Annotated in this window: 49 protein-coding genes (2 of these 49 cut by a window edge); 23 read left to right on the forward strand and 26 right to left on the reverse strand. The window is 60.9% G+C overall.

From position 1 onward, the window contains the following. The 7 genes from ACE3NW_RS03865 to ACE3NW_RS03895 all read left to right on the forward strand — a co-directional run. Positions 1-37: the end of a DVU_1557 family redox protein gene (locus tag ACE3NW_RS03865; protein ID WP_374280559.1), read on the forward strand. Its footprint begins 179 nt before the window's first position; the window shows 37 of its 216 coding nt (coding positions 180-216); the start codon falls outside the window, past its left edge; it ends in the stop codon at positions 35-37. Beyond that, positions 34-759: a DVU_1556 family methyltransferase gene (gene trsM / locus ACE3NW_RS03870; protein WP_374280561.1), complete on the forward strand. Its 726-nt coding sequence runs from the start codon at positions 34-36 to the stop codon at positions 757-759. The genes ACE3NW_RS03865 and trsM overlap by 4 nt, the downstream gene beginning before the upstream one ends. After that, positions 756-1,220 (forward strand): DVU_1555 family C-GCAxxG-C-C protein, encoded by a 465-nt coding sequence (locus ACE3NW_RS03875; RefSeq protein WP_374280563.1) that lies wholly within the window; start codon positions 756-758, stop codon positions 1,218-1,220. The genes trsM and ACE3NW_RS03875 overlap by 4 nt, the downstream gene beginning before the upstream one ends. Then, the gene (locus ACE3NW_RS03880) at positions 1,217-2,710 is read left to right on the forward strand and encodes a radical SAM protein (protein WP_374280565.1); all 1,494 of its coding nucleotides are present in this window, start codon (positions 1,217-1,219) and stop codon (positions 2,708-2,710) included. Before ACE3NW_RS03875 ends, ACE3NW_RS03880 begins: the two co-directional genes overlap by 4 nt. Next, positions 2,707-3,798 carry a DVU_1553 family AMP-dependent CoA ligase gene (locus ACE3NW_RS03885; protein ID WP_374280567.1) on the forward strand — a complete coding sequence of 364 codons (1,092 nt, stop codon included), beginning with the start codon at positions 2,707-2,709 and terminating at the stop codon, positions 3,796-3,798. The genes ACE3NW_RS03880 and ACE3NW_RS03885 overlap by 4 nt, the downstream gene beginning before the upstream one ends. A gap of 89 nt (positions 3,799-3,887) precedes the next feature. Next, on the forward strand, positions 3,888-5,120 hold the full coding sequence (locus tag ACE3NW_RS03890; protein WP_374280569.1) for a DVU_1551 family NTP transferase: 1,233 nt from the start codon (positions 3,888-3,890) through the stop codon (positions 5,118-5,120). After that, positions 5,117-5,716: a histidine phosphatase family protein gene (locus ACE3NW_RS03895; RefSeq protein WP_374280571.1), complete on the forward strand. Its 600-nt coding sequence runs from the start codon at positions 5,117-5,119 to the stop codon at positions 5,714-5,716. Before ACE3NW_RS03890 ends, ACE3NW_RS03895 begins: the two co-directional genes overlap by 4 nt. 34 nt (positions 5,717-5,750) lie before the next feature. On the opposite strand, the gene ACE3NW_RS03900 is transcribed toward ACE3NW_RS03895, so the two are convergent. From ACE3NW_RS03900 to guaB, 10 genes are all read right to left on the reverse strand, one after another. Continuing rightward, positions 5,751-6,290: a hypothetical protein gene (locus ACE3NW_RS03900; RefSeq protein WP_374280573.1), complete on the reverse strand. Its 540-nt coding sequence runs from the start codon at positions 6,288-6,290 to the stop codon at positions 5,751-5,753. Positions 6,291-6,322: 32 nt separating this feature from the next. Further along, positions 6,323-6,661 carry an SMR family transporter gene (locus ACE3NW_RS03905; protein WP_374280576.1) on the reverse strand — a complete coding sequence of 113 codons (339 nt, stop codon included), beginning with the start codon at positions 6,659-6,661 and terminating at the stop codon, positions 6,323-6,325. Further along, entirely contained in the window at positions 6,648-7,082 is a 435-nt protein-coding gene (locus ACE3NW_RS03910; RefSeq protein ID WP_374280578.1) for an SMR family transporter, read from the reverse strand. The genes ACE3NW_RS03905 and ACE3NW_RS03910 overlap by 14 nt, the downstream gene beginning before the upstream one ends. Positions 7,083-7,384: 302 nt before the next feature. Then, on the reverse strand, positions 7,385-8,116 hold the full coding sequence (gene hisA / locus ACE3NW_RS03915; RefSeq protein WP_374280580.1) for a 1-(5-phosphoribosyl)-5-[(5-phosphoribosylamino)methylideneamino]imidazole-4-carboxamide isomerase: 732 nt from the start codon (positions 8,114-8,116) through the stop codon (positions 7,385-7,387). Continuing rightward, positions 8,113-8,772 (reverse strand): hypothetical protein, encoded by a 660-nt coding sequence (locus ACE3NW_RS03920; RefSeq protein ID WP_374280582.1) that lies wholly within the window; start codon positions 8,770-8,772, stop codon positions 8,113-8,115. Before ACE3NW_RS03920 ends, hisA begins: the two co-directional genes overlap by 4 nt. Then, positions 8,772-9,371 (reverse strand): imidazoleglycerol-phosphate dehydratase, encoded by a 600-nt coding sequence (locus ACE3NW_RS03925; RefSeq protein WP_374280584.1) that lies wholly within the window; start codon positions 9,369-9,371, stop codon positions 8,772-8,774. Before ACE3NW_RS03925 ends, ACE3NW_RS03920 begins: the two co-directional genes overlap by 1 nt. Continuing rightward, the gene (tatC, locus tag ACE3NW_RS03930) at positions 9,368-10,606 is read right to left on the reverse strand and encodes a twin-arginine translocase subunit TatC (protein ID WP_374280586.1); all 1,239 of its coding nucleotides are present in this window, start codon (positions 10,604-10,606) and stop codon (positions 9,368-9,370) included. Before tatC ends, ACE3NW_RS03925 begins: the two co-directional genes overlap by 4 nt. After that, positions 10,603-11,283 (reverse strand): Sec-independent protein translocase protein TatB, encoded by a 681-nt coding sequence (gene tatB, locus ACE3NW_RS03935; protein ID WP_374280588.1) that lies wholly within the window; start codon positions 11,281-11,283, stop codon positions 10,603-10,605. The genes tatC and tatB overlap by 4 nt, the downstream gene beginning before the upstream one ends. A gap of 9 nt (positions 11,284-11,292) precedes the next feature. Next, positions 11,293-12,828 (reverse strand): glutamine-hydrolyzing GMP synthase, encoded by a 1,536-nt coding sequence (gene guaA, locus ACE3NW_RS03940; protein WP_374280590.1) that lies wholly within the window; start codon positions 12,826-12,828, stop codon positions 11,293-11,295. Between the two features lie 284 nt (positions 12,829-13,112). Next, positions 13,113-14,570 (reverse strand): IMP dehydrogenase, encoded by a 1,458-nt coding sequence (guaB, locus tag ACE3NW_RS03945; RefSeq protein ID WP_374280592.1) that lies wholly within the window; start codon positions 14,568-14,570, stop codon positions 13,113-13,115. 570 nt (positions 14,571-15,140) lie between these two features. On the opposite strand from guaB, the gene ffh reads away from it, so the two are divergent. From ffh to mutM, 5 genes are all read left to right on the forward strand, one after another. After that, the gene (ffh, locus tag ACE3NW_RS03950; RefSeq protein ID WP_374280595.1) at positions 15,141-16,685 is read left to right on the forward strand and encodes a signal recognition particle protein; all 1,545 of its coding nucleotides are present in this window, start codon (positions 15,141-15,143) and stop codon (positions 16,683-16,685) included. 124 nt (positions 16,686-16,809) lie between these two features. Beyond that, a complete protein-coding gene (rpsP, locus tag ACE3NW_RS03955; RefSeq protein WP_374280597.1) occupies positions 16,810-17,049 on the forward strand; it encodes a 30S ribosomal protein S16 in 240 nt (79 codons plus the stop codon). A 215-nt stretch (positions 17,050-17,264) separates the two neighbouring features. Continuing rightward, on the forward strand, positions 17,265-17,495 hold the full coding sequence (locus tag ACE3NW_RS03960) for a KH domain-containing protein (RefSeq protein WP_374280599.1): 231 nt from the start codon (positions 17,265-17,267) through the stop codon (positions 17,493-17,495). Between the two features lie 128 nt (positions 17,496-17,623). After that, the gene (rimM, locus tag ACE3NW_RS03965; protein WP_374280601.1) at positions 17,624-18,154 is read left to right on the forward strand and encodes a ribosome maturation factor RimM; all 531 of its coding nucleotides are present in this window, start codon (positions 17,624-17,626) and stop codon (positions 18,152-18,154) included. Positions 18,155-18,362: 208 nt separating this feature from the next. Then, entirely contained in the window at positions 18,363-19,223 is an 861-nt protein-coding gene (gene mutM / locus ACE3NW_RS03970; protein WP_374280603.1) for a bifunctional DNA-formamidopyrimidine glycosylase/DNA-(apurinic or apyrimidinic site) lyase, read from the forward strand. A gap of 121 nt (positions 19,224-19,344) precedes the next feature. Here mutM and pbpC read toward each other — a convergent pair whose 3' ends face one another. From pbpC to ACE3NW_RS03995, 5 genes are all read right to left on the reverse strand, one after another. After that, on the reverse strand, positions 19,345-21,732 hold the full coding sequence (gene pbpC, locus ACE3NW_RS03975; protein ID WP_374280605.1) for a penicillin-binding protein 1C: 2,388 nt from the start codon (positions 21,730-21,732) through the stop codon (positions 19,345-19,347). Then, complete coding sequence (locus tag ACE3NW_RS03980) at positions 21,716-27,466, reverse strand: alpha-2-macroglobulin (RefSeq protein WP_374280607.1); 5,751 nt, start codon at positions 27,464-27,466, stop codon at positions 21,716-21,718. The genes pbpC and ACE3NW_RS03980 overlap by 17 nt, the downstream gene beginning before the upstream one ends. 275 nt (positions 27,467-27,741) lie before the next feature. After that, positions 27,742-28,662 (reverse strand): hypothetical protein, encoded by a 921-nt coding sequence (locus ACE3NW_RS03985; protein WP_374280609.1) that lies wholly within the window; start codon positions 28,660-28,662, stop codon positions 27,742-27,744. 150 nt (positions 28,663-28,812) lie between these two features. After that, on the reverse strand, positions 28,813-31,029 hold the full coding sequence (gene ppk1 / locus ACE3NW_RS03990) for a polyphosphate kinase 1 (protein ID WP_374280611.1): 2,217 nt from the start codon (positions 31,027-31,029) through the stop codon (positions 28,813-28,815). A gap of 203 nt (positions 31,030-31,232) precedes the next feature. Further along, positions 31,233-33,323: a methyl-accepting chemotaxis protein gene (locus tag ACE3NW_RS03995; RefSeq protein ID WP_374280613.1), complete on the reverse strand. Its 2,091-nt coding sequence runs from the start codon at positions 33,321-33,323 to the stop codon at positions 31,233-31,235. 315 nt (positions 33,324-33,638) lie between these two features. Between ACE3NW_RS03995 and ACE3NW_RS04000 the strand changes: the two genes are divergently transcribed. The 4 genes from ACE3NW_RS04000 to ACE3NW_RS04015 all read left to right on the forward strand — a co-directional run bounded on the left by ACE3NW_RS04000 (position 33,639) and on the right by ACE3NW_RS04015 (position 37,587). Further along, positions 33,639-34,904, forward strand: a complete 1,266-nt coding sequence (locus ACE3NW_RS04000) for an Nramp family divalent metal transporter (protein WP_374280615.1) — start codon at positions 33,639-33,641, stop codon at positions 34,902-34,904. A gap of 184 nt (positions 34,905-35,088) precedes the next feature. Then, the gene (locus tag ACE3NW_RS04005; protein WP_374280617.1) at positions 35,089-36,105 is read left to right on the forward strand and encodes an ABC transporter substrate-binding protein; all 1,017 of its coding nucleotides are present in this window, start codon (positions 35,089-35,091) and stop codon (positions 36,103-36,105) included. After that, positions 36,093-36,806 (forward strand): GTP-binding protein, encoded by a 714-nt coding sequence (locus ACE3NW_RS04010; protein ID WP_374280620.1) that lies wholly within the window; start codon positions 36,093-36,095, stop codon positions 36,804-36,806. The genes ACE3NW_RS04005 and ACE3NW_RS04010 overlap by 13 nt, the downstream gene beginning before the upstream one ends. Beyond that, positions 36,784-37,587 (forward strand): ATP-binding cassette domain-containing protein, encoded by an 804-nt coding sequence (locus tag ACE3NW_RS04015; RefSeq protein ID WP_374280622.1) that lies wholly within the window; start codon positions 36,784-36,786, stop codon positions 37,585-37,587. The genes ACE3NW_RS04010 and ACE3NW_RS04015 overlap by 23 nt, the downstream gene beginning before the upstream one ends. 88 nt (positions 37,588-37,675) lie before the next feature. Here the strand turns inward: ACE3NW_RS04015 and ACE3NW_RS04020 are convergent, their stop codons facing one another. The 11 genes from ACE3NW_RS04020 to nadC form a co-directional block, all read right to left on the reverse strand. Next, entirely contained in the window at positions 37,676-37,867 is a 192-nt protein-coding gene (locus tag ACE3NW_RS04020; protein ID WP_374280625.1) for a hypothetical protein, read from the reverse strand. 82 nt (positions 37,868-37,949) lie between these two features. Continuing rightward, positions 37,950-38,954, reverse strand: coding sequence for a hydrogenase expression/formation protein HypE (gene hypE, locus ACE3NW_RS04025; protein ID WP_374280627.1), 1,005 nt, complete (start codon positions 38,952-38,954; stop codon positions 37,950-37,952). Continuing rightward, positions 38,954-40,045, reverse strand: coding sequence for a hydrogenase formation protein HypD (gene hypD, locus ACE3NW_RS04030; protein WP_374280629.1), 1,092 nt, complete (start codon positions 40,043-40,045; stop codon positions 38,954-38,956). The genes hypE and hypD overlap by 1 nt, the downstream gene beginning before the upstream one ends. A 231-nt stretch (positions 40,046-40,276) precedes the next feature. Beyond that, positions 40,277-41,332, reverse strand: coding sequence for an N-acetyl-gamma-glutamyl-phosphate reductase (gene argC, locus ACE3NW_RS04035; RefSeq protein WP_374280631.1), 1,056 nt, complete (start codon positions 41,330-41,332; stop codon positions 40,277-40,279). 64 nt (positions 41,333-41,396) lie between these two features. Continuing rightward, entirely contained in the window at positions 41,397-41,711 is a 315-nt protein-coding gene (locus ACE3NW_RS04040; protein ID WP_374280633.1) for a DUF1844 domain-containing protein, read from the reverse strand. 117 nt (positions 41,712-41,828) lie between these two features. After that, positions 41,829-43,013, reverse strand: a complete 1,185-nt coding sequence (locus ACE3NW_RS04045) for an alanine--glyoxylate aminotransferase family protein (protein ID WP_374280635.1) — start codon at positions 43,011-43,013, stop codon at positions 41,829-41,831. A gap of 15 nt (positions 43,014-43,028) precedes the next feature. Next, on the reverse strand, positions 43,029-44,210 hold the full coding sequence (locus ACE3NW_RS04050; RefSeq protein WP_374280637.1) for a class I SAM-dependent rRNA methyltransferase: 1,182 nt from the start codon (positions 44,208-44,210) through the stop codon (positions 43,029-43,031). 3 nt (positions 44,211-44,213) lie between these two features. Next, a complete protein-coding gene (locus ACE3NW_RS04055) occupies positions 44,214-45,764 on the reverse strand; it encodes a hypothetical protein (protein WP_374280639.1) in 1,551 nt (516 codons plus the stop codon). A gap of 226 nt (positions 45,765-45,990) precedes the next feature. Beyond that, positions 45,991-47,589 (reverse strand): L-aspartate oxidase, encoded by a 1,599-nt coding sequence (gene nadB, locus ACE3NW_RS04060; RefSeq protein ID WP_374280641.1) that lies wholly within the window; start codon positions 47,587-47,589, stop codon positions 45,991-45,993. A 10-nt stretch (positions 47,590-47,599) separates the two neighbouring features. Continuing rightward, a complete protein-coding gene (nadA, locus tag ACE3NW_RS04065; protein WP_374280643.1) occupies positions 47,600-48,646 on the reverse strand; it encodes a quinolinate synthase NadA in 1,047 nt (348 codons plus the stop codon). Between the two features lie 154 nt (positions 48,647-48,800). Then, positions 48,801-49,673, reverse strand: coding sequence for a carboxylating nicotinate-nucleotide diphosphorylase (gene nadC, locus ACE3NW_RS04070; RefSeq protein WP_374280645.1), 873 nt, complete (start codon positions 49,671-49,673; stop codon positions 48,801-48,803). 438 nt (positions 49,674-50,111) lie between these two features. Between nadC and mgtE the strand changes: the two genes are divergently transcribed. The 7 genes from mgtE to ACE3NW_RS04105 all read left to right on the forward strand — a co-directional run. Continuing rightward, on the forward strand, positions 50,112-51,560 hold the full coding sequence (mgtE, locus tag ACE3NW_RS04075) for a magnesium transporter (protein ID WP_374280647.1): 1,449 nt from the start codon (positions 50,112-50,114) through the stop codon (positions 51,558-51,560). Positions 51,561-51,661: 101 nt separating this feature from the next. After that, positions 51,662-52,348 carry a response regulator gene (locus ACE3NW_RS04080; RefSeq protein WP_374280649.1) on the forward strand — a complete coding sequence of 229 codons (687 nt, stop codon included), beginning with the start codon at positions 51,662-51,664 and terminating at the stop codon, positions 52,346-52,348. A 1,315-nt stretch (positions 52,349-53,663) separates the two neighbouring features. Further along, positions 53,664-54,788, forward strand: a complete 1,125-nt coding sequence (locus ACE3NW_RS04085) for a sulfite exporter TauE/SafE family protein (RefSeq protein ID WP_374280651.1) — start codon at positions 53,664-53,666, stop codon at positions 54,786-54,788. 37 nt (positions 54,789-54,825) lie between these two features. Continuing rightward, positions 54,826-55,254, forward strand: a complete 429-nt coding sequence (locus tag ACE3NW_RS04090) for a DUF1634 domain-containing protein (RefSeq protein WP_374280653.1) — start codon at positions 54,826-54,828, stop codon at positions 55,252-55,254. Positions 55,255-55,344: 90 nt separating this feature from the next. Beyond that, positions 55,345-57,105 carry an ATP-binding protein gene (locus ACE3NW_RS04095; protein WP_374280655.1) on the forward strand — a complete coding sequence of 587 codons (1,761 nt, stop codon included), beginning with the start codon at positions 55,345-55,347 and terminating at the stop codon, positions 57,103-57,105. Between the two features lies 1 nt (position 57,106). Then, entirely contained in the window at positions 57,107-57,505 is a 399-nt protein-coding gene (locus ACE3NW_RS04100; RefSeq protein ID WP_374280657.1) for a response regulator, read from the forward strand. After that, positions 57,498-57,671 carry the beginning of a sensor histidine kinase gene (locus ACE3NW_RS04105; protein ID WP_374280659.1) on the forward strand. It continues 492 nt past the right edge of the window, so the window shows 174 of its 666 coding nt (coding positions 1-174); it begins with the start codon at positions 57,498-57,500; its stop codon lies beyond the right edge, outside the window. Before ACE3NW_RS04100 ends, ACE3NW_RS04105 begins: the two co-directional genes overlap by 8 nt.

Here is a 57,671-nt window from a genome sequence, read left to right on the forward strand (position 1 = left end):
GATGCTTGAGGTGGAAGCCCTGCTGGAAGACAAGTGAACGCGCTCTGGGAGCGGCCCGATTTTCGCCGCGCCGCTGGCGATGCCTGGCGGCCTGGCGGTGTGGCGCTGACGGGCCGGGCGCTCGACAGGTGCGCTGCCAGCGGCTGGCTGCCGCCGGGAGGTCTGGTGCTCGATCTGGGCAGCGGGGCAGGGGCCACGCTGCGTCTGCTTGCGGGCCGTGGCTACCGAGCCGTGGGGCTGGATAAAAACGCCGGGGCAGAACCGCTTGCGGGCGTGGATGCGGGTAATGCCTGTTGCCTGGTGCGCGCAGACCTTGCGCGTTTGCCGCTGGCTGCTGCAAGCATTGACGGTGCGCTGTGCGAATGCGTGCTTTCCCTGCTGCCAGACCCCATTGCGGCCTTAAAGGCTGTCCACAAGGCCTTGCAGCCCGGCGGGGTGGTGGTGGTCAGCGACCTCATGCTGCGGCAGGGGTATGCGTCCACATCTGTGGGTTCCGGGTCTGGGGCTGTGGGCTCTTCGTGCCTTGCGGGCGCGCGGGCAGAATCCGCGTGGCGCGGGTTTATGGAAGCTGCGGGCTTTACCGTTGTGCATTTTGAGGACAACAGCCGTGCGCTGGTGGAACTGGCGGCGCGTATGGTCTGGTACGGCGAGGATACTGCCGGGACGGGCAAGAGCTGTGCCTGCGGGGGAGCTGCTCCCGGTGCGGGCTGGCGCGCCTATGGATACGGCCTGTGGATCGCCCGAAAGGAGACGCTATGAATCCCATGATGATGGAATTGCTGCCCCTGGTGCATCAGGGCTATTGTTGCAGCCAGTTGCTGCTCCTGCTCATGCTTCAGGCGCAGGACAGGCAGAATCCCGGTGTTGTGCGCGCTGCACAGGGCCTGTGCCACGGCATCGGGCAGTCTGACGGCCCCTGCGGCCTGCTGACCGGCGGCGCGTGTGCTCTGGCCCTGGCCGCTGGCAAGGGTGCTGAGGACGAGATGCCCCATCCCATGCTTACCCCCCTGCTCAACGACTATGCCAGCTGGTTTTATGCCCGCACCGAGGCCTACGGCGGGCAGCGCTGCGGCCAGATTGCGGCGGGCTTGGGCGCTGTTTCTGGCGCTGCGGGCGAGCAGCCCAATCCCGTGGCCTGTGGTGATCTGCTGGCCGAATGCTGGGGAAAAATCATGGAACTGGTTCAGAGCTACGAGCTGGATCTGACGGAAAAGGCATGACCCTGCGCCGCACCCAGAGCCTCTGCCCAGTGTGCCTGCGGCGTATAGCGGCCAGCTATGAAATTTCGTCCAGAGATGCCCGCAGTGTGGTGCTGCGCAAAACCTGCCCCGACCACGGCACGTTCAGTGTGCCGGTGTGGCGCGAATCTGGCGAGGGTGCGCTTGCCACGCCGCCCTTTGCTGCATGGTCGCGCCCCAAAAATCCCTCCTACCCGGCCAACCCGCGCACGCCCATAAGCCAGGGCTGCCCCTACGACTGCGGCCTGTGCCCTGCCCATGCCCAGCACACCTGCACGGGCCTGTTTGAGGTCACAAAACGTTGCGACATGGCCTGTCCCGTGTGCTATGCGCAGGCGGGTTCTGTGTCGAATCCCCAGTGTTGTGAGGCTGGCGATATTCCGCTGGCCGTCATCGCCGGGCAGATGGATACCCTCAAGGGCGCGTCCGGCCCCTGCAATGTGCAGATTTCTGGCGGCGAACCCACGGTGCGCGACGATCTGCCGCAGATCATCGCCATGGCCCGGCAACGCGGCTTTGGTCTGGTGCAGATCAATACCAACGGCCTGCGGCTGTCGCGGCAGCAGAGCTACGCCCGCACCCTGCGCGATGCGGGGCTTGATTCGGTCTATCTGCAATGGGACGGCGTGCGCGAAAGCAGTTTTATGACCCTGCGTGGCAGGGAAGGCCTTGATTTCAAGCGCGCTGCTGTGCGCAACTGCGCCGATGCCGGGCTTGGCGTGGTGCTTGTGGCAACCGTGGTGCGCGGTGTTAACGATAACGAGCTGGGCGATCTTTTGCGGCTGGCGCTTGACCTGGGGTCTGCGGTGCGCGGTTTGCACATACAGCCCGCAGCTTTTTTTGGCCGTTATCCCTGGCAGCTGGAGGATGCCCCACGCCTCACCCTGCCCGACGTTATGGCCGCTCTGGCCGGTCAGGCCCCGGAAATGGTCAGCCCCGGTCATTTGCACCCGCCGGGCTGCGAAAATGAACTGTGCTCGTTCAGCGCTGTGTACCGCCGCGTGCAAAACAATGGTCAGCCGGGGCTGCAATGGCTGCCCGATGCCGGGCAATCGTGCTGCGCTCCAGCGGCCCAAACTGTCGCCCAAACTGCCGTGCAGACGGCCCCCCAGACGGCCCCCCAAACGGCCTCGCAGACAGGTGGAACAATTGCGCCGCCCCCTGCCGAGGAGGGCGCGCGCAAGGCAAAACAGTTTGTGGCCATGCACTGGAAGGGCGGCGATGCCGCCGATGCGGGCGCTGCCGCCTCAAATTCCGGCGCGGATGGCTTTAGCCGATTTTTGGCACAGGCCGGTGCGGAGCAGCGTTTCACGCTCTCTTGCATGGCCTTTCAGGATGCCCTGAGCCTCGACCTCGACCGTGTGCGGGGCTGCTGCATCCATGTGGTGCGGCCCGATGGCCGCATGATTCCCTTTTGCCTGCACAACCTCACCGCCAGCAACGGTACGCGGCTGTATGGTGAACAGCCATGACTGCAACGCCCGGTGCGCATTTTGGCCCCTGCCCGCTGGACGCGTGGCTGGCCGGGCAGTGCGGCGCAGCCGACAGCCGCGAGCTGCCAATCCTGCTTGCGCAGATGCAGCTGCGCCTTTTGCGCAGCACGCTTGCACAGGCCATGCGCGGAACCTATTACGGAGCACGCTTGCAGGGCTGCTGCGATATAACGACGCTGGCCGAGCTGACGCGTCTGCCCTTTACCACGGCAGACGATCTGCGCAACTGGGGGGAATTTTTGTGTGTTTCGCAGGGCGATGTGCAGCGCATGGTGACCCTGCACACATCGGGAACCACAGGCCAGCCCAAGCGCCTTGCCTTTACGGATGCAGACCTTGCACGCACGCGCGATTTTTTTGCTGTGGGCATGAGCCAGCTTGTGCGGGCCGGGCAGCGGCTGGCAGTGCTGCTGCCCGGCGCGGAACGCCCCGACGGTGTGGCCGATCTGCTGCGGCAGGCCCTTGGCAGCGCCGGGGTGGAGGTGGTGACTCCGCCGCCGCAAGTGCATATGGCCGGTGGCGGTGGAGAACTGGCCCGCTGGCTTGAGCAGGCAGCAGCCCATTGCGTGGTGGCGGCTCCGGCGCAGCTGGCAAGCCTGCTGACGTGTTTTCCTGCCGCTGGGCCAAAAAATCTATGCGGTGTGCTTTCAAGCGCCGAACCTCTGGATGCCACACTTGGGCAAAGTCTGCGGCAGCGCTGGCAGTGCGAGGTTCTCGACCACTACGGCCTTACGGAAACAGCTTATGGCTGCGCGGTGGAATGCGCTGCGCATCAGGGCTTTCATGTGCGGGAACTGGACGTTCTTGTAGAAATAGTAGATATTTCGGGAAGTAATGTTTTGCCCATTGGGCAGGCGGGCGAGGTGGTCATAACCACCTTGCAGCGCGAGGCCATGCCTCTTGTGCGCTACCGCACGGGTGATGTGGCCCGGCTGCTGCCTGGCCCATGTGCCTGCGGCAGCCCCTTGCACAGGCTTGGCCCCGTGCTTGGCCGCATTGAACGCCCGGCGGGGGCAAGCCCGCGCATTGTCTGTCCCAGCAAGGGCCGGGGCTGGCAAAATTCCTGATCTGTCTGGAATGTATGCTCTTTTTGGCATCCTGTATCTGCCGCAGCGGATAGCATTGATCCGCACTGCGACGCAAGGAAGGGAAGCACATGGAAACTGCCGTTATCGTTCTTGCCGCTGGTATGGCCTCGCGCATGGGTGCAGCCAAGGCGCTGCTTTCGCTGCCATTGCTGCCCGGCGGCGGGCGTTGTTCGGCCCTGCGGGGGCTGGTCAAGCAATACCGTGCGGCGGGCGTGCAGCAGGTGGTGATTGTCAGCGGCTTTCATGCCGATGTGGTGGAAGGCGAGGCCACAGCGCTTGGGCTGAAGGCGGTTCGCAATCCTGATCCGCAACAGGGCATGTTTTCATCGGTGCAGACTGGCGTGGCGGCGCTGACACAGAGCGGTTTTGACGGGTATTTTTTTGTGCAGCCGGTGGATGTGCCTCTGGTGCGCCCGCTGACCCTGCGTGCTCTATGCGAAGCGGCAGGGCAGGAAGAGGCTGGCCGTGAGGCAGAACGGGCCGTAAGCGGCAAAGCTGCCGCCCTGCCGGTGCTTATTCCCGCCTTTGACGGGCAGGAGGGGCATCCCCCGCTTGTTCCCATGCATCTGGCCCCGCGAATTATGGCGCACAATGGACAAAACGGCCTGCGCGGCGCGCTTGAGGGTGCGCCCCTGTGCCATGTGCCCGTGCCGGATGTCATGATTCTTGAAGACATGGACACCCCCGACGACTACGCCCGGTTGCGCTTTTTGGCCCTTGAGCGGCACATGCTTTTGCCGGTCGAGGCCGAATATCTGCTGCACCTGCAACATGTGCCAGAAAAAGGCCTGCGCCATGCCCGCGCAGTGGGCACGGTGGCCTGCTGCCTGGCCGAGGCGCTGGCGCATGCGCGTGAGATTGAGGGCTATGATGCGGGTGTTGACCCACGCTGGGCGCTGGCTGGTGGGCTGCTGCACGATATCTGCAAGGGGCAGCCCCGGCATGAGGCGGCGGCGGGCGAATTGCTGCGCGGGCTTGATCTGCCGGGTATGGCGCGGCTGGTGCAGGACCACCGCGATCTCACATTGCCCGGCGACGAGCCGATCACAGAGCGCGAACTGGTCTATCTGGCAGACAAATACTGCTACGGCGGCAGCTTTGTGCCTTTGGAGCGCCGTTTTGGCAACAAGCTTGAAGCCTACGCCCAGGATGCCGCCGCCTGTGAGGCCATCCGTGGCCGCCTTGGCCGCGCCAAAGAGCTGGAAGAACGCCTTGCGCGCGAGATTGGCCGCGATCCTGCCCTTGTGGCAGAGCGGGCGCTCAAGCGAAACTGCGGTGCGGCACAGGTTAATGCGGCATGAGCGGCATGTGGCTGGTGCGGCACGGCAGCCTGCCGCCCAACCCGGAGCGCCGCATGGTCGGCGCGCGCGATATTCCTTTAAGCGATACAGGCCGCGCCCAGATACGCGCCATGGCGCGTCAGTTTGTGCCCGAGCTGGGGCAGGGTGCGGAGCAGAAGGTGGGAGCGGTCGTCTGCTCTGATCTTGACCGCTGCCGTGAAACAGCCGCCCTGTTGCTTGAGGCCATGCCCGCAACAGGCGGGCAGGGCAGGCCGCCCCTGCACGTGGAACCGGGCCTGCGCGAAATATGCCTCGGCCTTTGGCAGGGCATGACCAAGGCAGAGATTGAGAGCGCGTGGCCCGGTGCATACGAGGTCAGGGGGCGCGATATGGCCCACTACTGCCCCCCGCAGGGAGAGAGTTTTATGCAGGCCCAGCGCAGGGCTTTGGCGGCTTTGGCCCGCTGGCGCAGGGCCTACCCTTGCGCTACCTTGATAGTGGTTTCGCACGCGGGCATTATCGGCACGCTGCTGGCGCACTATCTGGCCTTGCCGCTCAGGCATGTGTTGCAGATACCCCAATATTACGGATGCCGTACCTTTGTTCCCGAATGGTAGCAGCGGGCATCTCTGTTTCCACAAACCAGGGTGATCATATCCAGGCTGTGGGGTTGTACACGCTGATGTGCAGCTTGATGTAGCGGTCGGTAAGCACATCTGCGGGCAGATTCAGGGCAATATGCTCCTGCTCGCGCTGGCTGAAGTTTGCCAGCCATGCCGCAGCCTCGCGCCCCAGCTCGGCCATCTGCGCCAGTGGTGTGAACATGCTGGCAGGGCATATCTGGTAAAGGTACAGCTCGCCCGCATTGAGCACAAAGGGAAAGAGCCCGCAGGCCACGGGGCGTTCAGGGCGCGGCAGGCGGCATCCCTGGCTGGTACACGAGCGGCAGCCACGCCCATCCATAAAGGCCGTGTCCCTGGTCAGCAGATAAAAATCGTTGGCAAGGCCGGGGCGCAGCTGGTCGGGCAAAAGCCCCATGGGAAAGGGCTCGTTAGAATCCTGCGGGCCACAGCAATAGCGGCAGTCGCGGCAATAGCCGTTTTGCAGCCAGCCATTGCGCCAGCTCACCGTGCGCCGACGCGGAAACATTTTTTGCCAGTGCGCCAGATAATCCCAAAATCCTTTGTTCATACGCTCTCCCAAAAGCAGCAGTTGGGCCAGCCTTAGCTCGTTTGCAGCAAAATCATGCCGCACACAAGCAGAGCAATGCCCGCAAAAGCACTGGGGCGGAGTTTTTGGCGCAGCCATATCCAGCCGCCAAGCGACGTGCCAAGCACGCCAAAACCGCCCCACATGGCGTAGGCCACGGCCAAATCCATATGACAAACTGCCAGTGAAAGGCAATAGAAAGCCAGCCCCACCAGCGCAAGGGCCAGCAGGCCGATACCCCGGCGGCGAAAACTGTCGGAACGCACCAGCAGCATGTTTGCTGTTACGTCCAGAGCCGCCGCGAGCAATACCAGCGGCAAGGCGGCTGTATCGAAGAGGTCAGCAATGTTCATGGTTGCCCCCTGCCGTGATCGTGCCGGAAGAACTTGCGCTTGTATCGGTTGGTGCTGGCGTGCGGGCTTTTCCGTGGTCCGTTCCCTGGTTGACCAGCAGCGCACCTGCAAGCACGCAGGCAAGGCCAGTGGCGCGGCGCATGGTCAGGGCTTCATCGAGAAAAAGAATGCTGCCAAGGGTTATGCAGGTGAGGCCCAGCCCTTCCCAAAAAGCAAAGGTGACCCCCACGGGAATACCCGTCACAGCGCGTGATAAAAACAGGTATGACAAGGCAATGGCAGCCCACATGACAGCCAGCCCCAGCATCTGGGCATGGGCAAAGGCCCAGCCCTGAGACAGTTTCATGACCAGCGTGCCACCCACCTCCAGAGCTATGGACGCAAGCAGGCAGTACCAGTGGTATGGTTTTGTAGTAAGCATAAGTTTCTCGCAGAACTGTAAAGGAATTATTCTTCAGGTTTGAAGAATCGTAACATCTGTAAAATGAGTGGCTGCGAGAAATGTTAAAGCAGGCAACGCCAGTAGCGTTCTTCAGGAAATCCCGAAATATGCGGGACGAAAAGCGGTATTGCAGAAAAAGTAAGGACTTGCATTCTTAAAATATAATCCCTGGAAAGTGGAGAGTCAAGGCCATGCGTTTTTACTGTTTTCTTGTAGTGGAATGCAAAAAAGGCGGGCCTTTTGGCCCGCCTTTTCAATAAGCGGTTGTTCTGCCCGCAAGGCTACTGGGCGGCGACCCAGGCGTTGGCTTCCTCAAGGTTGAGGGTGCCCTCGTACAGAGCCCTGCCGCTCACCGCGCCCACCAGGCTGGTGGTAAGCGTGAGGGGGTAGAGTTTCTGCACATCGGCAAGGGTTGCCACACCGCCAGCCGCAATGACCGGCACGGTGGAAAGGCGCGAGATGTGCTCAAGCGCGGCAACGTTAACGCCGCACTGCATGCCGTCGCGCTCTATATCGGTGTAGATGATAAAGGCCGCGCCGTCTTCAAGCAGGCGGGGCAGGGCTCCGTCCACGGTCAAACCCGTGTCGGCCACCCATCCTCGAGTTTTGAGCTTGCCGCCCTCGGCATCCAGCGAAACGCCTATACGACCGGGAAAGGTGCGGCACATTTCGGCAAAAAGCTCTGGCTGTTCCAGCGCCAGCGTGCCGATTATCAGGCGGGTAACACCGGCGTCAAGGTAGGCGCGGGCCGTTTCCATATCGCGGATACCGCCGCCAAGCTGCACGGGAATACTGAGCTCGGTGCAGATACGGCGCACGATTTCGCGGCTTTTGGCTGCCCCGTCAAAGGCTCCATCCAGGTCAACCACATGCAGCCACTGGGCGCCACGGGCCTCCCAGGCTTTTGCGGCATCGGTGGGGTCTTCGGCAAAAACGGTGCTTTCGTGGGCGCGGCCCTGCTTGAGGCGCACGGCCTTGCCGTTCTGAATATCTACGGCGGGAAACAGAATCATAAACCCATATCCTTTACTGCTTTGTGCATGCCGTCTACGGACAGCTCCTCTGCTGTAACCCACTGGCCATGGCGCTTGAAGAATTCGCCCATCTTGAGCAGATTATCGGCCAGACCTTCCTGCCGTTCTTCAAATACCGAGCGCGACATCACCAATCCGTTGGCAATGTTGATGAGGAAGAATTCCACGCGCACGTGGGCGGGCTGGGTGACGCCGGCGGTTGAGCCCTGGCGTTCGTGCCAGTCGAGCACCTGGGGCACAAGCAGAAGCTGCGCGCCCTGCTTTTTGCCATAGGCAATCCACAGCGGCAGGGCCTGCGGCTGCTCGGAACTGTGAAAACGTGTCAGATCCTTGGGCAGATCAATGGCATTGATAAACTTGTACTGCCGTTTGGAATCGGCGTTGAGAACACTCTGAAAGCGGCGGTCAAGCGAGGGCAGCTGTTCGTCGGCAATGCGACCCTGGTTGTCGGGGATATGGCCGGTGATGAGCTGACTTGCGTTGATCGGCTGTGTAAAAGGCGCAACCGAAATCACAAATGATGGCGATAGAACGCGGGGTACATCTGCCGTACTGCTGGGACGGCGGCTGCAAGCGCAGGCGATCATCAACAGGCAGAGCGCGGGCAGCAACAGCATACGAAGTCGGGATTGCATCAATCTAGACCTCCCTTGGTGCTTCTGATGGTTGTGCCGTTTCGGCGCACTGCCTGGGCAAGGGCAAGCCCCAGCCCCTTGGCCGCCGATTCCAGCAGATGATGGCCGTTCAGGCCATAGCGGAATTCAATATGCAGATTACAGCGGGCACTGCTGGCAATGGCCTTGTAAAATTCGCGCCAGAGGTCTTTTTCTTCCCCCGCCAAAACCGGGGGCAGCAGATCGCCGCCGCGCCATTCAAGCCAGGGGCGGCCCGAAAGGTCAACGGTGGCTTCTGCCAGGGCTTCGTCCATGGGCACGCGTCCATAGCCAACCCTGGCTATGCCTGCCCGGTCGCCCAGGGCCTCAAGCAGGGCCTTGCCAAACAGCAGGCCCACGTCTTCGGTTGTGTGGTGGGCGTCCACTTCCATGTCGCCCTCGCATACCAGGCGCAGATCCATGCCACCCCAAAAGGCGGTGAGCGTAAGCATGTGGTCGAGCAGGCCAAAACCGGTTTTCACATCCGTAATGCCCTGACCGTCAAGGTTCAGTTCAAGCCGGATGTCGGTTTCTGCACTTTTGCGCTCCTGAGTGGAGGTTCTGGGTGCGCTGTTGCTCATGCGTCCTCCGTGGAATGTTCGCCCTTGGCCGCCTTTTTGTCCGCAGTATCGCTGTTGGTTGCATCATCCGCTTTTTCTTCAGTTTCGTCATCCTTTGCGGCAGGCTTTTTGCCAAATGCCGCCGCAACATAGATGCTTACTTCATACAAAACCAGCATGGGCGCTGCCATGAGCAGCTGCGAAACCACATCGGGGGGCGAAAGAATGGCCGCAACAATAAAGATGCCAAGAATGGCGTAGCGGCGCACCCGGCGCATAAGTTCTGCTGTAATGATGCCCATGCGCGCCAGAAAAAAGGCAAACAGGGGCATCTCGAACACGAGGCCAAAGGCAAGTATGAGCTTGAGAACAAAGCTCAGGTAGTCGCTGACCTTGGGCATGGCCACGATGCTGTCGGTGGCATAGCTCACAAAAAAGGCAAATGCCTGGGGAAACACCACAAAGTAACAGAATGCGCCGCCGCTGATAAAGAAAAAGGCCGACATAAAGGCCACAGGCAGGATGTGCCGTTTTTCTTCTTCATACAGGCCGGGGGCTATGAACGACCATATCTGGTAAAAGATGACCGGGCTGCTCACAAACACGCCTGCGACAAACGCGATGTGCATGCGCGTGAAAAAGCCTTCGGGCAGGGTGGTGTAGATGGCGTGCGAGCCATCGGGCAAAACCTTGAGCAGTGGGTCTACCAGTGCGTCAAAAATGGGGTCTACAACGACCCAGCAGGCCATAAAGCCCACCATGACAGCCAGACAGCACCGCACAAGGCGGCCACGCAGCTCCGAAAGGTGGTCCATGAGGCCCATGGGACGGTCGTCTGCTTCTTCGGCTTCTTCCTCGTCCTCCGGGTTGGCGGGAGGAGTGCTTTCGCTCTGGACGGGCAGATTTTCCGGCTCTGCCGCCGGGCTTTGTGTTTCGCCCACGGGCGGAACAGGAGGCAGAGGAGGCTGACCATCGGCCAGTGTTTCTGGCGCGGTGTGGCCCGCAGTTTCCGAAGAATCCTCCTGCGTGGACGCTGCCCCGGTTTCGGGGGCAGATTCTGCCACAGGTTGTGCGGCTGCTGCTGAAGCTTCCGGCGCGGCTGGCATTTCTGCCTCTGTAGAAACAGCCGTAGCGGCCACCGGATCAACCGGGGCCGCCAGGCTTTCATTTACGTTGGGGTTTTGTGCGTCCCCTGTGGTCTCAGGGGTAGACGGGGATGCGACCACCTCGGGGCTCAAGGGCTTGTCTGTGCTCATGCCTTGCCGCCATTTTCAGAAGCAGAGGCGGGCTGAGCCACGCCAGTGGGGGCTGCCGCCTGCTTTGTTTCGGCAGCTTCGGCCTGCGCCCTGGTTTTGGCAAGGGCCTCTGCAAGGGGGCTGCCTGCCGGGGGCGTGACCGGAGCGGCTTCTGCCGCCGGTTTTGCCGTGGCTTCAGCTCCGTGGCCTTCCACCACCTGGGCATCCACAATCGTGCTCTCGGCTGGCTTGCTTTCCGCTGCGGCGGCTGCCGCAACAGGCTGACCTGCCGGTGTTTCGCCAGTAGCCGCAGCCGCAGGCTGGGCTTCACCCGCAGCGGCGGGCCGGGTTGCAGAGGCGTCAATAACCGCCTCTGAGGCAGGAATATTTTCGGCGGAGCCCGCAGGGGCTGTTGCCGCAGAAGCACCAGAGGTGGCAGCGGCCATTTCGGCGGCGCGGGCTTCCTTGGCGGCAGCGGCTGCTTCCTTGGCCGCTCGGGCGGCCTCCTGCTTGCGTTTACGCTGTTCTTCTTCCTCGGCCTCAGCGTTCAGCGTGCGCTGAAAGTCTGTGGAAACCCGGCGGAATTCGCCCATGGCCTTGCCCAGCGTGCGCGACACGTTGGCAAGGCTTTTGGGGCCAAGAACAATGAGGGCCACCACCAGGATGACCAGAAGTTCAGAGCTTCCTATCCCAAACATGCTGCCCCCCTATTCCCACTCAATGGTGCTCGGCGGCTTGGAAGAAACGTCGTACACCACGCGGTTGACGCCCTTGACCTCGTTGATGATGCGGCTCGACATGCGCTCGATGAGCTCGGCGGGCAAGCGCGCCCAGTCTGCCGTCATGGCGTCCACGCTGTCTACCACGCGCAGGGCGATAACATGCTCGTAGGTGCGGCCATCGCCCATGACACCAACGGTCTTGAGCGGCAGCAGCACGGCAAAGCCCTGCCAAACCTTGCGGTACCAGCCAGATTCACGCAGCTCTTGCTGCACGATCTTGTCGGCATTGCGGAGAATCTGAAGGCGTTCTTCGGTGATTTCGCCCAGCACGCGAATGGCAAGGCCGGGGCCGGGGAAGGGATGACGCCACACAATGGAATCGGGCATGCCAAGCTCTGCGGCAACCTTGCGCACTTCGTCCTTGAAGAGCTCGCGCAGGGGCTCAATGAGCTTGAGCTTCATGGTGTCGGGCAGGCCGCCCACATTGTGGTGGCTCTTGATGACGGCGCTGGGGCCCTTGTGCGACACCGATTCGATAACGTCGGGGTACAGCGTGCCCTGAGCCAGAAAGTCCACCTGGGGCAGCTTTTTGGATTCTTCATCGAAAATTTCGATAAAGGTGTGGCCGATGATCTTGCGCTTCTTTTCGGGATCATCCACCCCCGCAAGCTTGGAGAGAAAACGCTCCTGAGCCTGCACAAAGTCGAGATTGAGATCAAAGTGCTCGCGCAGATAGCTGACCACTTCGTCGCCTTCGCCAAGGCGCAGCAGGCCGTTATCCACAAAGATGCAGTGCAGGCGCTTGCCGATGGCCTTGTTGAGCAGCACGGCCACCACGGTGGAGTCAATACCGCCCGAAAGGGCGCAGACCACATGGCGGTCGCCCACCTGTTCGGCCATTTCGGCAACCACGCGTTCCACAAACGACGACATGGTCCAGTCGGGCTTGATGCCGGCAACCTTGAACAGGAAGTTGCGCAGCATGCGTTCGCCGTCCACGCTGTGATGCACTTCGGGGTGGAACTGCACGGCGTAGATTTTGCGGGTTTCGTCGGCCATGGCCGCCACATCGAGGGTGGGGGTGCTGCCCGTAACGGTAAAGCCCGCCGGGGGTACAAGCACCTTGTCGCCGTGGCTCATCCACACGCGGCTGGTGGCGTCGATGCCTTCCCACAGGGCGCAGGGCGCGGTGAGAGAAAGATCAGAGGGGCCGTATTCGCGCGTGAGCGACTGGGCAAGCTGGCCGCCCAGATTCTGGGCAAGCAGCTGCATGCCGTAGCAGATGCCAAGCACGGGCACACCAAGGTCGAGAAAACCGGGGTCGAGCACCGGGGCATCGGCTTCGCCCACGCTGGCGGGGCCGCCGGAAAGGATGATGGCAGAAGGCTTCATCGCCGCCACTTGCGCGGCTGTGGTGATGCAGGAATGTATTTCGGAGTAAACCCCGGCCTCGCGCACGCGGCGCGCGATAAGCTGGGTAACCTGTGAGCCGTAGTCAATAATAATGACTTTGCTGGGCATGTGTGTCCTCGCCTGGTGCTGGCCGTGGCCTGTTGCTGTGCGCCGCTTCCGTGCGCCCGGTTGGCCGTGTGCCGATTATTGGCCGGGGTGGCCGGTCGGTGTGGTGCCGGGGCTTGTGGGGAGGCGCAGCAGCCTTGTACGCCGCTGCGCCTCCCGCAAATGTCGCCACGAGATGTTTGTTGACCTCCGCCTCAGGCCGCCCGCGTGCTGGTACGCCTTTGCGGCGCGGGCCTAACATGGGCGTAATCCCACAGCCGGGGGCAAACCGCTGGCTGCGGTTGTTTCTAATTCTCGATGCGGTAGTTGGGTGCTTCCTTGGTGATAACAACGTCGTGAACGTGGCTTTCGCGCAGGCCCGCCGGTGAAATCTCGCAGAAGGTGGTGTTTTCAAAAAGGCTGTTCAAATTGTGTGCGCCCACATAGCCCATGCCAGAGCGCAGGCCGCCCATGAGCTGGTACACGGCTTCCATGACCGGGCCACGGTAGGGCACGCGGCCCACAATGCCTTCGGGCACGAGCTTTTTGCTCTTTTCCTGGAAGTAGCGGTCAGAGCTGCCGTCCTTCATGGCGTCGATGGAGCCCATGCCACGGTATATCTTGTAGGTACGGCCCTGGTACAGAATGGTTTCACCGGGGCTTTCCTCGGTACCGGCAAAGAGGGAGCCGATCATTACCGAGTGCGCACCCACCACAAGGGCCTTTACGATGTCGCCAGAAAACTTGATGCCGCCGTCGGCGATGCAGCAGCGGTTCATTTCGCGCGCGGCGCGGCCCGCTTCCATAACGGCGGTAACCTGCGGCACGCCCACACCGGCCACGATACGGGTGGTGCAGATGGAGCCGGGCCCGATGCCAACCTTGACGGAGTCGGCACCCGCTTCAAGAATGGCCTTGGCGCCTTCGTAGGTGGCCACGTTGCCAGCCACCAGCTGGCAGTTGGGAAACGCGCCCTTGACCATGCGGATGGCGTTGAGCACGTTGAGCGAGTGACCGTGGGCCGAATCGAGCACCAGCACGTCTGCTCCGGCTTCGAGCAGCTGCTCGGAGCGGGATTCGCAGTCGCGGCCAATGCCGATGGCAGCACCCACGCGCAGGCGACCGTTGGAGTCCTTGCAGGCGTTGGGGTACTTTTGAACCTTGTCGATGTCCTTCATGGTGATGAGGCCGCGCAGGAGCCCCTGCTCGTCCACCACCAGCAGTTTTTCAATGCGGTGCTCGTGCAGATGGCGCTTGGATTCTTCAAGCGAGGTTCCCATGGGCACGGTAACGAGGTTTGAGCTGGTCATCACCTCAGAAACGCGCACTGCGGCTCCGTCCTGCACAAAGCGCACATCGCGGTTGGTCAAAATACCCACCAGACGGCCATCTTCCACTACGGGCAGGCCCGACACGCGAAAGTCGGACATGAGGTCCAGGGCTTCCTGCACGGTGTTGTTGGGCGAGATGGTCACGGGGTCAAGAATCATGCCGCTTTCGCTCTTCTTGACCTTTTCCACCTCAAGGCGCTGCCGGGCCACGGGCATGTTCTTGTGGATGATGCCGATGCCGCCCATGCGGGCCATGGAGATGGCCATGGCGGCTTCTGTCACGGTATCCATGGCGGCAGAGAGCAGGGGAATGCGCAGAGGAATTTCGGGGGTGAGCCAGGTGGAGATGTCTACGGCGTCAGGGGTGATGTCCGAAAAGCCGGGGACTAGCAAAATGTCGTCGAAGGTCAGCGCCTTACCGCGATTGGTGAACATGACGTCCTCGTAATTGGCTGTAATAATTCTGAAAATTATAATCCAAAAGATTATCCCCTTGTGCCTCATATGTCAATGAGTGCAGCGCTCGCCGACCCTTGTGCCACAAGGGAAAACGGGTGCGCAGGATGTGCGTGCCGGTGGCAGTTTCAGCGTAAAAACATGGGCGGCATCGTGCCGCTGGGGCGCAGCCCCGCTTGCGGGGCCAGCTGTTGCGCCTGATGTGGGCGCAAGCATCGTCGCGCTAGGTTTACGCGGCTTGCAGTGCCCGCACGGCAGGGGCGCGGGATGCGACCTGGCCGTTAGAACGGGTGCTGGCGAACTACTGCTTTTAGCCAGTTTTTGCAAGGGGGCTGGCAGCCCTTGTGCGGTGAGGGTTTGCGGGCAGGCCTGTAAAAAGCTGCGCACGCGCGGGCATTCTGCGCGTAAGGCTTGACGTGTCGGACCAAACAGCCTATGAATCAGCACTTCGACCAACGCGCGGCCCTTGCTTGTAAGTGGCGGCAGCGGCGGGGCAGGCGCAACTGCGCCGATTTTTTACCGCAAAGGTTGCGGTGCAACGGGGTCTTCATGTTCGAGAGCCTTTCCGACAGACTTTCAGGCGTATTCCGCACATTCAGCGGGCGCGGGCAGCTTACCGAAGAAAACGTGCAGGCTGGTCTGCGCGAGGTGCGGCTTGCCCTGCTTGAGGCGGACGTCAACTTCAAGGTCGTTAAAGACTTTGTGGAAAGCGTGCGCGAAAAGTGCCTGGGGCAAGAGGTGCTCAAGGGCGTCAGCCCTGCCCAGCAGGTTGTAAAGATTGTTCACGATGAGCTCGTGCAGCTGCTCGGCGGCGAAACCGCCGGGTTGAACTTGCAGGGCCGCGAGCCTGCGGTTATCATGCTTGTGGGCTTGCAGGGGTCTGGTAAAACCACCTCGGCGGGCAAGATCGCCAATATTCTGCGCAAGCAGAAAATGCGTCCCTACCTTGTTCCTGCCGACGTGTACCGCCCTGCGGCTATCGACCAGCTTACGGTACTGGCCAAGCAGCTCGACATTCCCTGCTTCCCCTCCACGGTAAACATGAACCCCGTGGACATTGCCAAGGCAGCGCTTGAAAAAGCCCGCGAGGATCAGGCCACCGTGCTGCTGCTCGATACAGCTGGCCGTCTGCATGTGGATGAACCCCTCATGCAGGAACTGGCCGCCATCAAGCAGGCGGTGCAGCCCCAGGAAATTCTGTTTGTTGCCGACGCCATGACCGGCCAGGATGCCGTGACCGTGGCCGAAAGCTTTAACGAGCGCCTTGGCATTACCGGCGTGGTGCTCACCAAGATGGACGGCGATGCGCGCGGCGGCGCTGCTCTCTCCATCCGCTCTGTCACTGGCGCGCCTGTCAAGTTTGTGGGTATGGGCGAAAAGCTGTCGGAAATGGAAGTCTTCCATCCTGACCGCATCGCCGGGCGCATTCTTGGCATGGGCGACGTGCTCACCCTGGTTGAAAAGGCGCAGAGCACCATCAACGCCGAAGAAGCCGAAGAACTGGCCCTCAAGATGAAGAAGGCCAGCTTTGATCTTGAAGATTTTCGCACCCAGATGCGCCGCATCAAAAAGCTTGGTTCGCTCGACAGCATCCTTAAGATGATCCCCGGCATGGGCGGGCTGCGCGAAAAGCTGGCAGAAGCCAGCGGGGCCATGCCCGAAAAGGAAATGGAGCGCACAGAGGCCATCATCAATTCCATGACCATGGCCGAGCGCCGCAACCCCGACATTCTCAACGGCAGCCGCAGGGCGCGTATTGCCAAGGGGGCGGGCGTTAGCGTGGCCCAGGTAAACCAGCTTGTGCGCCAGTTTGAGCAGATGCGCCAGATGATGAAGGGCATGATGGGCGGCAAGGGTGCCAAAATGCCCTCCATGCCCCGCATGCGCGGCATGCCCCCCGGCATGAATCTGCCCAAGGGGCTTGGCGGCATGCCCAATATGGGCGGTATGCCCGGTATGCCCGGCCTGCCCGGAATGGGTGGTATGCCCGGAATGCCCGGTATGGATGGCATGCCCGGTGCGCGCGCAGGCGCCACCAAGGCCGCACCCAAGAAGCGCAAGAAAAAAGAGCGCCCCAAGCGCAAAAAAAAGTAAACAAATTTACGGGGCAAGGAGCGCCGCAATGCGCGGCAGTGTATCTCTTTGCGCCAGGGCTTCCCGCCCTTGCCCTTTCCCGGGCGCAACGCTAACATAACATCAATCAAAGGGAGTTGGACTCATGGCAGTAAAGTTGAAATTGACCCGCCTTGGCAGCAAGAAGCACCCCTTCTACCGTGTGGTGGCCGCTAACGACGAAACCCGTCGTGATGGCCGTCCGCTGGAATTCCTGGGTTACTACAACCCCATGGTCAATCCGGCTGAAGTGAAGCTTGACGCTGGCAAGATCAAGGAATGGCTGGGTCGCGGCGCTGAGCCCACCGACACCGTGCGCGCTCTTATCAAGACGCACATCGGCTAGTTTCGGGCTATTTTGCGGCGGCGCACTGCCCACGGCAAATCTCTTTCAGGCATGCCCTGAAGGAGAACTTTGCTGCGGGCTGTTCTTTGGGAAAGCTCAGGCAATATCTTTCCCGGTTCGCAAGAACCGGCGGCGGTTTGCATGCAGACCCCGGTTGGCTCTGGACGCGCCAGGCGTGCCCACGGCCCTCAGGCTGACCCCCATTGGAGGTACTTATGAAAGCCCTGATCGAATACATTGCCCGGTCACTTGTTGACCACCCCGAAGACGTGCAGGTCAGCGAAGTAGAAGGCGAACAAACCACAGTTCTTGAGCTCAAGGTTGCCAAAGAGGACCTGGGCAAGGTTATCGGCAAGCAGGGGCGCACGGCCAGGGCCATGCGCACCATCCTGAGCGCCGCATCCATCAAGTGCAAAAAACGCACAGTGCTGGAAATTATGGAGTAGCGCCGCGTTTTTTCCCGCTTGTTGCCGCCTTGTTGCGGCAGTAGGGGGGAAAAACCCGGTTCCGCCTGCCGGGCCCCATTGCGGGCGCGGCAACAATCAGCCAGCCGCAATGCGGCAGAACTGGAATTATGACGGAATCCTGGATTCACATGGGTACGCTGGCGCGGCCCCACGGCATCAAAGGGGAGATCTGCATCGACTGGTATGCGGACTCCCCCTTGCTTTTGAGCACGCCCCTGTGGCTGCAAAAGGGCAAGGATGCCCCGCGCCGTATAAAGATAGCGGCTGTGCGCAGCCACAAGGAACGCCCTCTGTTGCAGCTTGAAGGTGTTGCCGACCGCACGGCCGCTGAGGCCCTGCGCGGCTGCAAGCTGCTGATGCGGCGCGAAGATCTGCCAGAAACCGATGACGACGAGGTGTATCTGGAAGATCTGCTGGGCTGCGACGTGGTTTTGCCCGACGGAACCCGCATCGGCAGGCTTGACCATTTTGAGTACCCTGCGGGGCTCGAAATGTGGGTCATCATGACCGACGATGACAAGGAAGTGCTCTTTCCTGCGCGGCCAGAATTCATTGCGGGCTTTGATCTGGAGGTTCCTGCGGTTGTCATTGACCCGCCAGAGGGCCTGCTGGATATCTACCTTGCCGAGAGCAAGTAGGGCCATGGCGCAGACGGTGCGCCACAAGATTTTGCCGCTGTCATGGCGGGCATGATTACTGCGCGGCATGAGCCGCAATTGTTGCGGGGGAGGAGCTTTCGGCAGAAGGTTTCTCCCCTGAATTCATTGGGCCACCGGGGCCGCAAGCTGCCTGTGCCCGCAGGGCAAGAGGCATATCTGGCCGCACCATCAGCCTACAGGAATACCCATGCCGGAATTGCCGGAAGTTGAAACAGTCGCCCGCACACTGCGCCCCCACGTGCAGGGCTGCGTGATTACCGGGGCAAGCCTGCTGCGCCAATCGAGCCTGCACCCCCTGAGCCTGCGGCCAGAGGATTTGCAGGGCTGCACCATTACCGATGTGGGCAGGCGGGGCAAGCTGCTGCTGCTTGAGCTGGACGCAACGCAGGCCGCCATGCCCCACGTGCGCGGCTTAACCGGCCTGCGGCTGGCGGTGCATCTGCGCATGACTGGCCGCCTCATGACCTACCCGGAGAACACGCTCCCCGGCATGCACACCCGCTGCGTGTTTGACCTGGTGGACGCGCAGGGGCAAAAACGCCGTCTGTTTTTCGATGATGTGCGGGCCTTTGGCCTGCTGCTGGCGGGCACGCCGCAGACCATGCAGCAATGGAGCTTTTGGCGCGGGCTTGGGCCGGAACCGCTGGAGCTTACAGACGCAGCCTTTTCTGCCAGGCTGGATGGCAGAAATTCGGCCATCAAGGCCGTGCTGCTGGATCAGAAGGTCATTGCAGGCGTGGGCAATATTTATGCGGACGAATGCCTGTTTGCCGCAGATATCGACCCGCGCCGCAAGGCGGCATCGCTCACGGCCGCACAACGCAGCCGCCTGTTGTCCTGCCTCAAGGAAGTGCTGCTGCTCTCCATCTCACAGTGCGGCAGCTCCATACGCGATTACCGCGATGCCAACGGCAATGTGGGGGCCTTTCAGAACAGTTTTGCCGTGTACGGGCGCAGCGGTCAGGCTTGCCGCGCCTGTGGACGCATGCTTGAAAAGATCAGGGTGGCGGGCCGTGCCACGGTGTTCTGCCCGCACTGCCAGAAGTAACGCTGGCGAGTTGCTCGCCCTGCATCACGGCGAACGCCTGCTGCCCCTGAAGGCTGTTTACACCGTGTAAAAGCTTGTTCCCTGCTCAGGATGGGGCAAACGGGCCAAGGTGGAACCGCCCCTAAGGCGCGGCCCGCACGCGTATGTTGCGCCGCGCCGCACGCCCCGCATCGTCCACTACCCGTACCGAAACATCACCCATGGCCGCTGGCCACAACAGGGGCTCACCCGGGGCGGTGCTGCCCACATAGCTGTCGTTGGCAAACCAGTAGAGTTCGCGCACGCCTGCCTCGGCGTGGGCCATAAAGACCATGCTGCCGTTCTGCGCATCAGCCGTGCGCCGGTAGATGAGGCCGTTTTTGGGCTGGATAATGGTGGGCGGCTGACCCGCAATTTTCTGCTCCCGGCGGCACTGCTCCTCAAAGGGCGGCGGCGGAGGTTTGGGCATGCCCGCACGCGCAAACATGCGGGCCAGATCGCTGGGCCAGAATTCCCACACTCGCTGCTCTGTGCGGCCCTCCTGCGGAATACAGGCCCGCAGGCCGCTGGCCTTGTCGATGAGAATGTGGCGGAACACGCCCGAAGGGGCCACCGGCGATACACCGGGGATAAACCAGGTGAGTGTGGTTTCTGGGCACAAGCTGGTATCAAGGTCGCCTGTGGCCGCGCACACCCGCAGCTTTTCCACATTAAGGCCCGGGGCCGGATCGCGAAAGGGGTCTGTCATGGGTTCGGCGGCGGCCAGTTCGCGGGCCATGTCCATGAACAGCGGAGCCGCCACCATGCCGCCCACAAGCAGCGGATTGGCGGTATTGTTGAAATTGCCAACCCACACCGCCAGCACATAGGGGCCAAACTGGCCCACTGCCCAGGCATCACGAAAGCCATTGGACGTGCCGGTTTTTAGCCGCACCGGCAGAACCGTGCCGCCCTGTGAGCGCGCCATTCTGTCCGGGTCTGGCGCTTCCAGCATGGAAAGGGTCACAAAGGCGGCCTCTGGCGTCAGCAGGGGCAGGGCCGGGGCCGAAGGGGCCTCGTCCGTAAGAAAGCGCAGTGGCCGCCACACGCCCTTGTTTGCCAGCATGGCGTACAGGCCAGCCAGTTCGCGCATACTTACCTCTGCGCCGCCGAGCACCAGCGAGAGCCCGTAGTGGTCTGCGCCATCGGCAAACTCCACACCGGCGCGGCGTAAAAATTCGTAGAGCGTGGGGCGGGTAAGTTTGGCTGTAAGCGTTATGGCGGGCACGTTGCGGCTGGCGCGCAGGGCCTCTGCGGCAGAAAGAGGGCCACGGAACGCGCCGTCGTAGTTTTCCGGGTCATAGCCAGCGAAGCTGTGCGGGGTGTCGGCCAGCAGGCTTTGGGGGTGGATGAGGCCCTGCTCCAGCGCCAGCGCGTAGATCAAGGGCTTGAGGGTGGAGCCGGGCGAACGCCGCGCCCGTGTGCCGTCTATCTGCCCTTCGATGGCGCGGTTGAAAAAATCGGCAGACCCCGCCAGGGCGCGCACCTCCATGCTGGGCCAGTGCAGCAGCAGGGCGGCGCAGTTGGTGAGACCATAGGTGCTGTTGCGTGCGGCAAAGCGGGCCAGTTGACGCTCCATGCGGCGCTGGGCGGTTGTATCGAGGGTTGTGCGCAGGGCATCTGTGCCGGGGCGCTGTAAAAGCTCGGTGCTCAGGTGCGGGGCCACAAAGGGCATATCCTGCGGGCTGTAAACGCGCAGAGGCGCGGATTCCTTTTTGCCGAACCACGTTTCATCAAGCCGGTGTACGGCCTGACTGAAGGCCTTGTTTTCACGCGCCGGTCTGCGGCGCGAAGGATTTTGCGGCACAAGCATGAGGGCTGCGCTTTCTGCCGGGGCCAGCTGGGCGGCGGTTTTATGAAAATAGCACACAGCCGCCGCACCAAGGCCCTCCACATTGCCACCGTAGGGGGCAAGGTTGAAGTAGGCCTCAAGAATTTCTTCCTTGCTGTAGTGCCACTCCAGTTGCAGGGCCAGCAGCATCTGGCGCAGCTTGGCCCCCAGCTTGCCGGTTTCAAGCCCGGCAGAAAGCCGGGCCACCTGCATGGTGATGGTAGAGCCGCCCATGCGGCGGCCCCCGGTGACAATGCCAGCGGCGGCGCGGAACAGCGAAAGGGGATTGATGCCTGGGTGGTGCCAGAAAAATCTGTCTTCGTAGCGCAGCACGGTATCCACCGCTGCGGGGGGAATTTCAGCCAGACGGGTGCGGATGCGGTATTTCTGGTCGGCAGAAAGACTCACGCGCATGATGCCGCCGCGTTTGTCGAGCACCATGCGCGAAAAAGCCACGCCTTCCAGCGGGTGGGGGCAGGGGGCAAGCGCCAGCCAGAGCAGCAGGGCCGCCAGCGGCAGGGTTGCAATACCCACAGCTGTCACAATGCGCCTTCTGCGCCGTACAAGGGTGCAGAAGGCATGGATCGCAAGCGCGGCCCGGTTCCGCATACGCGGCAAAGCCATGCGAAACCGGGCCAGAAGGTTATTCGACAGCGACATTACCGCCGCCCGTGCGGGCGTTGATTGCCGGGTTGTACATGGCCTCTGCCGCCGCCGTGGGCAGCACAAATCGGCCACGCGAGGCCGCGCGTACCTTGTAGGTGAAGGTCTGGCGGTCGCCGTTGAGGTCGATAAAGAAGATGCCCCTGTCCTCGCGGCGTTCGTAGCGGATCAGGCCATCCTGCGGCTGGCTCTGGCCATTCTTTTCCAGCACGGGTTCAAAGCCGCCGGGCAGAAGGTCAACGAGCACCACGTTGCTGATCTCGCTGCTGGCCTGCACGGCCAGTTCCACCGTGATCACGTCGCCCAGCTTTGCCGTGGTTACGGCCTCGCCTCGCGAATCAAGGTAGCGCCGTTGCAGGCTGATGCCGTTGGCGGCATCACTCATGGGCGTGCGGTCAAAACCCTCGGTTGTGGTGAGCAGACTGAGGAGGGGTTCGCCCTTGGGCATTTCTACCTGATAGCGGGTGCAGCCGGGGGCCTCAAGCACCAGCGCGCCGCCAAGGGGCGCGGCCTTGGCTGCTGCCGGGGCAAAGCCCTGGGCATACTGCTGGCAGGTCAGGCTCAGGCTGTCGGCTTTAAGAGCGGCAGCATCGCCCATGGCCAGCAAGGTTCTTGCTCCAAGGCCCATATCCACTGTTGTGGCATTGGTACTGAAGGCGCTGTCGAGCAGGTCGTTCATGCGCAGCTGTTTTTTCTTTTCGGGGAAGTGGCGCACCACCATGAGGGCGTGCAGGGCCTGTGCCGCACCGTTGCTCATGAAGCTGTCGTCGCAGCGGGTGAGGGTTGCGGGCATGCGCTGTTCCGCACGGCGGCGCAGGCGCAGCATGTCAAAGCTGTCTGCAAGGAAGGCTGCGGCAATGTCATTTTCCCAGCCTTTGTAATTGTCCTTGAGCCACTGTTCGAGCCGCTCCAGATCCTGGGTCATGATGCGGCCATCGCGTTGCAGAATCCAGGCCGCATACAGCTTGATGCGGGCATCGGCCATGTCGGTGGGCGAGCGGCCCACAATGGCCTCCAGGGTATCAAGCAGGTTTTGCGACAGGCCCTCGGGCGTGACGGTTCCGCTGTCACGCAGCGTGAGCAGAAAGTCTGCCGCGTAGGCCGTGACAAAGTCGTTGGTGGGGGCTCCGGGCCACAGGCTGACGCCCTCGTATTGCGTAAAGTTGCCCATAATGGCGGTGAGAGCGGCGCTGATGACCTTGTTGCCCTGTTTGAGCAGATTTTCGGGGCTGATGTTGGGGCTGCGCAGCACCTCGTGGCGTGCTTCGGGCGCGCCCAGCAGGGCCGCGTAGGGCATGGCCCGGCTGATGAGCTGTTCTGTGCAGCCGTAGGGGTAGGTGTTGAGCTTGGCAAGCAGCGAGCGCAGGGCAAGCACGGGCATGGCGCCCACGCTGGCCTGCCCCTGGGCCTCAAAAGGATACAGGTTGCGCTGCACGTCCACGCTTGTGGGGCCGCGCAGGGGGGTGACGGTTTCTGTGCGCAGGCGCGGCGCCGGGGGGCGTATGGAAACGGTCTGGGTGCGGATGACGGGCTTGTCTGCCCCGGCCTTGGCAGCCTTGGCGTCTTCAAGGTTTGCGGTAAAGCGCACGGCGGCCTCGCCCAGGCTGTCTTGCGCCCGCATGCGGAAGCTCAGCGTGGCCTCGCCGTTTTCATCCACCGTAACAGTCTGCGGAGCGGGCTGCTGGGCAAAGGCCAATCCTTCGGAGGCGCTTTCCATACTTATGCGCACGCGCGCGCCGGGGCCGCTGCCTTCAACGGTGTTGGCGACGACCAACGCTCCGTCAAACTCGTCGCCGGGGGCTGTGGCCAGGGGCAGCAGAGGCTTGAGAATAAGCGTGCCGCGCACTTCCATGTGGGTTTCTGTCCTGCCCGCTAGGGCAAGGCCCTGCCTGGGGGCGGCACTGCCCACGGCCATGATGCGGATTTTGCCGCTGGCGTACTGCGGTACGGTAAAGCGTACCTCTGTGCCGTTGGCGTCCACGGGTACAATTTCCTGCCAGAGGGCAAAGGGCGGTTCGCCCCTGCGCTTGAAGGGGTTGAGAAAGCGCCCGCCAGGGCCGGACATGTCGCCGCCGAAACCGGGGATACGGCCACGCAGGCGCGCATGGTCGGGCATGAGCAGATCAAATATCTGGGCGGTGCTCACATCCAGCGCCCGGTCGCCCAAAAGATCGCGCAACGGGTCGGGTGTGGTGAAGCCTGTGAGTTGCAGTACGCCCTCATCCACGGCAAAAATCAGCGCCCGCCCCGGCACGCGTGAGGTGAGCCGCACGGTGACCGTATCACCGGGCAGAGTGCGGGCTGGGGCCGTAAGGGCAAGGCCCATGTCGCGCTGATCCATGCCCGACATGAACGGGGCCACGGCCACAACGTGGGGCTTCATGTAGATGACATCCGAATCCAGCGAGCGGGCGTAGGAAACGTTGACATAGCCGCGCCCCTGAAAGTCATCAGGGATGCGAATTTCCTGCACGGTTTCGCCAGCCTGGGCTGTGAACCACGCCTGGGCCAGCACGTTTTCGCGCTCGATGGTGATGAGGCCCGCGCCCGCATAAGGGGTGGAGAGGCGCATCTTGATTGTTTCGCCGGGGGCGTACTGCTGTTTGTCGAGCCGGATGCGCAGGTCACCCTTGGCAAGGGATTCGGCAGAAAGGGCCGAAGGCTGGGCAAGCCTGTTGCCCGCCACGGTGTAGGGAATGACCGCCAGCACGGCCCCGTCGGCCTGCCGCACGGTAAGCAGAAAATCACCGGCATCGGCGGTGGGCAGGGGCAGCGAAAGCCCCTGCGCGCCCAGATCAAGGGGCTTGCGGGTCAGCTCCGTATCAACGGGCGTGGCATCGTAGCGGTACTCGCCGCGAGAATCAGTCACCAGGCTGTTGACATAGCGCCGGGCAGAGAACACGGCTTCGGCCTTGGGCAGATTTACGGGCGCAAGGTCATTGTTCAGCACCAGCAGATGCAGCGATGCCTTGGCGTTCTGCGGGATATAGTCGAGGTTGTTGACCTCGCCCTCGGGCTTGTAGCCAAGGGCTACGGCCAGGGGCGAGAACAGCGATTCGATCTGGCGGGTAACGGCCCTGCCGCCAGCGGGTTCAAAGCCTTCAATCTGCACGGCTCCGCGCAGGGTTCCCGCCTGCAATCTGCCCAGGGGCAGGGCAAAGGCGGCTATACCCTTGCTGTCTGTAAAGGCAGCGGGCAGCTCCAGCGATTGTGCCTCGCCCTCAAAGCCCGCAGGCTCATAAAAGGTGTAGTCTTCATAGCCCGTAAAGTGCAGGCGGCTTTTTTCCGTGCGCAGGGTGGCCTGTACGCGGTGGTTGGCGGCCGGTTCACCATACAGGTTGTCGAGCCTCGCCTGGGCCTCAATGGCCGGGGCTTCCTGCCCGGTGCGTATCCAGCCCTTGGGCGCGGCGGGCGTAAAGCTGGCCGCAAGGGCCAGGGTGTCGGGCTGAAACTCTTCAACACGTACACGGGTGCTGCCCAGCACGGGCGAAGCGCCAGAGCGCGCATTGCCGCCGGGCAGACGCACATCAAGCTGATACGAGCCCACGGGGGCATCTGCCGGGCACGGCCAGTCAAAGGAGTTGAGGCCGTCGTTGCCCACGGTGAAGGCGCGGCGCATAACTTCGGCCCCGGTGGGGCTGACCAGCACCGCCTCAAGCGGCAGACCGGCCGGCATGGGCTGCCAGTCGAACCGGCGTACAATGCAGCCAAAGTGCAGGGTTTCGCCAGGCAGATAGATGCCGCGCTGGCTGAAAACCGATGCGCTGAGGCCGTCTGCCGAGGTGTGGCGGCCAGAAATGGCAAAGTTGCTGTAATCCACCATGCGGCTGGCATCGTCGAGTGAAAGCCAGGCCAGATCCTGCGGGGCAGAGTCCTTGCCCTGATCGGCAGATTTGCTCGAATCGGCAGCCTTGGCAGCGGCAGGGGCCAGGGCAACCACGGCCACGGGGCGTTTTTCGCGTTCAAGGCCGTTGGCAGGCGGCAGGTCGGCGCGGCCCTGGGCATTGGTGACGGCGGTTTGCAGCGGCAGGCCGTTTACGCCCAGCAGGCGCACTTCTGCGCCCTGTACGGGCTGGCCTGTGCCAAGGTGCTGCACAAATACGGTGCGTGCGCCGTCGCCCGCCATTTTAACGGTCAGGCCCATATCTGTGACCAGCAGCATGCGCGCCGCATAGGCAACGGACTGGTCGCCCTTGTAGCCGGTCAGTTCCACGCGCATGAGGCCGTGTACGGGATCTTTGCCGCCGCGCAGCAGGGGGGCAAGATCAAGCACGGGAAAGGACGACGCACCGGCCTGTTCCTTGCGAACTTCTATGCGGCCTTCGACCACGTCGCTCATCACGTCCATGTCGGTGGAAGGGGTTTCAAAGCCCGCTTCTTTTGCCGCAAGAGCGAGGAATGGATCGCGGACACGTTCGGCCCGCCAGGCCACGGATGTGAGGCCTGTGGCGTAGATATCCAGCTTTTTCTGCCCGCTCAGTGTCAGCACGTTGCCGGGCTGCAAAAAGTCCACCTCTGTGCCCAGCGAGGGCACAGTTAGCACAAAGCGGCGAACCTGGGCGGTTTCCGGCCCTGCGGTGGAGGGCAGGCCCTTGTCCACGGCGGCCAGCAGACCACGGCCTGCCTCGGCGGGAACACGCAGCAGCAGCCGGTCGGCGGGTTCGTCTGCGGCCTGCATGAGTTCTGGCTTGAGGCGCGTGCCGTTTTTAACGTCGTCGGCGCTGATGGCGGGCATCTTTGTCCAGTCGGCGTCCTTGCCTGCCTCTGCCGTGAGCTTGCGCGGCAGCTGGATAAGCTCAAGCTTGCGCAGCAATTCTGAGGGCAGCACGCGCAGGGTGGTCTTGACCTCAAGCTGGAATTTTTTGTCCAGCTTGTCGTCGTAGACAGGGCTGATGGTGATTTTGACCACATCCATCAAACGGGCGCGGCCCGTTATGGAGAACAAGGCCTCGACGTTCACGGCCTGCGGGGTTTTTGCGTCTTTTTTGGGTGCGGCCACCACGCACTTGCCCGAATTTTCGGTAAAGGCGGGCAGGCCCTTGATGGTTATGCGGGCGGCGGCGTTGTTCTCCGGCAGGGCAGTTACAGGAGCCGTAACCACCACCTCGTCGCGGCGTTCGTTCCACACAAGGCGGGGCGCGCCAAGGGCCAGGCCGCTCTTGGGGTCGCTGGGGCCAAGGGTTATGCGGGCGTCCATATCCTGCGCGGCCACGGGCCAGAGAAAGCGCAGCGGCACAGAAACCGCATGCGCGCCCTTGGGCGAGGGGTCGATCCAGAACGTTTCCTTGCCCACGCGCACGGCCTGGGGCTGGGTGGCGTAGAGAGCCTGCCGTTTGAGCGAAAAGCGCCCCGGCAGGGACATCTTGTCCAGCGAAACGGCATAGCGCGTGTCGGGAGCAAGGTGCTCCTTGGGCGTAAATTCCATGGTAGAATCGTCAATCCAGCGCCACACGCCAGCCACAGGCGGGGTCATGCGCACGCCTTCGACCACGCGTCCTTCTTCGCCAGCGGGAGCAGAGGCGCACTGGCGCGACCAGTCTGCGCCGTATTCCTTTTTGCAGCGTGCTTCATCCACCTGAAAGGTTATGGAAAAACCTTCGCGCCGCAGCCAGTTGTCTTCCTGCGGGTTGCTGGGCGCGGCTATTCTGTATGCTGGCCCGGCCATGGCCGGAGTAGCGCACATGATGACAGCCAGAATAACAAACAGAAAGCGCAGTTGTGTAGACGGCATGATTCCTCCGCAGTGCGGTAAGGGGCAAAGGCGGAAAGGCTGGCAAAAAGCCGGAGCGTTGCAAAGTAAGAGTAATAAAGGTCGATGCTATGGAAGGGGCAGTTACGCTGGGCGCAACAATCCGCTAGGATATGAATGCCGGATTCGGCAGGCTTTGTCTATAATTGCCCCTGAATACGGGCAGGCAAGGCGGCTCTGCGCCGGGGGGAGGCGCAAATCCGTAAAGCAATTGAAGCAAGGGCATGGGCTGACTGGGCAGACAGCACGCGTCCATGTTAGTTTTGGGCTTTGGGGCAGGCCCGCTCGTCGAGATCGGCGGCATTCAGCCACATGTGGCGGATAATACCGTCCACAAGGCCGATTTTGGGAATAATCAGCTGCTTTGCGCCCGACATGTCCACAACACCCAAAAAGATATCGAGTGCTGGCACAATAACGTCTGCCCGGTAGGCGTTGAGTCCGTATTTTTCCATACGTTCCTCAAGCTTGAGGCTCAGCAGATCCTTGTGCAGGGCGCGCAGTTCGGGGGCGCCCACGGGCTTGCCATCGCGCTTTTCAAGCAGCTTTGAAACCTTGTTGATATTGCCGCCCGAGGCAATGACGCATTCGGGCGCGTAGGTTTCGCCCAGTCTGCGCATTTCTGCGCGAAAACGCTCCTGCTCTGCGGGGTTGACCGCATTGGCAAGAATACGCACCGTGCCGAGCTGAAAGGAAAAGGCTTCTTGCAATTTGCCGTCGCGCAGGGCCACCACCTCGGTGCTGCCGCCGCCCACATCCACATACAGGGCGCTGTTTACATCGGTAAATCTGGCAAGGGCGTTGGCGTTAAAGAGAATCTGCGCTTCTTCAAGCCCGGTGACAATGTCGATGCGCAGGCCTGTTTTTTCGCGCACCAGTTTCATTATATCTTGCCCGTTGGCGGCATCGCGCATGGCGCTGGTGGCGCAGATACGGTAGTGGTCAACGCCGTAGGCCCGCATGATATGCGCAATGCCTGTCATGGCGTCAAGAAAGGCGGCCTGCTTTTGCTCTGAAATGGCCCCGTACAGAAAAACATCTGTTCCCAGGCGAATGGGAATGCGGAGATAGGCGTTCTTTTTAACCGGTTTGTCGTGCGTCAGCTCTTCAACATTGCTGATGAGAAAGCGGATGGCGTTGGAGCCAACATCAACGGCGGCAAGCATGCTGGGTTTCACTCTGTCTCCTCTTACGGCAGTGGGTGAAATGCCTGGTGGTCATTGCAGCGCGCCTGAGGCGCGGTCTGGCAAGAGTACACCAAGATCACCGGAATATACACTGGTTTTTGCGAGTGCGGGCCGCGCACAGCGCCATAAGGCCCAGCAGGGTCAGGATTCTGCTTCAAGCTCTTGGCTGGCCTGCGCCGCCGCGCTGTGGTTTGGCGGAGTTTGCCGCTGTTTTTTACGCGCCCTGGGCTTGGGCGTTGTGGATTCTGCCTTGCGAGTGGTTGGGGCCGTATCGTCTTTTTTGGCATTTTCGGCTGCTTGCGAGGCCTTGCGGCGGTAATATTCGTACAGGAGCGTTTGCGAGCGGCAGGGTACAACTCCCTCGCCCCGGCTGTACCTGTTTGCGCCTGTGCCATCGAGTATGCGGGCCTTGACGTTGTCTGCCCACTGGATGTCAAAAATATCCCGCAGGGTCTGGCGAGTGGCCGGGCAGTGAACAGGAGCCGCCACCTCCAGCCTGCGGTCGAGGTTGCGGGGCATCCAGTCGGCGCTTGAAATATAGGCCAGCTCACTGCCGTTGTTGCAAAACAGCAGAATACGGGCATGCTCCAAAAATTTGTCCACAATGCTGACAGCCCGGATATTTTCACTGAGCCCCTGTACCTGCGGCTTGAGGCAGCAGGCGCTGCGCACGATAAGGCGCACGTCTACCCCCGCCTTGCTGGCCCGGTAGAGCAGCCTGATCATGGCTTCGTCTGTAAGGCTGTTGAGCTTTGCGTGAACAAAGGCCTTTTTTCCCGCCCTGGCATTGCGTATTTCGCGTTCGATGCACTGGGTAAAAAACGGGCGCATGCACTGGGGGGCGGCCACCAGATCGCGGCACGCAACTGGCTTGTGCGAGGCATTGAGAAAATTGAAAATGGTTCGTGCGTCTTCCACAAAGCCGGAGTGGGCGCTCAGCAGGCCCACATCGCTGTAAAAACGTGCCGTGTCTTCGTTAAAATTGCCGGTTCCAATGTAGACATAGCCTGTTTTTTTTGCGCCCTCGGCCCGTTCCACAAGAATAAGCTTGCTGTGTACCTTGAGATCCTTGAGACCATGGATGACGCGCACGCCGCCCTGGTGCAGCATGTCTATGCTTTTGACGTTGCGTTCCTCATCAAAGCGGGCCATCAGCTCCACGCAGGCCGTAACCTTTTTGCCGTTCTGCGCGGCATTGATCAGGGCGTTGATGATGCGCGAATGGTCGGCGGTGCGGTACAGGGTGATGGAAATATTGGTCACCTTGGGGTCTATGGCCGCCTCGCACAAAAATTCCACCACGTGGTTGAAGGTGTGGTAGGGAAAGTGCAGCAAGATATCCTTGGTGCGCACCACCTTGAGAATGCTTGAGAAGGGCTTGATGTCGGGGTGTTGCAAGGCAGGCATGACGGCGTTTTCAAGGTCTGGCCGCACCCTTGGAAAGTTCATGAGGCTGCGCATCATGTGGTAGCGCGCGCCGGGGTCGAGCTCGCCCTTTTTGAGGTTGAGCTTTGAGGCCAGCAGAAACAGCAGGTCTTCAGGCATGGCCTGATCATAGATGAGGCGCACCGGGCGTCCGCGCAGGCGGTGTTCCAGGCCTTCTTCCATCTTTTCGATAAGGCTTTTTGAAACGTCGTCGTCGAGGCTCAGCTCCGCATCGCGCATGACCTTGAAGGTGTAGGCCGTGATGCGGTCATAGTTGAACATGAAAAAGATGTTGTTCAGGCACAGCCTGATGATGTCGTCCACAAAGATGATATCGTGGCAGCCGGGCGAAGAGGGCATTTCCACAAAGCGCGGGCAGGCGGCATTGACGGGTATGCGCAGTACGGCGTAGCGGCATTTGCCGGGTGCTGCGTCTGATTCCATCTTGACGGCGTGGTATATCTGGCTGTCTTGCAAAAAAGGCAGCTGAGCGGATTTGTTGAGAATCAGCGGTACAAGCTGCGGGTACACCACGTTGCCGAAATAGCCCCGGCAAAAGGCATCCTGCCCCTCGCTGAGCTCGGTTTCGTTGCGCACGCGTATGCCCTCGTGCTCCATGGCATCCAGCACTTCCTCGTAGGTTTCGCGAAAGGCGGTTTGCGCGGTTGCGGCCTTGTCGTTGACGCGCTGCAAGGCTTCATCGGGCGTGAGGCCGCCCATGAGCAGGGGTTTGATTTTGCTTTTGGAGCGGGTGAGGCGCACCAGCGAAGCCACGCGAACCTTGATGAATTCATCCTGATTGCTGGAAAAAATACCCAGAAAGCGCAGCCGTTGCATGAGAGGCGTTGTGTGGTCGCGCGCTTCCTGCAAGATACGCTCGTTGAAACTGAGCCAGCTCAGTTCCCTGTTGTTCATAACAGCCGAAGGCTTCATGGTGTGCTCCAGTGGTGTGAAGTATTGCCGCAGGGCAATAATTACCAGTGCTTGCAGCTGATATGTATGATGGAATTGTTACGATTGTGTGGCGGGCCGGTCTGTGCGGCAGATCTGTAACAGTGAGGAGAGGCGGAGCGCGTAAAAAAAGGGCGTCGCGCTTGTGTAAGGCGGACGCCCTGATGTGTAGGCAGGGGGTGTGGTTAGCTGCGTTTCATGTCGGCAACCAGGTTGCCCAGGGTCTTGGTTTGCTCGGCCAGATCTGTCACCGCGCTGGAGGCGGCGTTCATGGCGTGGGCTGTCTGCTCCGCACGGTCGTTGACGTCAACAATGGACTTGTTGATCTCTTCGCTGGTGGCAGACTGCTCTTCGCTGGCAGTGGCGATGGCGCGCACCTGATCTGCCGTGGAAAGGGCATTGTGGACAATTTCGCGCAGGGCTTCGCCCGACTTGTTGGCGAATTCCGTTGCGGTCTTAACCTGTTCCAGGGCGTTTTCCACGCTGCCAACGCTTTTGGCCGTGCTCTGCTGAATGGCCGCAATGGCGTTGCCCACATCGTTGGTGGAGGCCATGGTTTTTTCGGCCAGCTTGCGCACCTCGTCGGCCACCACGGCAAACCCACGGCCTGCCTCGCCAGCGCGGGCCGCTTCAATGGCGGCATTAAGAGCCAGCAGGTTGGTTTGGTCGGCTATGTCTGAAATGACATTCATAATACGGTTGATGGCCTGGGCGTGCTCGTTGAGCGTGCCCATGTCGTCCTTGAGTGCCTGCGAAACCGTGTGAACCCGGTCAATGCTTTCCAGCGCCTGCTGCACGATTTTTTCGCCATTTTCGGCATTGGCTTTGGTCTGGTCAGACATGCCGGAGGCTGAGGATGCATTGCTGGCAACCTCGCGCACGGTGGCGTTCATCTGGTTCATGGCTGTGGCGGCATCGCCAAGCCGCAGGGCAGATTCGCTCGAAAGGTGGTTGGCCTGACCAATGTGGGCCTCAAGCTCGTTTGAGGCAGAGCCAATGACCTTTACCACTTCTTCAAGCTGTTGGGCTGCGCTGAGCATGCCTTCGCGGCGGGCGTTTTCGGCCTGCTTGCGCGCTTCTTCGGCCTGTTCGGTGGCTTCTTTTGCCAGCGCGGCCTGGCGGTGGGCTTCCTCGCCCTGCTGGCGCGAGGTTGCGATCATTTCCTGCAATGTGGCAACCATGTTGACAAGTGCCTTGTGCAGTTCGGCCAGCTCGCCGTAAAACAGGCGTCCATCAACGGATACTTCAAGATTGCCAGCGGCGACACTGTCGGCCTGATCTACGAGAAGGCTCAGGGGCTTGTTGATGGAACGTGCGATGGCCCAGGCAATGAGCAGCATGAGCAGGGCAACGCTGGCGGTAATGATTATGCTGGTGCGTATGGCCGTATTGGTGGCCGCAAAAATTTCGTCCTCGCTCTGAACCATGAGGATTTTCCAGCCGTGCGGGGTGGTGCGCACGCTGGCGCGCACTTCCTGCCCGTTGACCACGGTGCTGACCGTGCCGTCCTTTATGCCAAACAGCTTGACCAGGCCGGGATCTTGCACGTCCTTGCCAATGATCTTGCCGGTCAGGTCTTTGTAGCGCGGGTTGCACAGGATGCGGCCCGTGTTTTCAAGCAGCATGAAGTAGCCGGTATGCCCAAAATTCAGGTCGGTAAAGCGCTGGGAGAGGCCGTTGAGCGAAACGTCAATGCCGAGCACACCCGTAAAGTCGCCCTTGCGCGAAAACATTTTGTGGGTAATGGCCACCACAAGTTCGCCAGTGATGGAAAGGTAGCTGTCTGCCAGCCCCACCTTTTGGGCAGAAGCCGCACGCTGCGTGTACCAGGGGCGCTTGCTGGTATTGTAGCCAGCGGGAACCTTGGCATTGTCGGCCGATGTAGCGTAGCTGCCGTCGGTATAGCCGGCGTATGCCTCCACATAGTCGTCAGAGCCTTCGTCAAGGCGTACAAGGGGTTGCACGGTTTTAAACGCGTCTACCGAAAGATCGGCGCGAGAAAAAACGTCGGCTTCCTTGTTTTGCGAAAAGTTGGGAAACAGCCCCACTGCCTCGGCAATATAGGGCTCCTGCGCAAGCAGGGCCACATCACGTTCGGCTCCGCTGATAAACGTCTCCACATAGTTGCTCATAAGTTGCAACTGGGTGGAGGCGTTGGCGAGGTAGCTTTCTTCGGCATTGTCGCGCATGGTCTTGAGCATGAATGGCAGTGTTCCGGCAGCCATTACGACAATGGTAAGAAGAAAACCCAGAATAACGCGCAGTCTGATAGTCATAAAAGGCTCCTGCTCAATCTGATAAATGACCCGGACAGTCTGGCGGACCCGGCCTGTTGAGAGCTATCGGCTGATTCTTCGGAAACTTAATATGCGCAACACAAATGTAACCTGGAAGGCCGATAAAGGGGGGGCGCGGCATTCATAAACATTTTACGCAGGCGCTGCAAGCATTGCGGCGCGTGGGAATCTGCCGCCCCTTGCCTCTTGCCCCTGAGTGCGTGTACCGTTGGTTTGAGTTCTGCTTAATACATTGATGCTTTATCGGGGCAATGTGTCAGTTGTGTATCGACATTAAGATACCTGGAAGGAAATATGGGCGTTAAAAATTTTTGGAGTGCGTGCCATGTGTCTGGCATAGCCCATAAAGGCGAGGAATTTTTAAAGTTCGTTGGGCCGGGCCTGCTGGTGACCGTGGGCTTTATTGATCCCGGCAACTGGGCTGCCAATCTGGCTGCCGGGGCAGAGTACGGCTATGCCCTGTTGTGGATGGTGAGCCTCTCCACCTTCATGCTCATTGTTTTGCAGCACAATGCCGCGCACCTGGGCATTGTGACCGGCAAGTGCATGGCCGAGGCCATTACAGAGTATTTTCCCTGCACACTTGGGCGGCTGGTGCTGTTGAGCGCTTTTGGCGCGTCTGTGATGACAAGCATGGCCGAAATTCTCGGAGGGGCCATTGCCCTGCGCATGCTGTTCTCCATTCCTCTGCCCGTGGGGGCCACGCTTACTGCCGTGCTGGCGGCGGGGCTGCTGCTGCTCAATTCGTACAACAAGGTTGAAAAATGGATCATCGGCTTTGTGTCGGTGATTGGCCTGGCCTTTTTGTACGAACTGTGGCTCGTGCCCGCCGGGTGGGTTCCGCAGGCTGCCGTGGGCTGGGTAAAACCCTGCTTTCCCGAAGGTTCCATGCTGGTGATCATGAGCGTGCTGGGCGCGGTGGTCATGCCGCACAATCTTTTTTTGCATTCCGAAATCATTCAGAGCCGCCAGTGGAATCTGGAGGGCGACGCCTTTATCAAAAAACGGCTCGACTACGAATTTTTTGACACGCTGTTTGCCATGATGGTGGGCTGGGCCATCAACAGTGCCATGATCATTCTGGCCGCTGCTGTATTTTGGATGGCGGGGCAGCAGGTTACAGAGCTGGAACAGGCCAGGGATCTGCTGCGGCCCCTGCTGGGCGACGGGGCATCGGTGGTTTTTGCCGTGGCCCTGCTGTTTGCAGGCGTGGCCTCTTCGGTGACATCGGGCATGGCCGGGGGCATCATGACCTCTGGCATGGCGGGCGAACCCTACAATACCAAGGACAAGCACAGCGTTATGGGTATTGTGGGTTCGCTTGGCTGCGGCCTGGTGCTCATCTGGCTGACCAGCGATCCTTTCAAGGGTTTGCTGCTCTCGCAGATGGCTCTTTCTGTACAGCTGCCCATCACCATGATTTCGCTGGTTGCGCTCACATCTTCCCCCAAGGTTATGGGCAAGTATGCCAACGGCAAGGGCACAAAGCTGCTGCTGTTTACGCTGACCGGTATTGTCACCGCGCTCAACCTCATGCTGCTGGCCAGCGCCCTTGATTAGTGCATGATGACGGCAGGGGTCTGGGATGACAGCGCAATATTGTATCACGAAACAATATTGCGCTGGCTGGCCGCATGCTTGTTTTTTAAAAATATTTAAAATCAGTGGTTTGAAAATATTTAAGGTCGGCACGCTCTTTGCTTTATCATAACCGGCCCCCAAACTTTTTGCGGAAAGAGGCACTATGAAAAGGCTTGAGCACCTCATGCAGTCATGGCAGCAGGCAGACGAAGCCCCGGCCCCGGTCAAGGCAGACCTGCTGCTCTATGCGCCCTGCCCGGTCAAACTGGTGGTGAAGGAACGCATAGAAGCCATTGCGGCGGCGCAATGCCCGGCACTCACAACCCATATTCCCATGGGCTGCACCTCGGTGGATCCTTACGATCCCCTGTATATGGAAACAGACGCTGGCAAGCTGCCCGCAGTCATCGCCTCCATCGGCTACGGCGATTTCTGGCGCGGCGAATTTGTTCGGCGTTTTGTAAAGACCGGCGTTTTTGAAGGCGTGCAGCCACGGGTTCTCAACCCCCTGTACGCCGATGCTGGCCTGGTTGATCCCGCCGGGGCCTACACCATTTACGGTGTAACCCCCTATATTTTTTTGATAGATCACAAGAAGCTCGACGGTCTGCCCGCGCCCCGCAACTGGGAAGACCTGACGCACCCGCGCTATCGCGGGCAGATTGTCATGTGCGGCGACGGCGACGACATGGCCGATGCCGTGCTGCTGAACCAGTACAAGGATTACGGCGAGCCGGGCGTTACCGGGCTGGCCGCAAACATCAAAAGTTTCATGCATTCCTCGCGCATGGCCAAGGTGTGCGGCACTGCCGCGCCCGATGCCGGGGGCATCTTTATTATTCCGCTGTTTTTTGCCGAAAGCACCAAACTGCCGGAGCACGTCGAAATTGTCTGGCCAGAGGACGGCGCAGCGGCAAGCCCGCTCTATCTGCTGGCCAAGAAATCGGAAAAGGAACGCCTCGCCCCGTTGCTCAACTTTTTTGCCAACGGTTTTGGCGAGATCGACAGCGCTGCCTGGTTTATTCCCATGGACGGCTCGCGTCCCTCGCGATTGCCGCGCACGGCCCGCCTCAAATGGGTGGGGTGGGATTTTGTGGAAAACAATGATGTCAACAGCCTGCGCGATATTCTGGCCCTCAAGTTTCGGCGGCTGCAAGCGGGTGCGGCATGCGGCTCATAACCGTGGCCGGGCCGCCCTCGTGCGGCAAAACATCGCTGGTGGTCAAGGCGTGCGCAAGCCTGAACAGCCGGGGCATCAGCTGCGCGGTGATCAAGTTTGACTGCCTGCAAAGCCGCGATGACGAGCTGTACGCTGCGGCGGGTATTCCCGTTTCTGTGGCGCTTTCTGGCGGGCTTTGTCCCGACCATTTTTTTGCCACCAATCTGGAAGAAGCCTTTGGCTGGGCCGCGCAAACCGGGGCGCATATCTGCGTTATCGAAACTGCGGGTCTGTGCAACCGCTGTTCACCGCATCTGCGCGGGGCCCTGGCCCTGTGCGTCATCGACAACCTCATGGGCATAGACGCGCCGGAAAAAATCGGCCCCATGCTGCGGCTGGCCGACGTGGTGGCCGTAACCAAGGGGGATCTGGTTTCGCAGGCAGAACGCGAGGTGTACCGTTACCGCATCCGCCAGATGAACCAGCGGGCCGTGATCAGGCATGTGAACGGCCTGACCGGGCAGGGCTGCGCAGAGCTGGCCTCCATCATGGCTATCGCGCCCGATATTGCCTCTGTAACCGACATGCGGCTGCGTTTTGCCATGCCCGCCGCCATCTGTTCCTACTGCCTGAGTGAAATGCGTATCGGCGCGCGCTATCAGAAGGGCAATGTCAAAAAGGCGGATTTTGGAGGCGGTCATGGATCTGAAACTGGAGAATGAAAATAGGGTGCTGGCCCTCACCAGCCTGAGCCTGACCCCTGGCCGCGACAAGGCAGGAATGCCGGAAAAGGCGCTCATCCACTTCAAACCCGGTGAGATTACGGCCCTGCTGGGGCCAACCGGCGCGGGTAAAAGCCGTTTTTTGGGCGACATAGAATCGCTTGCAGCGGGCGATACCCCCACAGGCCGCACGGTGCTGCTCAACGGCGCAGCCCCGGACGAGGACACGCGTTTTGAGCTGCAAGGGCGGCTGGTGGCCCAGCTCACGCAGAACATGAATTTTGTGCTCGACATGGGCGTGATGGATTTTTTGCGCACCCATGCCCTGAGCCGCGAGGTGGCAGACCCCCAGGGCGCGGCGCTGCGGGTTTTTGAGGCCGCCAACGAGCTGGCTGGCGAGCCCTTTTATGCCCATACCCAGCTTACCCAGCTTTCCGGCGGGCAATCGCGCGCCCTGATGATTGCAGATACGGCCCTGCTCAGCTGGTCGCCCGTGCTGCTCATTGACGAGATAGAAAACGCCGGGGTGGACAAGCGCAAGGCCCTTGAGCTGTTGCTGGCCTCGGACAAGATAATTGTCATGGCAACGCACGACCCAGTGCTGGCACTGGCCGCCGACCGGCGGCTGGTGTTCGAGCAGGGGGCCGTGGCGGCGGTGCTGGCCCGCACAGAGGCAGAAGATTGCCTGCTGGCCCGGCTGGAAGACATGGAGCGTCAGTGGTCCGAGGTGCGCGAAGCCCTGCGCCGGGGTGCAGACGTGACGCCCTGGGCTGCCTGTTAGGGCAGGCGCTGTGCGGTGTTTACCCGGTGTGCAAGAGATAAAAAAGGCCGTCCCAGGGACGGCCTTTTTACGTGCTGTACACAGAAACCTATTTCTTTTCAAACATTTCGATCTGTGCAACCACCATGCGGCTGAACACGGCGGCGATGGTGTCGGCATCCACACTGGCCGAGCCGGAACCGGCAAAGGCCTCGGCCACCTTTTGGGCGTTGCTGACCATGGTGGAAAAAATCTGCGGGGTCACGCTGGCATTCATGGCACGCTGGTAGGTGGAATCCATAAGTTATCCTTTCAGGCAGGGGAGTTCCTGCACCGGCTTGAACAAAAAAGGTGTTGGGGCGGATAGTTCCGCAAAAAGTACCTTAACAGATGCGGGGCAGCTGCGCGCCTTCCAGCATGCCCAGCAGGCGGCGGCCGCCGATGCGCGTTTGCAGCGCTACCTGGGCCTTGCCCTCGCTTACCGTGCCGATGCGGGCAGCCTCCTTGCCAAAGGGCGAGCGGCGCATGGCCTCAAGGGCTGCCTCGGCGTGGGCCTCTGGCACAATGCAGATGCACTTGCCCTCGTTGGCCAGATACAGCGGATCCATCCCAAGGAAGGAGCATCCGTTGCGCACGGCCTCGTGTACGGGAACGCTGGTTTCGTCCAGCACAATGGAAACCTGCGACTGCTCGGCGATTTCGTTGAGCGTGGTGGCCAGCCCGCCGCGCGTGGGGTCGCGCAGCACGTGTACTTCGCCCACGGTGTTGATGATGTCTTCGATCATATGGTTGAGCGGGGCGGAATCAGAGGCCACATCCGTAAGGAACGAAAGCCCCTCGCGGCTGCCCATGACCGTAAGCCCGTGGTCGCCCATGGCACCGCTCACAAGCACGGCATCGCCGGGACGGGCGTTGTGCCCTGAGGGCACGGGCGAGGCAAAAATCTGGCCTATGCCGGTGGTGTTGATGAATATCTTGTCGCACGCGCCGCGCGGAACAACCTTGGTGTCGCCCGTTACAATGCTCACCCCGGCTTCGCGGGCGGCTGCGCCCATGTCGGCCACCACCCGTTCAAGGGTTTCAAGGGGCAGGCCTTCCTCAAGTATAAAGCCGCAGCTCAGGTAGCGGGGGCGTGCGCCCAGCATGGCCACGTCGTTGACCGTGCCGTGTACCGCAAGGCTGCCGATGCTGCCACCGGCAAAAAACAGCGGTGTGACAGTGTAGGAATCGGTGCTCATGGCCAGCGGGCCGGTGATGTCGGTCAGCAGCGCGGCGTCGTCCATGCGCTCCAGCAGCGGATTGGCAAAATGGCGCATGAAACACTGGGCAATGAGGCGCTGTGAGGCCCTGCCGCCGCTGCCCGCATCAAGAAGAAGGCAATCGTCCATTATCGCTCCGAATATTTGAAGTAGGCGGCGCAGCTGCCCTCGGTGGAAACCATGCAGGGGCCCACAGGGTTGGCGGGTGTGCATTTTTTGCCAAAGAGCGGGCAGTCTGGCGGGGCAATGCGGCCCTTGAGCACATCGCCGCAACGACAGCCGCGCAGGGGGGGGACATCCGGCAGGGTGAGGCCAAGGCGCTTCATGGCGTCCATGCTTTCATATTCTGGCCGCAGGGCCAGACCGCTCTGCGGTATGCAGCCTATGCCGCGCCACAGGGCGTCTGCCGGTTGAAAAAACTGTTCAAGCAGGGCGCGGGCGCGGGGGTTGCCCGTGTCGTCCACGGCGCGGGGGTAGGCATTGGCAACAGCGGGCGTGTTGTCGCGCAGCTGCTCGGCCATAAGGCAGAGCGCCAGCAGAATGTCGGCGGGCTGGAAGCCGCCCACAATACCGGGAACGTGAAAATCGCGGGCCAGAAAGGCGTAGGGTTCCAGCCCCAGAATGGTGGAAACATGGCCCGGCAGCAAAAATGCCTCCACGCCGCATTCGCTGTCTTCAAGCAATATGCGCAGGGCGGGCGGCACAAGTTTGTGCAGCGAGAGCACGCAAAAATTGTTCAGCCCGCGTTGTTGGGCTGTGAGCAGGGTGGCGGCCACCGTGGGGGCAGTGGTTTCAAAGCCGATGCCCAGAAATACCACCGTGTCGCCGGGGTTGGCAGCGGCAAGGGTGAGGGCGTCGAGCGGCGAATAGACAATTTCTACCCGCGCGCCCTGGGCCTGGGCGTGCTTGAGGCTGAGGCCGCCGGGGCCGGGTACGCGCAACAGGTCGCCAAAGGTGGCGATGATAACGCGGTCGCGGCCTGCAAGGTCCAGAAAGGCCGCCACTTCGGCATCGTGGGTGACGCACACCGGGCAGCCGGGGCCGGAAAGATGGGTAACAGAAGAAGGCAGCAGCGAACGCAGACCGCTCTGAAAAATGGCGACGGTGTGTGTACCGCACACTTCCATAAAGCGCATGCTGCGGCCATCAAGGGCACGGTTGAGGCGGTCCAGAAGGCTGTGACACAACTGCGGATTCTGAAAGGCGGTTTCCAGCTGCATGGGCATTCCTTTTTTTGCAGCCCGCCTGGGCGGCGGGCCAAACTACTGTGGGCTGAGCAAGGGCCGCGTGTTCAGCGCACTGTCGGGCCTGCGGGGGCTATTGTGCCAGTCGAACTGGTTCAGCCGGGCAGGCGGGTAATTCCGGCATGGCGAAAGGCTTTTTACCGCTGCTGGCAAGTGCTGTATCCAGCAGGAATAAAAAGCCTTTCTGCCGTGCCTTGAATAATTCGCCTATGCCAGCGGGGCCAGCATGTCGAGCCCTGTCCCCACGGGCAGCCCGCACATGAGGTTGGCGTTGGCCATGGCCTGGCCCGATGCACCCCTGCACAGGTTGTCGATGGCAGAGATAATGATCAGCCGCCCTGTACGGGGGTCTACCACAAGACCCAGGTCGCAGAACATGCTGCCGCGCACAAAACGCGTTTCGGGCAGTGCCCCCTTGGGCAAGATGCGCACCCAGGGGCTGTGCTCCCACGTGCGGGTAAATACCTCGCGCACTTCGTCCAGAGTGGTGGCGGGGTTTTTGAGCTTGGTGTAGATGGTGGACAAAATGCCCCGGTTGGTGGGCAAAATGTGCGTGTTGAATGAAAGTGTTATGTCGTGGCCAGCCAGCAGCGAAATTTCCTGCTCGATTTCGGGCGTATGGCGGTGCGTGGGCAGGCCGTAGGCGCGGAAATTGTCGGAAATTTCGCAGAACAGCGTGGGCACAACAGCCTTGCGGCCAGCGCCGGTGGCCCCGGATTTGGCGTCCACCACGATATCGTCGGTATGCACCATGTTGTTCTTTATGGCAGCGTACAGACCAAGAATGACCGATGTGGGGTAGCAGCCGGGGTTGGCGATGAGCTTGGCCTTGGCGATTTCAGCGGCGTACAGTTCTGGCAGGCCATAAACAGCCTTGTGCAGCAGATCGGTGCAGACGTGTTCGCGCTTGTACCATGTGGCGTATGTTTCGGGATCGCGCAGGCGAAAATCTGCCGAAAGGTCAACAACCTTCACGCCTTCGCGCAGCAGCATTTCGGCCATGTCCATGGCAGTGCCTGCGGGCACGGCAAGAAAAACCACGTCGCACTGACGGGCGGCTTCCTGCGGGTCAAAAACGCTGATGACCACATCCGCGCCGGGCATGTGGTTCAGAAAAGGATAAAAATCCCCCAGCCGCTTGCCCGATTCTGCCCGCGAACAGGCCATGGCAAGGCGCATGGAGGGGTGGCTTACGAGAAGCCGCGTCAGTTCCATGCCCGCGTAGCCGGTAATACCCACCAGACCCACATTGATTGTCTTCATGCCGCTGATCCTTTGAAACTGTATGGTCAATGGTAGTGACGGGACAGTGCTGCCCCGTGGTGCCTCAGGCTTTTTTTGACTGGCAGGCGCAGTCTGGCCCGCACTTTATCACAAACTTCATGCGCAGCTCGTAAAGAATGCTTTCCAGCAGTTTGCGCTCCTGTTCTTCCAGGCCGTTTTCTGTCTTGGCGCGCAGCATTTCAAGAACGTCAATGCTGTGCTTTGCCAGGGGCAGGCTTGTTTCCGTTCCGCCGGTTTCGGGGTTTGGCACTTCGCCCAGATGCACCAGAGCCGATGATGCCAGGGAAATAACAAAGGTTGAAAATGTCACTTCCGGCATGGGGCCGTCGGCCTTGCAGCCGCATGTATTGTCACTCATGGCGACCTCGTGGCTCAAATTTGGTTACGGTAACAGCGGGTTGCTGTATGTTGCTTCAACATACAAGCTTTTGCCGCCAGCGCAAGAGCTGGCGGCCTGCAAGGCTGCGTGCGCGGTCTAGCTGTGTATAAGGCGCGGTATTTCGCCCGGCTTGCCAGCAAGGGCTGCGCGGTAGGCGGCCAGTGCTTCTTCAAGATAGTCACGCGAGCCGCAGTGTCCACCGGCTTCAATGATACCCCTGTTGAGGGCGTGCAGCCCGGCCACCAGATCGGCCCAGTCAACCCAGCCCATATGGCCTATGCGCACCATGCGGCCCTTCATGTGGTCTTGCCCGCCAGCCATGCACACGCCGTATTTTTCCATGGCGATGCGCAGCACCTCTGTGCCGTCAACACCCGCAGGCAGCATGACGCTGGTGATGCCCCAGGCAAAATGGGTTTTGGCGTAGAGCTCAAGGCCCATGGCGGCCACGCCCGTGCGGGTCAGCATGGTCAGCGCCCACTGCTTGGCATAAATGGCATCAAGGCCATTTTCCAGCAGCATCTCCAGGCTTTCGTCCAGCCCGGCCACAAGATTTACAGCCGAGGTAAACAGGGTTTGCCCCTGGGCTACCTTGGCCTTTTCCTTGGGCAGGTTAAAATAGAAGCATCCGGGCGTGAGGCTTTCGGCCCGTTTCCAGGCGCGTGGCGAGAGCGCCAGCAGCGCAAGGCCGGGGGGCAGCATAAGGCCTTTTTGCGAGCCAGTAACCAGGCAGTCGATACCCCACTGGTCCATGGGGCAGGGGGCCAGGCTCACGGCAGAAATGCCGTCCACCAGCAGCAGGGTGTCGGTTTCCCTGGTGATGCGGGCCACTTCTTCCACCGGGTGCAGCACGCCGGTGGAGGTTTCGGAATGCTGCACAAGCACGCCCGCAATGGAGGGGTCGGCCTTGAGGGCTGTGGCAACAGCCTGCGGATCAACGGCTTCGCCCCACGGCACTTCGATGGTGGTGGTTTCAAGCCCGCGCGAAACGGCAATTTCGCGCCAGCGCTGGCCGAATTTGCCGCCCTCTACCACCAGCACACGCTGGCCGGGGCTGAACAGGCTGTAGACCGCCGCCGTCATGGCGCCCGTGCCGGAACAGGAGAGGGGCAACACCACATCTGCCGTGCCAAACAGCACGCGCAGCCGTTCCTGAACCCTGCCCATCATGGCCTTGAATTCACTTTTGCGGTGGTGGATCATGTCTTTGGCGAGCACAAGACGCACGCGCTCCGGCAGAGGCGTGGGGCCGGGGGTGAGCAGGCGAACTTTGTTCAGCATGTCAAATCCTTGTGGTTAAGCGCCCACCTGGGCAATAAAGCACTTCAAATAGGCCGTTTCGGGCATGGCGGCATGGATGGGATGATCCGGCCCCTGACCTCCGGCAAACAAAATACGGGCATGCAGTTTGCGCTTGGTGGCAGCCTGCGTCAAGCAGCCGCGCAGGGCCTGCACTTCGAGATGGTGCGAGCAGGAAGACGTGGCAAGTATGCCCCCCGGCGCAAGCAGCTGCACGGCCAGATCATTGGCCTGTTTGTAGGCGGCCAGTCCCAGGGCGGCATCCTTGCGGCGTTTGATGAAGGCCGGGGGATCAAGGCTGATGGCCTGAAAGCGGCGGCCCTCGTCGCGCAGCTGACGCAGCAGGTCAAAGGCATCTCCGCACAGGGTATGCGCTTCGCAGGCGGGGGCGTTGGCTTTTGCGTTTTCCTGCGCAAAACCAAGGGCCTGGGCCGATGCGTCGATAAATGTGACAGAGCGGGCCCCGGCAGCAGCGGCGCTGACGCCAAAGCCGCCAACATAGCTGAAGATGTCGAGCACATCGGCATCCTTGGCGTAGCGTGCGAACTCGGCCCTGTTGGGGCGCTGATCATAAAACCAGCCTGTTTTCTGACCCGTGGCGCAGGGTGCGTAAAAACGGCAGTTGCCTTCGGGCACTTCAAGGCGTTCGGGCAGGCTGCCCTCGCTCTGTTGCTCGCGCGAGAGATTTTCAAGCCCGCGTGCGGCAAGGTCGTTGGCCCAGAGTATGGAGCCTGGGCGTACAACGGCATGCAGGGCGGCGGTGAGCGCCTCGCGGCGCAGCTCCATGCCCGCCGTGGTTACCTGCACGGTGAGGTGGTCGCCGTAGCGGTCTATGACAAGGCCGGGCAAAAAATCGCCCTCGCCGTGGCAAAGCCGGTACCAGGGGGCGGGGTAGAGGCGCTGGCGCAGGGCCAGGGCCGATTCCAGCCTTTGAACAAGCAGGGCCTCGTCCATGTCCGTATCGGGCTTGCGGCTGTGCAGCCGGGCACAGATAAGCGATGCCGGGTTGACGCACACGCTGCCAAGCGGCGCGCCGCGCCAGTCGCACAGGGTTGCGGCCTCGCCGGGGGCAAAGTCTGTGAGCGGGCTTTGTTTTACGTCCACTTCGTTGGCGAATACCCACAGATGCCCGGCGCGCAGGCGACGGTCTTCATTTTTTCTAAGGCAGAGTTTGCGCATGTGTTACTTTCCCGCTGTTTCGACGGGGGCGGAGGTTTGGGCGGCCTGAGCCGCCAGGGCGTTGATCTGTTCTTCAAGCGTTTTGGGGCCGGGGGCGGCAGTACAGCCAAAAAGCGTGCCGGGGTCGCCGAGGGCGCCCAGCAGCTGTAAAATGCCGATGCGCTGGCCGCGCACGCTTGTGATCTCAAGCTTGCCGGGCCGCTGCACAAAGGCCAGCAGCGCCTCGCGGATGGCCTTGTTCTGCGGGGTGGGGTTCAGCTCCAGCCCCTTGTGGAGGCTAAGCTGCACGGCCGTGGCCGCAGCACGGCCATCGTGCGAAAGATTGAGCCCCAGCCATGCCATGGCCCCGCGATCTTTGATAGCAAGATTCAGGTCGCTGAAGCTTTGCAGCAGAAGGGCCTGTTCACTGGTGCTGATGATGCCCGCATCGTACAGGATCAGCGAGCAGTCCACATCGGCGAGGTTTTCGGCCTTGAGCGAAAAGGTTTTTTTGTGCGACGACGAGCTCTGGGCCATGCTCTCAAAGGTCATGTTTGCCTTGAGGGCAGGCGCGAGAAAGCCCGATGAAACCTGAATCAGGCTGCGAGGGGCAGCAAGATTGCTGATAAAGCTTGTGGTGTGGCGCGGCGAATTGGAAAGCCAGTCAAAACCAGCCTCACCAACGGTAACGCTGCCGTTTTCTACAGAAAAGGCCATGCCGCTGGCACGCACCTGCCGCACAAGCGGCGGGTCGGCAGCCAGAATTTCTTCCAGCACGGGGCCAAGGGTTTTTACAGCGGCCTCCATGTCGTGTTCGCCCACGGCAGCGGCATCCATGAGGCGGTGTACGAGGCCAAGCTCCGGCAGGGTGACGCCGCTGGCTTCAAAGCTGCCCATGCGCATGCTTTCCTGACCGTTAAGGCGGCTCTGCACGTCGTCAATGCGCATCAGCGCAATGGACGCGCCCTCCCAGCCCTGCACAAGCGATTCCTTGATGGTCAGCTGGGCCAGGCCGTCCTTGCCCGGCATGTTTACGCTCAAAAAGAAGCTGTGCGCCCTGTCTGCGCCCATAAGGTAGGTGGCGGCCAGGGCGTCGATGGGAGCACCGTCGAGAAACCGGCCCACCAGCTCGCTCTGGCAGCGCAGCTCGTTGATTTCTTCTCGCTGCACAGAAGCGCGAAAATCTGGCGAACGCGTGCTCAGGTTGCGCAGTACGATGTTTTCGGCCACGGGCATCATGCGCGGCTCTTTCAGCACCATGGGCCGCAGTGGCGTATAGGCCAGCAGCATGCGCAGGGGAATGCGCAGCGATACCTCGGCCACCTCATAAGAAAGGGGGCCTTGCGGTGTTTCGCCCCGCAGGCGCAGACCGTACAGGGTGAGCGTGCGGGAGAGGGGCGAAAATTCCACCCTGTCCACAGCGGCCTGCGTTGTGATGCCGTCGCCGGAAATGCCGATGTTCTGGATGCCCCGGTGTACCTGCCCTTCAACAAGAGGGCTCAGGCCAAACATAAGCCCCATAACACCCGCAGCCAGCAGAATAACAATGGCGGCGGCCAGATACGCTTTTTTCATTCAGAATTCTCCAGCTTGGCACTTTGCGGCCATGCAGCGTGGCGCGGCCTGTACAGCCGTGACTACAGTGTTCAGCCTGCTTGCGCAGAGGGCAGGGGACTGCCTTTCGTTCTGTGACATCCTGCCGCATCATTCTGGCGGCAGCCCGCAGGGCGAACAATCCGGCACAAACCGTGGGCGCACGTCACCCCAGGTAACTCACTTTGCGCTGAATATTTTGCGCAAATCATTCCACGCGGTGGTGGCAGCCAATGCTCACCTTGTTGCGCAGCGCGGCCTGGGTGATAATGTACGATGTTTGCGATCCGTGGAAAAGATCCACCAGCCGCCGCGAAATGCGCGTGCGCTTGTAAAAGTCGTGGATATGCCGCACAAGGTCTCGCATGTCTTCAAAAGCCCGGCGCAGGCGCGCCTCTGTGCGGGCAATGCCCACATAGTTCCACATGGTATTGCGGATATTGGTCCAGTCCTGGGCCACAAGGGCGGGGTCGTCCCTGCGCTCGTCGCCCTCGTGCCGCCAGTCGGGAATGGCGGCGGCCAGAGCCTTGGGCAGGCCGCTCTCGGCCATCACGCGGTGGGCCAGATCCTTGCCGCTGCTCACGCCCCATACCAATGCCTCAAGCAGCGAGGTGCTGGCAAGCCGGTTGGCCCCGTGCAGGCCGGTACAGGCGCATTCGCCAATGGCGTAGAGGCCGTGCAGCGAGGTGCGGCCATGAACATCGGTGAGTACGCCGCCGCAGAAATAGTGGGCGGCGGGAACCACGGGAATGGGTTCCTTGAGAATATCCACGCCCGCCTCGCGGCATTTTTCGTATACAGTGGGAAAACGCGTGGGAATATCCTGCTCCACGCCGCTCACGTCCAGGTACAGGCAGGGCGCGCCGTTGTGCAGCATTTCGTCCATCATGGCCTGGGCCACCACATCGCGCGGGGCAAGGTCGCCCCTGGGATCGTGATCGCGCATGAAGGCGCGGCCCTTGTGGTCGAGCAGGCGCGCACCCTCGCCGCGCATGGCCTCGGTGATGAGCGAACGGCGGTTGCTGCGTTCCTCGTACAGGGCTGTGGGGTGAAACTGCATGAATTCGAGGTTGGCGAGGTCAACGCCCGCGCGAAAAGCCATGGAAACGCCCGTGCCCACGCAGCCGGGAGCGTTGGTGGAATGCAGAAACACCTGCCCCACGCCGCCAGTGGCAAGCACGGTCCAGTCGGCCAGAATGGTTTCTGTTTCGCCGGTTTCCTCGTTGAGCACGTAGGCTCCCAGGCAGCGGTTGCGTACTTCGTAGCGGTACTGCGAGGCCCGTGCGTGGTGGTGGCTGGTCAAAAGGTCGATGGCGGCGCGGCGGTGCAGGCGCGTAATGCGCGGGTGGGCCAGCACCTGGGCACTCAGGCCGTCCATGATGGCGCGGCCCGAAAAATCGGCGCAGTGCAGAATGCGCGGGGTAGAGTGCCCGCCCTCGCGTGTGAGGTTGAATGTGCCGTCCTCGTTGCGGTCAAAGGGAACCTGGGCGCGGTTGATCAGCACTTCATCAACGCATACCGGCCCCTGGGCGCACAGAAAGTTGACGGCCTTGTTGTAGTTGTAATTGTGCCCGGCAACCAGGATGTCCTTTTCCAGCGCCAGCGCGTCTGATGGATGCTCTGGCGTGGGCGTGGCCTGATAGATAATGCCGCCCTGGGCAAGTTCAGAGTTACCATCGGCCAGCCTGTCGCCGGCATTGAGCAGCAGAACATCACATCCCGAATCGGCCAGTGTGAGCGCAGCGGTACACCCGGCAACGCCGGAGCCGATGATGAGCACAGGCACATGACGGCGAATAGAATTCACGTCGCAAACCTCAGTTTCCGCAGGCTTCAAGCATGCGGGTTAGGGAGAGACGGGCGGGGGGGCAGAGTTTCTCCTCTATTTGCAGAGGCGAGGCTGCTCCGGCGGCCACGTTTTGCAGCGTGGCCAGAAGCTTTTTTTCCGTAACCTTGGCCATGTTGCCGCAAACAGCGTGGCCAAGGGGCATAATTGTACACTGGCCCGCGTGGCGCTCGGCCAGGCGGTACACAAGATTGTTTTCCGTGCCGACAACCAGCGTGGAGCCGGGAGCCTCGGCGGCAACCCGGGCCGCCTCCTTGATGAGATACGAGGTGGAACCCGCGCCGTCACAGGCTTCGATAACTTCCTGCCTGCATTCGGGATGGGCGATAACGCGGCAACCGGGATGCTGGGAGCGTATGGCTTCCACATCATCGGGCTCAAAGCGCGCGTGGATGGCGCAACAGCCGGGCCAGAGCAGCAGCTTGCGGTCAAGGGCCTGCGTTTCGGGCTGCACAAGACCGGCAGCGCCCACGCGCAGCACGTGGCGTTCAGCCTGCCCGATGCCAAGGGCCTCGGCGGTATTGTTGCCCAGATGGCGGTCGGGCAGAAAGAGCACGCCGTCGCCCTGATCAAGCGCCCAGCGCAGCATGATTCTGGCATTGGCCGAGGTACACACCGCACCGCCAAATTCGCCCACCACGGCCTTGAGGGCCAGATCGGTGTTGACGTAGGCCAGCGGTATGATCTTGCGGCCCATGGCGGTCAGCTGCTCCAGCACCTTGCGGGCAAGAGGGGCTGGCGTTTGGCGCGACATGAGGCAGTCGGCATCCATGCTTGGCAGATGCACGTTCTGGCCGGGTTTGGCCAGCAGGGCCGCAGATTCGCCCATGAAGTACACGCCGCAAAAGACAATGTGGGCCGCCTCGATGCCGGGAACGCGTCGGGCAAGCTCCAGCGAATCGCCCGTGATATCGCAGTGGCGCACGATGGCATCGTTCTGGTAATGGTGGCCCATGATGCACAAATTCGCGCCCAGCTGTTTTTTCAGGGATGCGATGGCTGTGCTTGTGTCTTGCATAGTGTGGTTCCTCGAAAGCGGTATGGAAAAGAATGCGCAGATATGGAAATTTGTTCCGCTGCTGTCACGGTGTTGTCGCAATGCCGCCGTACTGTTGCCACTGTTTGCGGCGCGCCGGGGTAACGGTGGCTGATGGCACGTTATACTGCGTCCACTAGACGGCCAGCAGGGTCATGCTGAAATCCGCCGACACGGCGGAATGGGTCAGCCGCCCGACAGAAATGAAGTCTGGCCTGCGCGGCTCTGTGAGCGCCAGCGCGCGGATGGTTTCAAGCCGCACGCCACCGCTGACTTCCGTTTCGATAGAGCCCGGCACAAGGGCAAGTGCCTGCGAAAGGCGCTGGCCGTCCATGTTGTCCATCATGATGCGGTCGGCCCTGGCCTCCACGGCTTCGCGCACATGGTCGAGGGTGCGGCACTCCACCTCAATGGGCGGGCAGGGCGTGTAGCACGCCCGGAGCGCAGCCACTGCGGCGGTGATGGAACCGGCGGCATCGATGTGGTTGTCTTTGAGCATGAGCATTTCGGTGAGGTTTTTGCGGTGGTTGTGCCCGCCGCCTGCCTGCACCGCGTATTTTTCGGGCCAGCGCAAACCGGGTGTGGTTTTGCGTGTGTCGAGCAGGCGCACGCCTGTGCCTTCCAGTTCCCGCACATAGCACGCGGTAAGGTTGGCAATGCCCGAAAGATGGGTGATAAAATTGAGAATAACGCGCTCTGCCTTGAGCATGGCTGTGGCAGGCGCGCTTATGTGGGCTACTTCGGTCATGGCCGCAACCGTGCTCGCTTCCCTTACCAGGGCCCGCCAGGTAAAGGGCGCGCCAAGGCTTTTGAAAACAGCGCCAATAACCGGCAGACCCACCACAAGTGTGTCTTCCTTGGCGCGGATGACGGCGTTCATGGAGGCATCGGGGGCGAAAAGACCGAGGGCGGTCATTTCGGGGCCGTCTTCCTCAAGGGCGAGGTCGATGGATTTTTGGAGCAGCCGCTGACCTTCTGGAGAGAAAAAGGCGGCCCAGGGCGTGAACATTGCGCTTGTCCCCATTTCTTGTGCGTGCTAAGTGAAAACTCGCCCGTCAGGGCGTGTGCAGTACACCGCACAAGACTGTAAATATGGCCCTATTGTGGCGGTTGCCCAATACGGGTGTGCTGTAATAGATAGAATGCCCCGTGTTTCGCGTCAAGCAGCCGGGACATCATGAGTTTTTTCACAAGCCAGCAAAGCTGGCGACAATCTGCCCCATTTTGTACTACAGTGGGCCGGGCCAGGAGGCGGGGCTGGCCTGCGTGCAGGCAGCGCGGGCAGGCAGCACGCCCGCAGCCGGGCCTGCAACATCCGCCATTGGCGGGCGTTTTGTGACTGCCGATCTTGCCGACAGTTTGGGCGGGGCCCTGGGCTCCTTGTTGTTTTGTTGCGTCTCTGGGCGTGACGGTTCCACCTTGGGTACAGACTGGATAAAGGCGCGCCATGGCTGATCTGCACAACGAAAATTTCCGCTCCCGGCCTGCCGAACAGCCGGGTGGCGCACAGCCGCAGGCAGAATCCCCTTCCCTTTCGCCCGACAGCACTCCTTCTGCCGCCAGTGCGGCCTCTGCCGCCTCTGATCAGGCCCATGCCTTTGATGACGATTTTGCAGCGGAATATCCCGATGCAGAATTTGTGCATCCGGCCGACATGGCCGACCATCTTGAGAATCTGAGTCTTGAAAAGCAGGTCAGCACACTGAGCCGCATGTCCAAGGAGGACGCCGCCGAGGCGTTGGCCGAGCTGGACGAAAACATGGCTGTGGACGTGCTGGAAAATCTGGATGACGACGTAGCCGCCCAGATTATCGCCGAAATGTCGCCAGACGACGCCGCCGACGTGCTGGACGAGCTGGACGAAGATCACCGCGATGCCCTGCTGGAAAAGCTCGACCGCGAAGATTCGGAAGAATTGCGCAGCCTGCTCAATTTTGATCCGGATTCAGCGGGCGGTGTCATGAACACCGAGCTCATACTGCTGGAAAAGAATTTTACGGCAGACGAGGCCATTGCCCACATCCGCAGCGAAATGGCCGACAAGGAAAGCCCGTACTACGCCTATGTGGTGGACGAGCATCAGGTGCTGGTGGGCGTGCTTTCGTTGCGCGACCTTATGCTTGCGCGGCCCGGAACCATTGTGGGCGACGCTGTTTCGGGTCAGAGCGTGGTGAGCGTTACCTATGATACGGACGAGCGCGAAGTGGCCAGCCTACTTTCGCACTACAATTTTCTGGCCATGCCCGTTGTGGACAACGAGGGGCATATTCTCGGCGTGGTGACCTACGACGACATCATGGACATCATGCACGAAGAAGCCAGCGCCGACATGCTGGGCATGGTGGGTGCCGACCCGGAAGAAAGCGTGGATACCCCCTGGCTTGAGAGCGTGCGCAAACGCCTGCCGTGGCTGTTTGTGAATATGATCAATTCTGCGCTTTCTGCCTCTGTGGTCTACATGTTTGAGGGTTCCATAGCCCAGATGGCCGTGCTGGCCGTGCTTATGCCCATGGTGGCAAACCAGGCGGGCAATACCGGGCAGCAGGCCCTGGCGGTTATGATCCGGCAGTTGGCCACCGACAGGTTTGACCAAAAAAAAGCCTGGATGGCCGTGGTGCGCGAGGGCAAGATTGGCATTGTCACCGGCATGGCCATGGCCGTGGTGGCATTTTTTGCGGCCTGGTGGTTTACCGGCCTGCCCATGGTGGGCGCGGTTATGGGCGGGGCGCTTTTGTGCGACATGCTGCTGGGTGCTGTGGCTGGCGGTTCTATTCCTCTTATTTTTCGTGCGCTTGGGCGTGATCCGGCGCAGGCTTCGAGTATTTTTCTTACTACCATCACCGACGGCGCAGGTTTTTTTATCTTTTTGGGCCTGGCCTCTCTGTTCATTTTATAAAAAATTTGTCACCCTTGGCCCGTTTGGTGGGGCGTGTGCCTCCGGCCAGTTGTTTTTAAGCTGGCCGAAACATTTGCTGCGTCAGTCGCAAGGCCGTGTCTATGGGTGATATTCCGGGCGAAATTTGCCGCATCCTGCTGGTGGATGACCACAAGCTGCTTATGGAGGGCGTGCGCAGTCTGCTTGCGCCCTACGGGCATCTGCGGGTTGTGGGCATGGCGCTGACCGGCGGTGAGGCCGTGGCGCTGGCCGCGTCGTTGCAACCGCAGCTGCTGGTGCTTGATCTTGGCATGCCCGGCATGAATGGCCTTGAAACCGGGCGTGCGGTGCTTGAGGTACAGCCCAAGACCCGTATTCTCGTGTACACCGGGCATGAAGACCAGCGCTGGCTGCCAGAGCTTATTGATCTTGGCATCATGGGGCATGTGCGCAAGTCTGAATCGCCGGGTGTGCTGCTGCGTGCCATTGAAAGCGTGCGGCGGGGCGAAATTTTTTTGAGTTTTCCCGATCCTGGCGGGCGGGTGGCGACCATGCTGCGCCAGCGGCGCGAGGCTGCCGATACCGCCAATGCCGATGCCGGGGCTGATTTGAGCGCGCTTTCGCCGCGCGAGAAAGAGATATTTCGCCTGCTGGCAGACGGCATGAGCGTGAAGAGCATTGCCGCAGAGTTGTATATCAGCCCCAAGACCGTAGAAACCCACAAGTACAATCTGCTTACCAAGTTGCAGGCAGGGTCTGTGGGGGATCTGGTCAAGATTGCCATTCGACATGGGCTTGTGAAGGTGTAGCAATGGCTGGCGGTACGTTTTTGAAGGCAGAAGAAGTGAAAAGGCAGGGGAGTGTTTGGTAGCGCGGGGAGAGCCTGTCGAGCGCATTTGCGCAAACCCGACTTTTTGGGCCTGACGGCGTCAAAATCCGTTTTTTAATGCTCACGTACTTGAGTACACTGCGCTTAAAAACCGGATTTTTCCTTGTCAGGCCAGAAAAATGCGTATTTTGCAAATTCACTCAACACCAGCCATCGCCTCCGCTTGCGCTGCGGCGAGTTTAAGGAAGGTGACGCCACGCCCCGCTTTTGATGAAGGGCGGCGAAAGGCTGCAAATGCAGAAATACAAGAAAATGCGAGAAGCAAATAACAGCAATAGTTTGGTGCAAACGGCAAAGGCATCGCAACCTACAAGTAGGTATGGGTTTATCAAGGCGTGTTATTAACGGTCAGATATAATTGCGGTATTTAGCTGAAGCGGCTGTTCATTCAAAGCGGCAGCGTGCTCTGGCATTTACGCGTCGCGGAGGGAGATCACCTGAATGAGCGTAGCGAGTGAGGGAAGCTCCCGCAGCACAAGACGCGTGCCCTCGCAACCTCATGGAAGCTGAGAACCTTCTTGGGGGTGCTTCGGGGGGGATGCAAGGGGGCCCGCGATGGGGGCGCAGCCCCATAACCGGCCCCACCTTGCCGCGCGCCGCGCAGGCGTCCCAATCGCCTGTAGGCGAAAAACTCCGTGCCCGAAGGGCAGCAGATCAAAGCTCATCCCTCGCCTCACGGGCGCACCCGCACGCCGCGCAGGCGTCCCAATCGCCTGTAGGCGAAAAACTCCGTGCCCGAAGGGCAGCAGATCAAAACTCATCCCTCGCCTCACGGGCGCACCCGCACGCCGCGCAGGCGTCCCAATCGCCTGTAGGCGAAAAACTCCGTGCCCGAAGGGCAGCAGATCAAAACTCATCCCTCGCCTCACGGGCGCACCCGCACGCCGCGCAGGCGTCCCAATCGCCTGTAGGCGAAAAACTCCGTGCCCGAAGGGCAGCAGATCAAAACTCATCCCTCGCCTCACGGGCGCACCCGCGCGCCGCGCAGGCGTCCCAATCGCCTGTAGGCGAAAAACTCCGCGCCCGAAGGGCAGCAAGATCAAAACCCATCCCCCGCCTCACGGGCGCACCCCCTTGCCCCCGCCGCGCAGGCCCCCCCTTCCCCCTCTGGGGAAATCCCTTAGTCATTTTTTCACAAATCAGGATTCTCCTGATAGCGAACTCCCCCCATTCCAACCTAACTTCTGCTGACCGTAAATAAACTTGCGTCGGCAAAAGGCCGCAAGGGGGAAACAATGGCTTTTGATTTCCAAAGAACCCCGAACAGCGGGGCTGAGAATTTTGTGGTAAAGTTCATTCTGCTGCCTGTGGCGTTGTGCCTGTGGCTGGCCTGCCCGGCATCGGCGCAGGAAGACAAGACGCTTCCGGCTGCTTCTGTTGCCGCAAGTGCTCAGGCAGAAAATGCAGCCCAGCAGGCCCCGGCAGTAGTGACTGTGGCAAGCGCCGAAACTTCGGTGCAGGCTGCGCCCGCCGCAACCCAAACCGTTGCCCAGGGCCTTGAGGCTGCCGCCATCGACAACCACCCCTGGTGGTACTGGCCGCTGGCCCTGCTGTTTTTCTGTTTTGTCCTTGGCGTCATCGCCGTTATGGCAGGCGTTGGCGGTGGCGTGCTTTTTGTGCCGCTGGTGAGCGGGTTTTTCCCCTTCCACCTCGACTTTGTGCGAGGCGCAGGCCTGATGGTGGCCCTTGCGGGCGCGCTGGCTGCTGGCCCTGGTCTTTTGCGCCGTAATTTTGCCAACCTGCGCCTGGCCCTGCCTGTGGCGCTGATTGCTTCGGCATGCGCCATTGTGGGTGCCATGCTTGGTTTGGCGCTGCCCACCCATATCATTCAGACATGCCTTGGCGCGACCATTCTTGGTATTGCCGTGCTGCTGCTGCTTTCCAAAAACTCTGTGCGCCCGGTTGTCAACACCCAGGACGCCATTGGCATGGCCCTTGGCATGAATGGCGTGTTTCTTGAACCCAGCACCGGTGAAGTGGTGGAATGGAAAACCCATCGCACCCTGGCTGGCCTGCTGCTGTTCATCGCCATTGGCATCATGGCCGGTATGTTCGGCCTTGGCGCTGGCTGGGCCAACGTGCCTGTGCTCAATCTGCTCATGGGCGCGCCCCTCAAGGTGGCCGTGGGTACTTCCAAATTCCTGCTTTCCATCACCGATACGTCTGCTGCCTGGGTGTATCTGAACCAGGGCTGCGTTATTCCGCTCATGGCTGTGCCTTCCATCGTGGGCCTCATGCTTGGTTCTGTGGTGGGTGTGCGTCTGCTTGCCAAGGCCAAGCCCAAGTTTATCCGCTACATGGTTATTGGCGTGCTCTTCTTTTCTGGGGCCAAGGCCCTCATGAAGGGTCTTGGCTGGTAAGCCGCACCGGATACGCTTGAACAGAAGGGAGAATAAAATGACCACTGATCTGAAGAACGACATTAAGGCCTCCCCCGCGCAGCTGCGCTATGCCGATACCTTGTTCTACGGCGCTCTGCTTGGCTTTGTTACCATGCTGATTACCTACGCACTCTATGTCTTCGGCGTGCTGACGCCGCAGATTCCCCTGAGTGAAATGCCGCACCTGTGGACTCAAAATGCTGCCGCCTACCGGGCCGCAGGCAACATTCCTCAGGGTTGGGGCTGGCTTGCCCTTGTGGGGAAGGGCGATCTATGCAATTTCATTGGTATCGCTTTTCTTGCGGCACTCACCATCATCTGCTTTGTGCAGCTTGCCATTGGTCTGCTGCGGCAAAAGCAGTGGATCATGGCGGTAATTGCCATACTTGAAGTGCTGGTGCTCAGCCTGGCGGCTTCGGGCGTGCTGGTGGCTGGCGGCCATTAATCGAGGTTCTGCCTTGCGGGGCCGAGGGGTGTCGCCGCGTAGCTGAACCGCACCAGCGGTAGTAATGGCGGCGCATACCTTGGAGGGCACATGTTTGCCACGATAAAGAACTATTTCGCGCATCTGCTGGAAGTTCCAGAGGCCGTATCCCCGGCCCGGTATCGATCGCTGCGGCGGCTGATGACCGTGCTTATGGTGGCGGTTTCGGTAATGCCTTTGCTGCTGCTGGCGGCTATCAGCCACGTGCAGTACACGCGTACCCTTGAGCGCGAACTTGAAAGCCCCGTGTATGCACTGGCCCGCAAGTCGCAGGCGGCACTGGAGCTTTATCTTGGTGAACGTATTTCTACAGTGAGCTTTTTGGCCCACGCCTATACGTTCAAGGACCTGCTGGACGAGCGCACCCTCAACCGCGTGTTTCTGGCCTTGAAAAGCGAATTTCAGGGCTTTGTGGATATGGGGCTGGTGGATGCGGACGGGCGGCAGGTGGGCTATGTGGGCCCGTACAAGCTTAAAGGCGCAGATTACGCAGGCAAGCCCTGGCTGCGCGATACAGAAATCAAGGGCCGTTACCTCAGCAACGCCATTCTGGGCTACCGTGGGTATCCGCATCTGGTTGTGGCCGTACACCGGCTGGAAGAAAACGGAGTGTCGTGGACGCTGCGTGTGGCAACCGATACCCTGCGTATTCAGCAAGTGGTTTCCACTGTTGGGCCAGAGCACGATACAGACGTGTTTCTGGTGGATGCGGAAGGCGTGCTGCAAACGGATTCGGCCCTTTTTGGCAAGGCTCTGGAAAAATTCCCCCTTGATCTGCCCCCCGCCGCGCACGAAACAGTGGTGCGCCGGATCGCAGATTCCAAGGGCAGGCAGCTCATGGTTGCCTCGTGCGCGCTGGCAGGCACGGATTTTATGCTGCTGGCTGTAAAACCTACAGAAGACGCCATCCGCCCCTGGCGGTCGCTGAGCACCGAGCTTCTGCTTGTGCTGTGCGGCGGTATTGCCCTGATTTTCATGGTGTCCAATCTGCTCATGCAGCAGCTTGTAAACAGGCTGCAAGCAAGTGACGAGCGGCGGGTGGCTGTTTTTGCCCAGATGGAACACAACCAGAAGCTTTCGTCCATCGGGCGGCTTGCGGCTGGCGTGGCCCACGAGGTCAATAACCCCCTGGCGGTCATTTATGAAAAGGCGGGGCTGGCCCAGGATCTTTTGAGCATGGGCAAGGTGTGCGGCGAAGACAAGGACAGGCAGCGGCTCAGCGCCCTGCTTGAGAGTATTGAAAGCACCGTTGAGCGGGCGCGCGGCATTACACACCGGCTGCTGGGCTTTGCCCGGCGCATGGAGGCCAACCGTCAGGCCCTGCATATTGAGGAAGTGATCACCGAAACTCTGGGCTTTCTTGAAAGGGAGGCCAAGAACCGTGGTGTGAAGTTTGAAACAGAGCTGCCCGCCAATCTGCCCGAAATTGTGTCGGACAGGGGCCAGTTGCAGCAGGTTTTTCTCAATATTGTGGGCAATGCGCTTGATGCGCTGGCAGGCAGTGAGGGCGGATCGCAAAAACCGCAGGGTGAAGAGCGTTTTGTCAAGATAAGCTGCCAGGGTCAGGGAAGATACATGCTTGTGAGTGTGGAAGACAACGGCAAGGGCATGTCGCCTGAAGTGCTCAGGCATATATTCGAGCCGTTCTATTCCACCAAAAAGGACAAGGGAACCGGGCTTGGCATGTTCATCACCTACGGCATCGTGCGTAAGCTTGGCGGCGAAATTCATGTGCAGAGCGAAGAAGGGCGGGGCAGCATTGTGCGCATAACCCTGCCGCTTACTCCGCCAGATGTCGCAGTGGAGGTGTAGAATGGCATTGCGCATCCTTCTGGCTGACGACGAAAAGGAATTTGTGGATACCCTGGCAGAGCGCCTTTCGCTTCGCGGATTCGCGCCCTATGTGGTGTACGACGGAATCAGCGCCCTTCAGGCTGCCACGCCTGAAAAACCCGATGTTGTGGTGCTTGATCTTTTCATGCCTGGTCTGCCGGGCGATGAGGTGCTGCGCCGCCTCAAGGTGCTGTACCCCGACCTGCCGGTCATTCTGCTTACCGGCCACGAAGCCGTGGACGACAACGGCACAAACCCGGTGTCGCAGGCCTTTGCCTGCCTGACCAAGCCCTTGAGTTTCAATGTGTTTCTGGAAACGCTGCAAGCCGCAGCGCGCGAAGGCAAGGAATGTGCAGAAAACGGAGCAGGCCATGAATGAGAGTCAGTGCATGGCCCGCTTGCTGGCCTCTGCCGTCCACGACATGCGCAACGTGCTGGCAGTCATACGTGAATCTGCCGGTCTGGCGCAGGATCTTGCCTCTCTTGCGGGCGGCAAGGCCGTAAGCGCACCGGGAACAGAGCGCCTTTCAACCGCCCTCGGCGAG

Origin of the sequence: Desulfovibrio sp., from assembly GCF_041907885.1 — a bacterium.
Lineage (GTDB): Bacteria > Desulfobacterota > Desulfovibrionia > Desulfovibrionales > Desulfovibrionaceae > Desulfovibrio.

Coding starts and splice junctions, on each gene's coding strand:
- mutM (WP_374280603.1), top strand. CDS start 18,363: ATGCCGGAATTGCCGGAAGTTGAAACAGTCGCCCGCACACTGCGCCCC.
- tatC (WP_374280586.1), bottom strand. CDS start 10,606: ATGAGCACAGACAAGCCCTTGAGCCCCGAGGTGGTCGCATCCCCGTCT.
- ACE3NW_RS04000 (WP_374280615.1), top strand. CDS start 33,639: ATGGGCGTTAAAAATTTTTGGAGTGCGTGCCATGTGTCTGGCATAGCC.
- rpsP (WP_374280597.1), top strand. CDS start 16,810: ATGGCAGTAAAGTTGAAATTGACCCGCCTTGGCAGCAAGAAGCACCCC.
- ppk1 (WP_374280611.1), bottom strand. CDS start 31,029: ATGAAGCCTTCGGCTGTTATGAACAACAGGGAACTGAGCTGGCTCAGT.
- ACE3NW_RS04015 (WP_374280622.1), top strand. CDS start 36,784: ATGGATCTGAAACTGGAGAATGAAAATAGGGTGCTGGCCCTCACCAGC.
- ACE3NW_RS04010 (WP_374280620.1), top strand. CDS start 36,093: ATGCGGCTCATAACCGTGGCCGGGCCGCCCTCGTGCGGCAAAACATCG.
- ACE3NW_RS04040 (WP_374280633.1), bottom strand. CDS start 41,711: ATGAGTGACAATACATGCGGCTGCAAGGCCGACGGCCCCATGCCGGAA.
- ACE3NW_RS03925 (WP_374280584.1), bottom strand. CDS start 9,371: ATGAGCAACAGCGCACCCAGAACCTCCACTCAGGAGCGCAAAAGTGCA.
- ACE3NW_RS04055 (WP_374280639.1), bottom strand. CDS start 45,764: ATGAAAAAAGCGTATCTGGCCGCCGCCATTGTTATTCTGCTGGCTGCG.
- pbpC (WP_374280605.1), bottom strand. CDS start 21,732: ATGTCGCTGTCGAATAACCTTCTGGCCCGGTTTCGCATGGCTTTGCCG.
- ACE3NW_RS04090 (WP_374280653.1), top strand. CDS start 54,826: ATGACCACTGATCTGAAGAACGACATTAAGGCCTCCCCCGCGCAGCTG.
- ACE3NW_RS03900 (WP_374280573.1), bottom strand. CDS start 6,290: ATGAACAAAGGATTTTGGGATTATCTGGCGCACTGGCAAAAAATGTTT.
- hypD (WP_374280629.1), bottom strand. CDS start 40,045: ATGCAGCTGGAAACCGCCTTTCAGAATCCGCAGTTGTGTCACAGCCTT.
- hisA (WP_374280580.1), bottom strand. CDS start 8,116: ATGATTCTGTTTCCCGCCGTAGATATTCAGAACGGCAAGGCCGTGCGC.
- guaA (WP_374280590.1), bottom strand. CDS start 12,828: ATGCCCAGCAAAGTCATTATTATTGACTACGGCTCACAGGTTACCCAG.
- ACE3NW_RS04085 (WP_374280651.1), top strand. CDS start 53,664: ATGGCTTTTGATTTCCAAAGAACCCCGAACAGCGGGGCTGAGAATTTT.
- ACE3NW_RS03885 (WP_374280567.1), top strand. CDS start 2,707: ATGACTGCAACGCCCGGTGCGCATTTTGGCCCCTGCCCGCTGGACGCG.
- ACE3NW_RS04005 (WP_374280617.1), top strand. CDS start 35,089: ATGAAAAGGCTTGAGCACCTCATGCAGTCATGGCAGCAGGCAGACGAA.
- ACE3NW_RS03890 (WP_374280569.1), top strand. CDS start 3,888: ATGGAAACTGCCGTTATCGTTCTTGCCGCTGGTATGGCCTCGCGCATG.
- ACE3NW_RS04100 (WP_374280657.1), top strand. CDS start 57,107: ATGGCATTGCGCATCCTTCTGGCTGACGACGAAAAGGAATTTGTGGAT.
- rimM (WP_374280601.1), top strand. CDS start 17,624: ATGACGGAATCCTGGATTCACATGGGTACGCTGGCGCGGCCCCACGGC.
- tatB (WP_374280588.1), bottom strand. CDS start 11,283: ATGTTTGGGATAGGAAGCTCTGAACTTCTGGTCATCCTGGTGGTGGCC.
- ACE3NW_RS03910 (WP_374280578.1), bottom strand. CDS start 7,082: ATGCTTACTACAAAACCATACCACTGGTACTGCCTGCTTGCGTCCATA.
- nadC (WP_374280645.1), bottom strand. CDS start 49,673: ATGTTCACGCCCTGGGCCGCCTTTTTCTCTCCAGAAGGTCAGCGGCTG.
- ACE3NW_RS04050 (WP_374280637.1), bottom strand. CDS start 44,210: ATGCGCAAACTCTGCCTTAGAAAAAATGAAGACCGTCGCCTGCGCGCC.
- mgtE (WP_374280647.1), top strand. CDS start 50,112: ATGGCTGATCTGCACAACGAAAATTTCCGCTCCCGGCCTGCCGAACAG.
- ffh (WP_374280595.1), top strand. CDS start 15,141: ATGTTCGAGAGCCTTTCCGACAGACTTTCAGGCGTATTCCGCACATTC.
- hypE (WP_374280627.1), bottom strand. CDS start 38,954: ATGGACGATTGCCTTCTTCTTGATGCGGGCAGCGGCGGCAGGGCCTCA.
- ACE3NW_RS03960 (WP_374280599.1), top strand. CDS start 17,265: ATGAAAGCCCTGATCGAATACATTGCCCGGTCACTTGTTGACCACCCC.
- guaB (WP_374280592.1), bottom strand. CDS start 14,570: ATGTTCACCAATCGCGGTAAGGCGCTGACCTTCGACGACATTTTGCTA.
- ACE3NW_RS04020 (WP_374280625.1), bottom strand. CDS start 37,867: ATGGATTCCACCTACCAGCGTGCCATGAATGCCAGCGTGACCCCGCAG.
- ACE3NW_RS03980 (WP_374280607.1), bottom strand. CDS start 27,466: ATGCCGTCTACACAACTGCGCTTTCTGTTTGTTATTCTGGCTGTCATC.
- ACE3NW_RS03880 (WP_374280565.1), top strand. CDS start 1,217: ATGACCCTGCGCCGCACCCAGAGCCTCTGCCCAGTGTGCCTGCGGCGT.
- ACE3NW_RS04095 (WP_374280655.1), top strand. CDS start 55,345: ATGTTTGCCACGATAAAGAACTATTTCGCGCATCTGCTGGAAGTTCCA.
- nadA (WP_374280643.1), bottom strand. CDS start 48,646: ATGCAAGACACAAGCACAGCCATCGCATCCCTGAAAAAACAGCTGGGC.
- ACE3NW_RS03920 (WP_374280582.1), bottom strand. CDS start 8,772: ATGCAATCCCGACTTCGTATGCTGTTGCTGCCCGCGCTCTGCCTGTTG.
- ACE3NW_RS03875 (WP_374280563.1), top strand. CDS start 756: ATGAATCCCATGATGATGGAATTGCTGCCCCTGGTGCATCAGGGCTAT.
- ACE3NW_RS04045 (WP_374280635.1), bottom strand. CDS start 43,013: ATGCTGAACAAAGTTCGCCTGCTCACCCCCGGCCCCACGCCTCTGCCG.
- ACE3NW_RS04080 (WP_374280649.1), top strand. CDS start 51,662: ATGGGTGATATTCCGGGCGAAATTTGCCGCATCCTGCTGGTGGATGAC.
- argC (WP_374280631.1), bottom strand. CDS start 41,332: ATGAAGACAATCAATGTGGGTCTGGTGGGTATTACCGGCTACGCGGGC.
- ACE3NW_RS03995 (WP_374280613.1), bottom strand. CDS start 33,323: ATGACTATCAGACTGCGCGTTATTCTGGGTTTTCTTCTTACCATTGTC.
- ACE3NW_RS03905 (WP_374280576.1), bottom strand. CDS start 6,661: ATGAACATTGCTGACCTCTTCGATACAGCCGCCTTGCCGCTGGTATTG.
- ACE3NW_RS03895 (WP_374280571.1), top strand. CDS start 5,117: ATGAGCGGCATGTGGCTGGTGCGGCACGGCAGCCTGCCGCCCAACCCG.